Source organism: Psychroflexus aestuariivivens, from assembly GCF_004010055.1.
In the GTDB taxonomy this organism is placed as follows: domain Bacteria; phylum Bacteroidota; class Bacteroidia; order Flavobacteriales; family Flavobacteriaceae; genus Psychroflexus; species Psychroflexus aestuariivivens.
In genome coordinates, this window is the sequence record NZ_RQVT01000003.1 from 1 (window position 1) to 57671 (window position 57671).

At 36.4% G+C, this 57671-nt stretch carries 61 protein-coding genes and 1 pseudogene (1 of these 62 running past the window's edge); 31 read left to right on the forward strand and 31 right to left on the reverse strand.

The window, feature by feature from the left end; translation table 11 throughout:
- Positions 1 to 410: 410 nt before the first annotated feature.
- Positions 411 to 842, forward strand: a complete 432-nt coding sequence (locus tag EIG86_RS14240) for a P-loop NTPase family protein (RefSeq protein ID WP_240032145.1) — start codon at positions 411 to 413, stop codon at positions 840 to 842.
- Positions 843 to 1155: 313 nt separating this feature from the next.
- Complete coding sequence (tnpA, locus tag EIG86_RS00595) at positions 1156 to 1596, forward strand: IS200/IS605 family transposase (protein ID WP_127844220.1); 441 nt, start codon at positions 1156 to 1158, stop codon at positions 1594 to 1596.
- A gap of 28 nt (positions 1597 to 1624) precedes the next feature.
- Here tnpA and EIG86_RS00600 read toward each other — a convergent pair whose 3' ends face one another.
- Positions 1625 to 1807 (reverse strand): hypothetical protein, encoded by a 183-nt coding sequence (locus EIG86_RS00600; protein WP_127844221.1) that lies wholly within the window; start codon positions 1805 to 1807, stop codon positions 1625 to 1627.
- A gap of 418 nt (positions 1808 to 2225) precedes the next feature.
- Here EIG86_RS00600 and EIG86_RS00605 point away from each other — a divergent pair, with 418 nt between their 5' ends.
- The 4 genes from EIG86_RS00605 (at position 2226) to EIG86_RS00620 (ending at position 7360) form a co-directional block, all read left to right on the forward strand.
- The gene (locus EIG86_RS00605; RefSeq protein WP_127844222.1) at positions 2226 to 4067 is read left to right on the forward strand and encodes an ATP-dependent nuclease; all 1842 of its coding nucleotides are present in this window, start codon (positions 2226 to 2228) and stop codon (positions 4065 to 4067) included.
- Between the two features lie 298 nt (positions 4068 to 4365).
- Positions 4366 to 5580, forward strand: a complete 1215-nt coding sequence (locus EIG86_RS00610; protein ID WP_127844223.1) for a site-specific integrase — start codon at positions 4366 to 4368, stop codon at positions 5578 to 5580.
- 91 nt (positions 5581 to 5671) lie between these two features.
- The gene (locus EIG86_RS00615; RefSeq protein WP_240032146.1) at positions 5672 to 6577 is read left to right on the forward strand and encodes a hypothetical protein; all 906 of its coding nucleotides are present in this window, start codon (positions 5672 to 5674) and stop codon (positions 6575 to 6577) included.
- A gap of 3 nt (positions 6578 to 6580) precedes the next feature.
- Positions 6581 to 7360, forward strand: a complete 780-nt coding sequence (locus tag EIG86_RS00620) for a hypothetical protein (protein ID WP_013072778.1) — start codon at positions 6581 to 6583, stop codon at positions 7358 to 7360.
- A gap of 117 nt (positions 7361 to 7477) precedes the next feature.
- On the opposite strand, the gene EIG86_RS00625 is transcribed toward EIG86_RS00620, so the two are convergent.
- The 29 genes from EIG86_RS00625 to EIG86_RS00760 all read right to left on the reverse strand — a co-directional run bounded on the left by EIG86_RS00625 (position 7478) and on the right by EIG86_RS00760 (position 32005).
- Positions 7478 to 8251, reverse strand: a complete 774-nt coding sequence (locus EIG86_RS00625) for a M90 family metallopeptidase (RefSeq protein WP_127844224.1) — start codon at positions 8249 to 8251, stop codon at positions 7478 to 7480.
- Between the two features lie 14 nt (positions 8252 to 8265).
- Positions 8266 to 8478: a heavy-metal-associated domain-containing protein gene (locus EIG86_RS00630; RefSeq protein WP_127844225.1), complete on the reverse strand. Its 213-nt coding sequence runs from the start codon at positions 8476 to 8478 to the stop codon at positions 8266 to 8268.
- A 20-nt stretch (positions 8479 to 8498) separates the two neighbouring features.
- On the reverse strand, positions 8499 to 10757 hold the full coding sequence (locus EIG86_RS00635; RefSeq protein WP_127844226.1) for a heavy metal translocating P-type ATPase: 2259 nt from the start codon (positions 10755 to 10757) through the stop codon (positions 8499 to 8501).
- 165 nt (positions 10758 to 10922) lie between these two features.
- The gene (gene merTP / locus EIG86_RS00640) at positions 10923 to 11534 is read right to left on the reverse strand and encodes a mercuric transport protein MerTP (RefSeq protein WP_127844227.1); all 612 of its coding nucleotides are present in this window, start codon (positions 11532 to 11534) and stop codon (positions 10923 to 10925) included.
- A gap of 2 nt (positions 11535 to 11536) precedes the next feature.
- A complete protein-coding gene (locus tag EIG86_RS00645; RefSeq protein WP_127844228.1) occupies positions 11537 to 11806 on the reverse strand; it encodes a thioredoxin family protein in 270 nt (89 codons plus the stop codon).
- Between the two features lie 69 nt (positions 11807 to 11875).
- Positions 11876 to 12262, reverse strand: a complete 387-nt coding sequence (locus tag EIG86_RS00650; RefSeq protein WP_127844229.1) for a metal-sensing transcriptional repressor — start codon at positions 12260 to 12262, stop codon at positions 11876 to 11878.
- An 18-nt stretch (positions 12263 to 12280) separates the two neighbouring features.
- Positions 12281 to 12502, reverse strand: coding sequence for a GDCCVxC domain-containing (seleno)protein (locus EIG86_RS14245; protein ID WP_127844230.1), 222 nt, complete (start codon positions 12500 to 12502; stop codon positions 12281 to 12283).
- Positions 12499 to 13101 (reverse strand): mercuric transport protein MerTP, encoded by a 603-nt coding sequence (gene merTP / locus EIG86_RS00660; RefSeq protein WP_127844231.1) that lies wholly within the window; start codon positions 13099 to 13101, stop codon positions 12499 to 12501. Before merTP (EIG86_RS00660) ends, EIG86_RS14245 begins: the two co-directional genes overlap by 4 nt.
- Positions 13098 to 13472: an ArsR/SmtB family transcription factor gene (locus EIG86_RS00665; protein ID WP_127844232.1), complete on the reverse strand. Its 375-nt coding sequence runs from the start codon at positions 13470 to 13472 to the stop codon at positions 13098 to 13100. Before EIG86_RS00665 ends, merTP (EIG86_RS00660) begins: the two co-directional genes overlap by 4 nt.
- A gap of 138 nt (positions 13473 to 13610) precedes the next feature.
- Positions 13611 to 14258, reverse strand: coding sequence for a class I SAM-dependent methyltransferase (locus EIG86_RS00670; protein ID WP_127844233.1), 648 nt, complete (start codon positions 14256 to 14258; stop codon positions 13611 to 13613).
- Positions 14259 to 14342: 84 nt separating this feature from the next.
- Entirely contained in the window at positions 14343 to 14909 is a 567-nt protein-coding gene (locus EIG86_RS00675) for a helix-turn-helix domain-containing protein (protein ID WP_127844234.1), read from the reverse strand.
- A 263-nt stretch (positions 14910 to 15172) separates the two neighbouring features.
- Positions 15173 to 16975, reverse strand: a complete 1803-nt coding sequence (locus EIG86_RS00680; protein WP_008616461.1) for an efflux RND transporter periplasmic adaptor subunit — start codon at positions 16973 to 16975, stop codon at positions 15173 to 15175.
- 11 nt (positions 16976 to 16986) lie between these two features.
- Entirely contained in the window at positions 16987 to 17469 is a 483-nt protein-coding gene (locus EIG86_RS00685) for a DUF305 domain-containing protein (RefSeq protein ID WP_008992801.1), read from the reverse strand.
- Positions 17470 to 17491: 22 nt separating this feature from the next.
- Positions 17492 to 18202 (reverse strand): PepSY domain-containing protein, encoded by a 711-nt coding sequence (locus tag EIG86_RS00690; RefSeq protein WP_008616453.1) that lies wholly within the window; start codon positions 18200 to 18202, stop codon positions 17492 to 17494.
- A 12-nt stretch (positions 18203 to 18214) separates the two neighbouring features.
- Positions 18215 to 19441 (reverse strand): permease, encoded by a 1227-nt coding sequence (locus tag EIG86_RS00695; RefSeq protein WP_127844235.1) that lies wholly within the window; start codon positions 19439 to 19441, stop codon positions 18215 to 18217.
- 102 nt (positions 19442 to 19543) lie between these two features.
- Positions 19544 to 19858, reverse strand: a complete 315-nt coding sequence (locus EIG86_RS00700) for a hypothetical protein (RefSeq protein WP_236979840.1) — start codon at positions 19856 to 19858, stop codon at positions 19544 to 19546.
- 19 nt (positions 19859 to 19877) lie between these two features.
- Positions 19878 to 20426 (reverse strand): potassium channel family protein, encoded by a 549-nt coding sequence (locus EIG86_RS00705; RefSeq protein ID WP_236979838.1) that lies wholly within the window; start codon positions 20424 to 20426, stop codon positions 19878 to 19880.
- 24 nt (positions 20427 to 20450) lie between these two features.
- Positions 20451 to 20585 (reverse strand): hypothetical protein, encoded by a 135-nt coding sequence (locus EIG86_RS14300; RefSeq protein WP_262707792.1) that lies wholly within the window; start codon positions 20583 to 20585, stop codon positions 20451 to 20453.
- Between the two features lie 406 nt (positions 20586 to 20991).
- Positions 20992 to 21552, reverse strand: a complete 561-nt coding sequence (locus EIG86_RS00710; RefSeq protein WP_127844237.1) for a DUF3347 domain-containing protein — start codon at positions 21550 to 21552, stop codon at positions 20992 to 20994.
- A gap of 23 nt (positions 21553 to 21575) precedes the next feature.
- On the reverse strand, positions 21576 to 22028 hold the full coding sequence (locus EIG86_RS00715) for a heme-binding domain-containing protein (protein WP_026754886.1): 453 nt from the start codon (positions 22026 to 22028) through the stop codon (positions 21576 to 21578).
- Complete coding sequence (locus tag EIG86_RS00720; protein ID WP_127844238.1) at positions 22029 to 22631, reverse strand: DUF3347 domain-containing protein; 603 nt, start codon at positions 22629 to 22631, stop codon at positions 22029 to 22031.
- Positions 22632 to 22688: 57 nt separating this feature from the next.
- Positions 22689 to 23075, reverse strand: a complete 387-nt coding sequence (locus EIG86_RS00725) for a DUF302 domain-containing protein (RefSeq protein WP_127844239.1) — start codon at positions 23073 to 23075, stop codon at positions 22689 to 22691.
- Positions 23076 to 23081: 6 nt separating this feature from the next.
- Positions 23082 to 23270: an SHOCT domain-containing protein gene (locus tag EIG86_RS00730; protein ID WP_127844240.1), complete on the reverse strand. Its 189-nt coding sequence runs from the start codon at positions 23268 to 23270 to the stop codon at positions 23082 to 23084.
- Between the two features lie 35 nt (positions 23271 to 23305).
- Positions 23306 to 23881 carry a hypothetical protein gene (locus tag EIG86_RS00735; protein WP_240032147.1) on the reverse strand — a complete coding sequence of 192 codons (576 nt, stop codon included), beginning with the start codon at positions 23879 to 23881 and terminating at the stop codon, positions 23306 to 23308.
- 65 nt (positions 23882 to 23946) lie between these two features.
- Positions 23947 to 24039: an SHOCT domain-containing protein gene (locus EIG86_RS14250; protein WP_240032148.1), complete on the reverse strand. Its 93-nt coding sequence runs from the start codon at positions 24037 to 24039 to the stop codon at positions 23947 to 23949.
- Between the two features lie 125 nt (positions 24040 to 24164).
- Entirely contained in the window at positions 24165 to 26534 is a 2370-nt protein-coding gene (locus EIG86_RS00745; RefSeq protein ID WP_127844242.1) for a multicopper oxidase domain-containing protein, read from the reverse strand.
- Complete coding sequence (locus EIG86_RS00750; protein WP_127844243.1) at positions 26531 to 27748, reverse strand: TolC family protein; 1218 nt, start codon at positions 27746 to 27748, stop codon at positions 26531 to 26533. Before EIG86_RS00750 ends, EIG86_RS00745 begins: the two co-directional genes overlap by 4 nt.
- Positions 27745 to 31485 (reverse strand): efflux RND transporter permease subunit, encoded by a 3741-nt coding sequence (locus tag EIG86_RS00755; protein ID WP_127844244.1) that lies wholly within the window; start codon positions 31483 to 31485, stop codon positions 27745 to 27747. The genes EIG86_RS00750 and EIG86_RS00755 overlap by 4 nt, the downstream gene beginning before the upstream one ends.
- 103 nt (positions 31486 to 31588) lie before the next feature.
- A complete protein-coding gene (locus EIG86_RS00760) occupies positions 31589 to 32005 on the reverse strand; it encodes an HYC_CC_PP family protein (RefSeq protein WP_127844245.1) in 417 nt (138 codons plus the stop codon).
- Positions 32006 to 32233: 228 nt separating this feature from the next.
- On the opposite strand from EIG86_RS00760, the gene EIG86_RS00765 reads away from it, so the two are divergent.
- The 21 genes from EIG86_RS00765 to EIG86_RS00870 all read left to right on the forward strand — a co-directional run bounded on the left by EIG86_RS00765 (position 32234) and on the right by EIG86_RS00870 (position 51448).
- The gene (locus tag EIG86_RS00765; RefSeq protein WP_127844246.1) at positions 32234 to 34462 is read left to right on the forward strand and encodes a TonB-dependent receptor family protein; all 2229 of its coding nucleotides are present in this window, start codon (positions 32234 to 32236) and stop codon (positions 34460 to 34462) included.
- A gap of 174 nt (positions 34463 to 34636) precedes the next feature.
- A complete protein-coding gene (locus tag EIG86_RS00770) occupies positions 34637 to 35059 on the forward strand; it encodes an HYC_CC_PP family protein (protein ID WP_127844247.1) in 423 nt (140 codons plus the stop codon).
- Between the two features lie 257 nt (positions 35060 to 35316).
- The gene (locus tag EIG86_RS00775; RefSeq protein ID WP_127844248.1) at positions 35317 to 35898 is read left to right on the forward strand and encodes a helix-turn-helix domain-containing protein; all 582 of its coding nucleotides are present in this window, start codon (positions 35317 to 35319) and stop codon (positions 35896 to 35898) included.
- Between the two features lie 429 nt (positions 35899 to 36327).
- Positions 36328 to 36540: a heavy-metal-associated domain-containing protein gene (locus EIG86_RS00785; RefSeq protein WP_027884438.1), complete on the forward strand. Its 213-nt coding sequence runs from the start codon at positions 36328 to 36330 to the stop codon at positions 36538 to 36540.
- 22 nt (positions 36541 to 36562) lie between these two features.
- A complete protein-coding gene (locus EIG86_RS00790) occupies positions 36563 to 36781 on the forward strand; it encodes an SHOCT domain-containing protein (RefSeq protein WP_127844250.1) in 219 nt (72 codons plus the stop codon).
- A 17-nt stretch (positions 36782 to 36798) separates the two neighbouring features.
- The gene (locus EIG86_RS00795; RefSeq protein WP_041579015.1) at positions 36799 to 37077 is read left to right on the forward strand and encodes a DUF5676 family membrane protein; all 279 of its coding nucleotides are present in this window, start codon (positions 36799 to 36801) and stop codon (positions 37075 to 37077) included.
- A gap of 303 nt (positions 37078 to 37380) precedes the next feature.
- Positions 37381 to 37806: a lycopene cyclase domain-containing protein gene (locus EIG86_RS14255; protein WP_240032149.1), complete on the forward strand. Its 426-nt coding sequence runs from the start codon at positions 37381 to 37383 to the stop codon at positions 37804 to 37806.
- 12 nt (positions 37807 to 37818) lie between these two features.
- Entirely contained in the window at positions 37819 to 38280 is a 462-nt protein-coding gene (locus tag EIG86_RS00805; RefSeq protein ID WP_127844251.1) for a universal stress protein, read from the forward strand.
- Positions 38277 to 39632: an NAD(P)/FAD-dependent oxidoreductase gene (locus tag EIG86_RS00810; protein WP_127844252.1), complete on the forward strand. Its 1356-nt coding sequence runs from the start codon at positions 38277 to 38279 to the stop codon at positions 39630 to 39632. Before EIG86_RS00805 ends, EIG86_RS00810 begins: the two co-directional genes overlap by 4 nt.
- Before the next feature lie 7 nt (positions 39633 to 39639).
- Positions 39640 to 40995, forward strand: a complete 1356-nt coding sequence (locus EIG86_RS00815) for an APC family permease (protein ID WP_127844253.1) — start codon at positions 39640 to 39642, stop codon at positions 40993 to 40995.
- Between the two features lie 19 nt (positions 40996 to 41014).
- Entirely contained in the window at positions 41015 to 42028 is a 1014-nt protein-coding gene (locus EIG86_RS00820) for a type II glyceraldehyde-3-phosphate dehydrogenase (protein ID WP_127844254.1), read from the forward strand.
- 11 nt (positions 42029 to 42039) lie between these two features.
- Positions 42040 to 43101 (forward strand): class I fructose-bisphosphate aldolase, encoded by a 1062-nt coding sequence (locus EIG86_RS00825; protein ID WP_127844255.1) that lies wholly within the window; start codon positions 42040 to 42042, stop codon positions 43099 to 43101.
- A 32-nt stretch (positions 43102 to 43133) separates the two neighbouring features.
- A complete protein-coding gene (locus EIG86_RS00830) occupies positions 43134 to 43964 on the forward strand; it encodes a universal stress protein (protein WP_127844256.1) in 831 nt (276 codons plus the stop codon).
- Between the two features lie 2 nt (positions 43965 to 43966).
- On the forward strand, positions 43967 to 44812 hold the full coding sequence (locus tag EIG86_RS00835; protein ID WP_127844257.1) for an ATP cone domain-containing protein: 846 nt from the start codon (positions 43967 to 43969) through the stop codon (positions 44810 to 44812).
- Positions 44813 to 44851: 39 nt separating this feature from the next.
- Positions 44852 to 45106: a hypothetical protein gene (locus EIG86_RS00840; RefSeq protein ID WP_127844258.1), complete on the forward strand. Its 255-nt coding sequence runs from the start codon at positions 44852 to 44854 to the stop codon at positions 45104 to 45106.
- Positions 45107 to 45121: 15 nt separating this feature from the next.
- The gene (locus EIG86_RS00845) at positions 45122 to 46495 is read left to right on the forward strand and encodes an MBL fold metallo-hydrolase RNA specificity domain-containing protein (RefSeq protein WP_127844259.1); all 1374 of its coding nucleotides are present in this window, start codon (positions 45122 to 45124) and stop codon (positions 46493 to 46495) included.
- An 18-nt stretch (positions 46496 to 46513) separates the two neighbouring features.
- Complete coding sequence (locus EIG86_RS00850; protein WP_127844260.1) at positions 46514 to 47056, forward strand: AAA family ATPase; 543 nt, start codon at positions 46514 to 46516, stop codon at positions 47054 to 47056.
- Between the two features lie 153 nt (positions 47057 to 47209).
- Positions 47210 to 47788, forward strand: a complete 579-nt coding sequence (locus tag EIG86_RS00855) for a hypothetical protein (protein WP_192901693.1) — start codon at positions 47210 to 47212, stop codon at positions 47786 to 47788.
- Positions 47789 to 47794: 6 nt separating this feature from the next.
- The gene (locus tag EIG86_RS00860; RefSeq protein WP_127844261.1) at positions 47795 to 48088 is read left to right on the forward strand and encodes a phosphoribosylpyrophosphate synthetase; all 294 of its coding nucleotides are present in this window, start codon (positions 47795 to 47797) and stop codon (positions 48086 to 48088) included.
- A gap of 18 nt (positions 48089 to 48106) precedes the next feature.
- The gene (locus tag EIG86_RS00865; protein ID WP_127844262.1) at positions 48107 to 50209 is read left to right on the forward strand and encodes a copper-translocating P-type ATPase; all 2103 of its coding nucleotides are present in this window, start codon (positions 48107 to 48109) and stop codon (positions 50207 to 50209) included.
- Complete coding sequence (locus EIG86_RS00870; RefSeq protein ID WP_127844263.1) at positions 50210 to 51448, forward strand: MFS transporter; 1239 nt, start codon at positions 50210 to 50212, stop codon at positions 51446 to 51448.
- A gap of 108 nt (positions 51449 to 51556) precedes the next feature.
- Here EIG86_RS00870 and EIG86_RS00875 read toward each other — a convergent pair.
- Positions 51557 to 51937: pseudogene (locus EIG86_RS00875) on the reverse strand (IS110 family transposase); the annotation flags it as partial.
- A 255-nt stretch (positions 51938 to 52192) separates the two neighbouring features.
- Here EIG86_RS00875 and EIG86_RS00880 point away from each other — a divergent pair.
- The 4 genes from EIG86_RS00880 to EIG86_RS00895 all read left to right on the forward strand — a co-directional run.
- Complete coding sequence (locus tag EIG86_RS00880; protein WP_127844264.1) at positions 52193 to 52537, forward strand: argonaute/piwi family protein; 345 nt, start codon at positions 52193 to 52195, stop codon at positions 52535 to 52537.
- A 58-nt stretch (positions 52538 to 52595) separates the two neighbouring features.
- Positions 52596 to 52907 (forward strand): DUF6660 family protein, encoded by a 312-nt coding sequence (locus EIG86_RS00885; RefSeq protein WP_127844265.1) that lies wholly within the window; start codon positions 52596 to 52598, stop codon positions 52905 to 52907.
- Between the two features lie 96 nt (positions 52908 to 53003).
- On the forward strand, positions 53004 to 57437 hold the full coding sequence (locus EIG86_RS00890; RefSeq protein ID WP_127844266.1) for a CusA/CzcA family heavy metal efflux RND transporter: 4434 nt from the start codon (positions 53004 to 53006) through the stop codon (positions 57435 to 57437).
- 20 nt (positions 57438 to 57457) lie between these two features.
- Positions 57458 to 57671, forward strand: partial view of an efflux RND transporter periplasmic adaptor subunit gene (locus EIG86_RS00895; protein ID WP_192901692.1) — the 5' end (the start) only. It continues 1010 nt past the right edge of the window; 214 of the gene's 1224 nt are visible here — the first part of the coding sequence; it begins with the start codon at positions 57458 to 57460; its stop codon lies off the right edge, out of view.

The window sequence follows — 57671 nt, forward strand, 5'->3', positions numbered from 1 at the left end:
AAAACTCGACTGGCACATTGGCGACCAACAGCCGATCACCAATTGGCAACCACTGGCCAAAAAATGGATCGATGCCGCTCACAGTTTCAAAACAAGAGCCAAACAAAATGACCTAAGTATTCATAACCTCAATGAAAACAAAACCTATGACGAGCCACTCTAAACTCAAAAAGCCCTACACCAAAACCGTCGATGGCATGGTATACCCCATAGCAGAATACCACAACGACCGCCTAAGATATAATTTCAAGCAAATCCTAGTCTTCCTGGAAGCCTATGGCAAACATCAATTTGGTGAGAAGTTCAAAATTTATGCAGTGGATAAGGATCTGATCTATAAACTCTGCATTTTTATGATTCGCGACAAAGTCCAATGCCAAAAGCATAACCTTGACATCAACAAAGGCATTTTGCTCACCGGTCCGGTTGGTGTTGGCAAAACCTCACTCATGCAAATTATACCAGAGATCTGCTTCAATTTACCCCATTATACACTGGTACCAACCCGAGACATCGCCTTTGAATACAACACTCATGGCAGTAAGACCATCACAAAATATGGCAATCAAAGCACTTTTTGCTTTGATGATTTAGGCATCGAACCCATTGGCAGACACTACGGCAAAGATGCCAATACCATGACAGAAATTATCCTGAGCAGACACAAGCTCTTTGTAGATAATTGGCACTTACCACAGTATTTTTATTGGTATATGAGCCATTTCACAACCAATCTCAACGCCACAGAAATCGAACAACGCTATGGCAAAAGAACCCGATCCAAACTTCGCGAGATGGTCAACCTTATCGCATTTCATCCCAACTCCAAAGACAAAAGATAAATCAACAACAATCACTAAAACCTAATAAAAAGAGACTCATATCAATCAAAACAGAATTAAAAAAACAAGTCATTTATAACAACCCACAACACTTTTGGAGTTGGTTCAAGCAGAATGTCTATATGGTTCAAAACTATCCATCACGAGAAGCAATCGAAGAATTTATGAAAAGCTTTGAAATACATCTTGACTATTATTGCAAGGGCCTGTCATATACAGCCAGTTTTATGAGTGATATGATTTTAATTTACCTTAGAAATCCACCTGTTTTACAGGTGGTGATGTTCTGAAGGCTGTGCCTTATATTTGCAATATGGGCAAATACAAGAAACTTAGTCATGTTATATACAAATGCGAGTATCACATTGTTTGGGTTCCTAAATATCGACTTCGTATTTTGAAAGGAGCAATAAGAGATTTGGTTGAAGCAGATATAAAAATGCTTTGTGAATGGAAATCCTGTGAAGTTCAGGAACTGAATGTTCAAGAAGACCACATCCACTTACTTGTTTCGGTTCCACCAAAAGTTTCCATTTCAAAATTGATGGGAACATTGAAAGGGAAGATTGCGATAAAATTATTCAAGAGCTATCCTAAGTTGAAAAAGAAACCTTATTGGGGCAACCACTTTTGGGCAAGAGGGTATTTTGTAAGTACAGTAGGTTTAGACGAGGATATGATAAAGAAGTATGTCAAGTACCAAGAGAAGGAGGAGAGGAGAGTTGAAGATCAGCAACAAAGCTTCGATTTTTAGCTATGTCATTTAATGCTCCCTATGGGGGCTAGCCAAAGCCACCTTCTAAGAAGGTGTGATTTTTACTAAACTTCACTGCAAGAGGAAACCCAATATTTGTAGAGGCCATTGTCGCTTTAGTTTTTAATGCACCAGAATTAGATAAAATTGAGATTACAAGTTTTGAAGAAGCAGACATCACAGCAGAAGAGATTAAAGAAGGCTCTATCATTATCAAAACAGATAATTTAAGAATCCAATTCAATGAGCTGACTTACTATATCTATGAAATTTGTGAAGAATCAAGGCGTTTTGGGGTTTCGATATTTTGTCCAGAACTTGTTTTTATCAAAGACAAAGCAAAGCTTGTCAATGAAATCTATATGCATTTAGTTCGCTATTTAGGCGAGCAGTTCATCTATCAAAAAATACTAGACTTTAGTTTTTTAACAACACCAATCTCAGCGCAAGGAGAACCAATAGCATATTTCAAAGAAGACCTTGAAGATGATACTCACTTCTTATATTAAAACACTAAATTCTCATTATTGTTAGTAAAATAAATAGAAATCAATAAAATATATAGAAAAAGTTATATATTTTTGAGGTTATATACTAGTTGTGGCTCATTAAAAATGACAATCGAATAAATGATAGAAATCCAATTACCAATCCCTTGGGATAATAAAAAGATAGAATTTGAAAAAATTCCTAATCTTATGTATTTAGTCGGACCAAATGGCTCAGGAAAAACAAGGTTTGCAGAAAAATTAAGCCGACACCTTCCAAATTGTAGAACTTTAAGTGCGGATAGATTATCAGGAATGTCAGCAAACCATAAAGGCTATGATGCCATTTTTGGTTCTGATACATTTGAAAAAGGTTTTAATAAAGAGCAATTTGGGCAATATATTACAAGTAGTACAAAACTTGGGTACGGAATTGATGCTTTTGTTTTACTCGAAGAAAAATATGATTTAAGAATACAAATAGAAGCAACTCTTTCACAGCTTTTAAACCGAGAGATTCGAATGGAATGGGATAGTGGAAGATTACAACCTATAGCCTATAACAGAGATACAGAAAAATCATATAAACTACACAAAGAAGAATGTCACGGAATTAAAGAATTACTGATTTTACTAACTCATTTGTATGATGACCAGTACGAATCTTTAATTATTGATGAGCCTGAATTGAACTTACATCCGCAGTTTCAATCATATCTTATTCAGGAAATTAGACGAGTAGTTAAAAATGAAAAATATCGAAAGAAAAATATTGTTTTAATTACGCATTCCCCTTTTATTCTTGATATAAAAAATTTAGAAGATTTAAAATCAATTATTTCCTTTAATACTAAATTTGATGTACCAGCACATTTAATGAATCTTGGGGACGAAAAATTGGCTCAATTTGAAAATTTAATTTCTCAACTAAACGTACATCACAAACAATTATTCTTTGCAGATAGTCCGATTTTTGTTGAAGGTATTTTTGACTCTATATTTTTTCACTCAATTCAAAACAAAAGGGGTGTCTCTTTTGAAGGTGCGGGAAGCTGTATTATTGATGTTGGTGGCAACAATCAGATAGTGAATTACTTTTATTTATCTCAGTATTTAGGAAAACATTCATATTATGTATTCGATTTAGACAGCTTATTTACTTATAAACTTAGGAAAGGTGCTGACACTTCTGATTTGATAAAAGATTATTTAAGTTCTATTGGAGCAGGTGAGAATTTCCAAAGTGCTGTTACTGACCTTGAACGAAATTTAAAACAACATATTGAAAAAATCAGAGATAATGAAGTACCTGAAAGCTTATCTGATTTAAAAGAATTCATTGTTAAATCTTTAGCTGAAAATAATCCTGATTCTTGGAAAAAAGCTAGAACGGCTTTTTTAATTCAATTGAACACTAATAAAGATTCATTTCAAGATTTTATAGAAAACAGGTCACTCATCTTCATAAAATCAAAGATAGATAGTGTAATTAATTCATTGAAAAAGAATCAAGTATATCTATTATCAAATGGAGCACTTGAAAACTATTTCCCTTCTTATCAAGGGAATAAATATAAAATTCAAGAAGACTTAAAAAGGAAAGCTCTAGGGGATGAACTTCAAATAATTAATCAGTTAAATGATTCCGAATTAAAATCTAGATACAATGGATTATATGAGATATTGCTTGACTTGCCTTCATCAAGTAAAATTGATTATAAAGTGCAAATAAAAAACTTATTATCTGACCTAATTTTTAATATTCAAAAGGGAGCTAACAATAAATCTTTTAATTCTAAAGAATCTATAGTTAACTATCTAGGTAATGAATGGAAAGCAATTTCTAGAGTCTTGGAAATTAAAAGTTTTGAAATAAAAGAGGTTGGTTATTCTTGTAAACTACAAATATTTGATAATTGGGAATTGGGTGAGATAATATACGAATTTAATGAAGATACTAATCCATCTAAAATTGAGATATAATAACGAGCCACAACAATGTATAAAAATAATAGCGGTTTAGTTACTAAAGCCAAAGTCTAGCGTATATTGCACCAAATTGAAACAAAGTCATTCATTTTCAATTGATTATACGATTCTACATTTTCTTTAATATCATCTAATATCAATTGATTTCAACATTTGTTGTACCTATGTTGTACCTGAAAAGAACAATAATTTCGTATCTTTATGGTGTACTTAGGTAAAGGAATACATTCAAAATGGAATGTTGTACCTATGTTGTACCTGATTTGACTTTCGTACTCAAAACAGGTCAATTATGTCATCAAACGCAAAGATAGTTCTACGTAAAAAACCAAACAGTAAAGGGCTTTACCCATTAGCTGTTCGAATTACAAAAAATCGTCGTTCAACATATCAATATATAGGTCATTATATTGACATAGAGGATTGGGACGAAAAAAATATTCGAGTAAGAAAGTCTAATTCAAATGCTGATAGTTTAAACAAGTTGCTATCACAGGAACTCTCGAACGCCAATAAAGCACTTATTGACTTACAATCCGAGCATAAAGATGCATCTGCCAACCAAATCAAAAAAGAGATATATGCCTCGGGAAACTCTGCTACCTTTTTTGAACTAGCACAAGAGCATCTGGACGAATTGGAAATCGCCGAAAAATTAAACCGCTTATCTACGGATAGTGCTTTGGTTAGCTATGTCATAAAGTTTAATAAATCAAAACAGTTGGCTTTTCAGGAAATTAACGAACGCTTCCTAAAAAAGCTGATGATATATTTGAAAGCCAAACACGAACTTTCAGAAACATCAGTAATGAACATCTTAGTCCTCATTAGGTTGTTGTTCAACAGAGCTATTAAGCTCAAAATAGTTAGTAGGGAATTATATCCTTTTGGTGGTGACAAGATTAAAATTAAGTTTCCAGAAACAAGCAAAGTCGGGTTGAATATTATTGAAGTAAGAGCCATAGAAGCTCTTGAGAATTTAACTTTGAGTGAAATACACACTCGAAATGTCTGGCTCTTTAGTTTTAATTTTGCCGGAATGCGAGTTACCGATGTATTGTGGACAAAGTGGTCTGACATATACGACAAAAGGTTGCATTATAGAATGAACAAAAACTCAAAATTACTATCATTAAAAATTCCAGATAAGGTTTTCAAAATTTTAGATTATTACAAAGAAGACAAAAGATATGCAACCGATTTTGTTTTTCCCGAATTGAAAAAAGCGAATCTCGATGATGCAAAAGATGTCTATAACAAGAGAAAGACAGCTACCAAGAAATTTAATGACAACTTAAAATCTATAGCTAAAAAGGCAAAAATTGATAAGAAAATTACAATGCATATTGCGAGGCATACCTTTGGCAATATTGCTGGTGATACCATCCATCCCTTTATGCTGCAAAAATTGTATCGTCATAGCGATTTAAAAACCACATTGAACTATCAAGCTAATTTTATTCACAAAGAAGCAGATGATGCTTTGGATAGTGTGGTAAATTTTTGAACTATTATCAGCCATCTGCAAATATTTTAAAGTCATATTTCAACATATTCAATTGCCATTCCCTTACCTTTACCAACATAATTTTATGTTTATGGTGTTAAAGGTTAAATGGACTGAATTTAAAAGTAGTCTTGAAAATTTTCAGTCCGAAGGAAATGCGCTTATTAAAAAATATAAAGCAGCAAGAACTGAGGATTTATTAAATGAATTGAAAGAGGAAAAACAATCGTGGGAAAGCGATGTAATCAGTTATGTAAAGGCTTCTTTTGACCCTGAACACACCAATTTTGCATACGAGTTTAAGGCTCAACAAGGATATAATTTCGGAATGAAATTAGGTATCGACCAAAGAGTCAAAAACACTATTCAAACCATTAAAGATGAAATTAATGGGCTTGATTACTATTTAAAAATATTATTCATTTCAGATGCTATTGTGCGAGCTGATGACATTGATTTAGAAGAGCGTAAAAACCTTGATACCGAAGGCATTCTTGACCTTATACTTTCTAAACTATATGAACTGTATAATGATGGGAGATATCATTCTATTAAATGGATTCTTGAAGGTAACGGCGTAAAGTTAAATGGTCGTAGCGAGGATTGGGACTATAGTAGAATGCTTGAAGAACGAGGCATCATTGAGACTATGAATGGTCGCGAGGTAAATGCCAAACTAAAACTTGAGGGAAAGTATGCCATTGAACAAGCCAGAAAAGCCCAAGTACCTGACTACTCAAAAATCAGCGATTCTGATGAAGAATTAAAAGAACTTTTGAAAGAGATATTATCCGAGATTAAAAAATCAGGATATGGTCAACAAATCATCTTCGATGAGTTTGATGAGCTGCGCAAAGACATTCCGCATCTTAGCAAAAAATCGTTTGGTCAGTTATTAAAATCAAAACTTGGCGATTTGGTCGCAGCCAAAGCCTTTGACAAAGCTATCGCCAGCGACATATTCAAACAATTTACTAACCAAATATTTCCATTTTAACGTATGAGAATATGGGCAGGTATTAAAAATAGAATAGTTCAATTCTTCCGAAAAGAACCACCACCAGAATATGAGGTGACAGAATATGTGTTTTCGGATAGACAACCTCTTGATGGTTCTTCGACCATTTCATTTTTCGTAAACAATCCCAAGCCAGATGTAAGTGTTACCAGAACTTTTGATAGCGAAGACCAAGCCGTTAATTGGCTTATGGAAAATCGAGATTTCAAAAAGATGTTATTTAGTAATGTATTTCCATCCGCAAATTCGGTGAAATACCAATGTGGCGTTAAAGAACCTATCACAATCCCAAACAAAATGCCAGGGGATATTGACATTCTTCTGTATGAACAAGGAAAGGAACAAAATGCGGTTGGAATAGAATGTAAAATAGTAAAAACCGAATCGCTTGAAAATCAACCACCAAAAATAAACAAGATTACAAGCGTTCAAAAAAAGGGAACTATTCAGGCAAATGGATATACCGAAATTGGATTCAACAGGGTTTATCTGCTAATCATACTATTGGATGATGGCCGGCATTACAAAAACCCCAATGTTATGTTCAGAACTACACCTTTTAAATGGTTGAAAGAATTGTATGGTTTTGACTGGCAAACCCGAATGAGTGATGATATTGGAATTATTTACGTTCACATAAATCAATTTACTACTAACCATATAAATCAGACCAAAGGATTGGGATTGCGTGTAGAACGTGAAGCAATACCAATTTTACAACCTGAAGAACTAACTGATAAAATCAAAAAACTGGATTCATAGGATAATTTGAAACGTAAAGGAACTTGCAGGATATGCGGAAATCATAGTAAACTAACGTTTGAGCACGTTACACGAGAGTGTAAACTGAACTCTCTATAGTTTGCCTGATTCATTTTCTCAAGTGCTCGGTTCTTGCCTAAAACATTCCACCAACATCCCATAAAGTTCTGGATGTTTTCTTTTTAGTAAATCCGCTCGTTCAAAAAAATACTCTGAAGCAACCGCAAAGAATTCAGCTTGATTTGTTCCACCATATTTACGAATATCTGAATGGTTATCGTTAATCGCTTCCATTTCTTTATGGATTAAGTTTAACCAAGGTATGGCATATTGATGTTCCATTAGCCGCTCTGGCACACCGTCTGTTCTATCGTCCAACTTATCTATAAGGTGCACAAATTCGTGTATGCCAGTATTGCTTTTATCGGTTGTATTTTTAAAGCCGTGGTACAATGCTTTTTTAGATAAAATCATTTGCTTCTCAAAACGTCCATTCCCAACTATTCCACCAATATTTCTTGAGTTATCCTTACTACTAAATTGCATATCCTCATTAAAATAATCTGGATATAAAAGGATACCGCTTAAGTTGGTGTAATGCCATTCTTTAAAACCAAAAACAGGGATTACTGCGCTTGCCGCAATTAAAATCTTATCCAATTCTTCCAATTCAAACTGCACAGCATCGATATAGACCTCTCTTAAAAATTGCATCATTTTTTGCTGAAAAATAAGCTGCCTATCTTTTGAAAGGTTTCTATAAAACAGCACATTATCCATCAGTAATTTGTGCCAATCCTCTGGAAATGGCTTTACACTATGGCGTTTCGCTTTTCTATAAAAATGAACAGCAAAGAGAACAATCACAACTGAAATTAAAATGTAAGCCATATTAAAAAAACGTATTAATCTACAGGTTCGGCCTTAAATCCTACTTTTTGCAAAGTTGATTTTACGTCTTCTTCGGTTGCACCATCGCTTTCAATGGTTAGGATTTTATCAGGATTAGAGGTATCTACTTCCCAACTTTCTACACCTTCTTGTTTGTTAAAAAAAGGGGTTACTTTCGATATACACCCACCACAATTGATATTTGTTTTAAATTTTAAAGTTTTCATAGTATTGAATTTATTTATTATTAAAGTTTTACTCGTTTAAGTCTTAAGCTATTTGCAACAACGGATACACTACTGAATGCCATTGCTGCACCTGCAATCATCGGGTCTAATAAAAATCCATTTACGGGATAAAGAACCCCTGCTGCGATTGGAATACCAATGATGTTGTAAATGAATGCCCAAAATAAGTTCTGACGTATGCCCAAAACAGTTCTTTTTGATAATTCCAATGCTTTTGGGATGGATTGTAAATCCGATGTTATCAAGGTCATTTTCGCTACATCCATTGCTATATCCGAACCTTTACCCATTGCAATACTCACATTGGCTTGCGCCAAAGCGTGCGAATCGTTGATACCATCGCCTACCATTGCGACTATCTTTCCATCTGCCTGTAATTTTTCAACAAAAGCGGCTTTGTCCGAAGGCATTACTTCGCCCTGGTAATTTGAAATCCCCACCTGATTTGCCACGGCGGAAGCCGTTTTATTGTTATCTCCCGTGAGCATATAGACCTCGATGCCCCTTTCTTGAAGCGTAGTGATGGCTTTTTTTGAAGTTTCTTTAATCCTGTCCGCAATTGCCAGTATCGCAAGCACTTGATTTTCGTTACCCAAGAATATGACTGTTTTTGCCTTCTCTTCCAGACTTTCTGCTGTTTGTATCAAAGAAGCGTCGATTTGAATATTCTTTTCGACCATAAGTTTATGGTTGCCTACATAATATTTTGAACCATTCTCTGATTGCGCCTTTACACCTTTCCCTGTAATGCTTTCGAAGGAAGTAATTTCTGCTTGTTCAATATTTTCCTCTTTTAAATAGGTAATGACCGCTTCTGCCAAAGGATGCTCTGATTGTGCTTCGATAGCCAAAAGAATTTCCTTGTATTCATTTTTATTTTCAAGCATATCGTTCCAGAGTATATCGGTTACCAATGGTTTGCCTTCTGTAATCGTACCCGTTTTATCAAGGATTACTGCATTCACTTTATGGCCGAGTTCTAAACTTTCGGCATCCTTTATCAAAATATTGTTTTCAGCTCCCTTGCCGATACCCACCATTATGGCGGTAGGTGTTGCCAAGCCCAAGGCACAGGGGCAAGCGATAACCAACACGGCTACAGAGGTCAATAGGGCTTGTGAAAAGGCATTGTCGCCTCCTACTGACATCCAGACGATGAAGGTGACAATGGAAATACCCAATACCACCGGAACAAAAATACCTGCAATCTTATCGACCAGTTTTTGAACGGGTGCCTTACTCCCTTGCGCTTGCTGAACCATTTTAATGATTTGGGAAAGCAGGGTTTCCCCGCCTACTTTTTCAGCGGTAAACTGAAAGCTTCCTTTTTGATTAACGGTACCAGCGAATACCTTTTCCCCTTGGGATTTCTGAACTGGAACGGGTTCTCCCGTAATCATACTTTCATCTACGTACGAGCTTCCCTTGGAAACTTCGCCATCCACAGGAATCTTTTCTCCGGGACGTACCAAAATGGTCTGACCCACCTGTACGGATGAAATAGGGATTTCCCTCACTTCCCCGTTCTCAATAATTTTAAGGGTTTTAGGCTGAAGACCCATCAGCTTTTTAATGGCCGAAGACGTATTTGATTTTGCCTTTTCTTCCAATAGTTTCCCCAAGGAAATAAAGGTGATAATCACGGTAGCCGCTTCGTAATATACGTGAGGCTCGATGCCACGGCTTAACCAAAATTCAGGGAAAAAGGTATTGTACACACTAAAGAGGAAGGCGATTCCGGTACTCAACGCCACCAAGGTATCCATATTTGCTTTACCGTGTTTGGCCTGCTTTAATGCATTGATGAAAAAGCTACGCCCGAACCAAAAAAGAATTGGAAAGGCCAATACCAAAGAAATCCATTTGCCTGGTTCCCATTGCATATAAAACATTCCCAACACAAAAATGGGCAGCGTAAGTATCGCCGACCAGATGGTACGGTTTTTTATGTCCTGATAATACTTTTGCTGAAGTTCTTGCTGTACTTCCGAAGGGTCTTCGGCATTTATTATAATATCATAACCGACCTGTCTTAAAGCGTTTTGCAATTGTTTTTCGGTAGTGGCTTCGTCGTAATCCACCAATACCGAACTGCTGGCAAAGTTAACCTGTGCGTCGTTCACACCTTCTGTGTGTTTTAATACAGATTCAACACTTGCTGCACAAGAAGCGCAGGTCATTCCCGTAACAGGAAATGATTTCTTTGCTCCTTTTTTAGTATTCTTTTCTTTGGTTTTAAATATGTTGATTGTCTCCATAAACCCATTCTTATTTGTATGTTACAAATTTCAGGATTAAAAGACTTTAATGTGTTACGTAATATGCTGAATGATTTGTAGAATTTTCTCTTTACAAATTGTTACTAACCTATTGGATAAGTCGTTTTCAATTTATCTTTTATCACCGCAATGGATACGTGTCTATCAATCTCTACTATTTGTAATCAAATACCCTTTTGATTGAATGACCTTTTTTATCTCATCGACATTCGTTTTAGTGGTATCAAATTCTATAATTGAAGTCCCTCTTTCGAAAGACGTAGTTACATTTGTAACCCCGTCAATTTTATTTACAGAATGATTGATATTTTCTTCACAACCAGAGCATACCATTCCTTCAATATTCAACTTTACAGTTTGAATATGTGTATTGTTTGTTGCAACAATTCCTTTTGTGGCCATTGGGTGAAATATTTGTGGATAATAAGAAACCAATGTCATCACAACAACAAACACAGTAACTAACCACAAATAGAATTTCGACTTAAAAAATGATGGTTTATCAGTTTCACAGTTGTCACAATCGTCCACCTTCTTTTTTTTATAAACCTGATAAAAAGCCAATCCCAATGACAAAAATGCTATGGCCAATAGATAAGGTTTCAATGCAATAAGCCAAGAAAAATAGACAGAACTCCCACTAATACCAACTACACTTGTAAGTAGCAAAGGGCCCCAGCAGCATAGTTTGAGGGAAACTGCTGAAAATACAGCAGTCCCCATAGATGCTTTTTTGTTTAATTTAGTAATTGCCATACCTAACAGCTTCCTATGCCTGCATTTACCAAATCATCTCTTGTGATTTTGATGTTGGTGCAGCAATTCAATAGTTTTCCGTTAACAGCAATGGCAGGAACTCTTGTAACCCCATATTCCTTCATTTTTGAAACACAGATTTTACTTTCGCATTGCTCAGACAGATTATGAAGTGTGATTTCGCAGTCCTTTCCTGCTGTTTCTTTTACTAATCGCACCACAGGCTCGCATACTGGGCAACCTGCTGTAAAAATCTCAATTTGTCGTTTCATCTTATGTTATGTTTAAATTAATAATGAAACAAAGATGAGAACGTGAGGTAGGGGGTCACCAAACTTTTTTTAGTCTTTTTTTTCGTTGTAGTTTTTTAATCTGGTTTCAATGGTTTGGATTTCTTTTAAGTGATTGGTCAAATCGGATAATTCCAAGTTAGGGAATTCACTTTTTAAATATTCAATTTTATCTTCGTTGCCACAATTTCCTGGGCAAGAGTCCACGGCCTTTACTATTCCAATAGCAAGTGCTTTTCTGTAAACCTCATCCAACAGTAAGTAATGTGCTTTTTGAATGCCTTTATCAATAGATTTGAACTGTATGTTTATTTGTTCGGGGTCTTTTCCCTCATCAAGCATTTTAACAATGCCGTTTAATTGACCGCTCAAAGTTTTTAATCTGGATTTAATATCCAAGATTAAATCAGTAGGTAATTTGTGTTGTTCCGTTTTCATAATTTGAATATTATATTTTTAACAACAACTTGCATCATTACAACTTTTATTTTCTTGAATTGGCGGGCAGGCCACAGTACCGTAAGAACAGAATACGCAACAATCTCCCTCGTTTGGTCTTAATACTTCTTTACAATTCTCGCACTCGTAAAAGAATTGACAAGCGTTCGTCGGCATTTCTTCTTCTTTTTTGTGTCCGCAGTTTGGACAGGTAATTTCTGATTTTAATATAGTTTTCATTCTATTTCTTTTTTGCCAGTCACTTTATAACCTGTAGAATTAATTGCCTTTTCAATAGCTACTTTAGAGGTTTTAGACTTATCAAACTCTACGACGGTACTTCCCTTTTCATACGAAGGGGTTACATTTATAATACCGTCCAATTCATTTACAGCGTGTTTTATGCTTTCTTCACAGCCAGAACAAGTCATTCCTTGAACATTAAAGTTTGCGATTTGAATATCTGATTGGTTTACAATGACCACTTCTTTTTTATTATCCGGATAAAAAATGGATGAATAATATGGAAATGCCAGCATTATAATTGCAAATGCTGTTACTATTCCCAAAAAGGTTTTTGACTGTATAAATTTTGGTTTCTCGTCCGTATCGCATTCACAATCGATTTCCTTTTGAGGTTTTAGTTTTTGATACCAAGCAAAGCCGAGCACTAAAATTGTCAACCCGATTAGATAAGGTCTAAAAGGTTCAATCCAAGAAAATGTTGAGGCAATTCCACTTGTTCCGGCGATTAAAGCCAAAACAGTTGTAATACAACATAATGAAGCCGTAATAGCAGAAAGTAAACCTGCACCAATTAATTTGTTCTCACGTTTCATATCGTTTCTAAAACTTTGTTTTTATCAAGTATTTCAAAAAACGGATTTAACAATGTTGAATATTCAGGGGTTAGTGAGTAAAAAATCGTTTGGGCATCTCTTTCGGTTTGCAATAAATTTCTGTCTTTCATTTTTCTCAAATGTTGAGAGATGGCAGAAATGTTCATTCCGAGAATGTCGCTTAAATCACAAACGCAGAGCTTTTTTTCCTCAAAAAGTAAATAGAGAATTTTCAGTCTCACGTTATTTCCAACCAATGAAAGTCCATTTGCTAAGTAATCAAATGTTTCGTTTAATTCTGAAACTGCCTCTTTACAACGGTTTATCTGATCAATATCCGCCTGTTGTCTTATACAAGAATTATTTTCCATAAGCAAATATACAATTATTTCTTATTTAAGCAAATACTTAAATACAAAAATGAAATGATATATAAATTTTGGTCATTAGGTCCCTTTTGATTTGTGTTTTTGTAAAAACTTAAACTGCCAAAATGTACATCTGTTCTTTTAGCTTGCAGGAGAAGATAATACAGGCTTTTCAGTTAATTGTCTTTTAAAACTACAAAACAGAAAATTCTGTATGGTGTTGAATGGTGTTGTGTGGTCCTCTGTTACACATTGAATTTTGTCAAATCCTTTTTGTAATTCCGATGTTAATTCCTCTTCATTGTATTGTTTTATTTCAAGTCCGCTACATTTTTTTGGTCCGTTTTGTGAAAAGGTTCCTATTATTAAATAACCACTTACAAATTTTGTCGCTATTTTAATATATTTTTTAATCTGTTCCTCCATTGTAAGAAAATGAAAAGTTGCTCTGTCGTGCCAAACATCGAAAGATGTATCAGGTTCAAATTCGATAATGTCGCTTACAATCCAATTTACTTTGCCCGCCTTTTCTCCCAGTCTTTTTTTAGCTTTTGCAATTGCTTTTTCTGAAATATCAAGTACGGTAATATTCTTATAACCTTCTTTAAGTAAATAGTCGACCAGTTTACTGTCGCCTCCACCAATGTCTATAATTCTTGCATCTTTATTTAGTTTGAACGAACGTATAAACTCCAGTGAAGTTTTTGGTATTTCTTGCGTCCAACTTACCTGGTCTGGATTTTTAGTTTCGTAAACTGTTTCCCAATGTTTCTTTCTGTCTATTTTCATTTTTTGATATCTCAATTCAGTTTATTGGTAACTCGTTATATTATCCATAGATTTAAAATATCCCACTTATAATGGTAAAAACCCTTAAATCTCATCCAAAGGTTTACGGTTCTTATTAGTGCTTTTTTTAAATTCCGAAGGTGTCATTCCTGTTAGCTTTTTAAACTGATTGCTTAAATAAGCAACACTACTGTAATTCATTTTAAAGGCTATTTCACTCAAGGTTAATTCATCATAAACAATAAGTTCTTTTACTCGTTCAATTTTTTGGTTGATAATGTATTGCTCAAAGGTGATACTTTCTACTGACGAGAAGAGTGCGCTTAAATATTTATAATCAAGATATATGTTGTCGCTTACATAATCTGCCCATTTAATATCCAAACCTTCTGAAGAATGATGAATTTTATCTACAACCAATGTTTTCATCTGTTCGATAAGTTGACTTTTACGGTCGTCAATCAAACTGAAACCTGAATTTTGAAGGGCTTCGGAAAGCTCTTTTTTGGTGTTTGCATTTAATGTTGACACTAATTTAACTTCTCCCAATTTAATAGAAGCATAGGATATTTCAAGTTGTTTTAAAATATTGGATACTGCCGAGATACATCTTGGGCAGACCATATTTTTAATATAGATAATCTCTCTCATATAATACTTGTCTTTATAACAAGGTTAACCCAGATTTGTGTAGAGAATAGTAAACAGCAGCTATCGCAGCAATTACAAAAATCAATACTATCACAACCACAGCAATGATTTTGTCTTTTTTTGATATATCACTTTTAGGTTGATGCTTCTTCCTTTCATTTTTTCGTCTATTTCTTCTGCTTTCACTCATTATCGTTCGCCATTATAAAACCAAGATTATTTTTTGGCCTTATGTAGATTACTTGATTAATCCGTAATTCGTTTTATTTTAAAGTTGCTTTTACCTCTCCACAGGTTAACATAGCCTCTCCATAATATGGATTTCGCACTTCTTCTTCCAAACTTATCCAATAGGCACCTTTATTGTTATTGGCCATTGGGCAAAACTGGATATATACATTTTGGTTGACCCCAAAAAGCTGTACACCACTTATCATATGTGCCGAAAGATGCTTGAAATGCCCTCTTTGTGCTGCTATGTCTGAACTGTTCTCAATAGCATTTGCAGATGATTTTAGTTCCTTTTGAATGGTCATCCAATGGTTATGCGCCTTTTTATCAGATAATAACTTCATATCCACTTTTTTCAAGGACTGGTTGATTTGTTCTCCTGCTTGTTGAGCACCCTTGGTATCATCGTTTACCAATGCATCCTTTAAAAGAATATAATCATCAAAAACCTGTTCTAACTGATTCTGAAATTTGTTTGAAACCCTAATTCTTTCCTTCATTTGAGAATGATTGGTTACATCCATATTTTCTCCAGAACCATCTTCTTGCATTCCCAAATGTCCTTCGTGTCCTGTCATAGTTTTACCTCCTTCTTGATTCATCATTGATTTTTTACCCTGAAGCTGTGCCGCGGCATCTACTGTAAACGTGCCGTTAGTTACCACTTCATCTCCATTTTTTAAACCTTCAAGAACGGTATAACTATCGCCAGTGGCATTGCCCAATAAAACTTCTTTCATCTCAAAAACAGCTTTATTAGGGTCTGTTTTGACATAGACCACAGAACGTTCGCCCGTCCACATAACAGCCGTTGACGGTACAGAAACGGTGTTCTCTGTGCTCGTTCGAGCACCCTCGATTTTTCCTTCCACAAACATTCCCGGCTTAAAGAGGTCTTTTTTATTTTGTAAAACAGCTCTCACAACCACCGTTCTTGTAGCAGAGTTTAATAAGGGGGCAATAAACGAGACCTTGGCGTCAAACACTTCATTTCTATAGGCATTGGTGGTTACTTTAATGGTTTGTCCTTCTTTTAAGGACGCAATTTGGTTTTCGTAAGCATCAAATTCTGCCCATACTGTATTGAGATTGGCAATTTTGTATAAGGGTTGTCCTTGTTTTACATAGTCACCTTCTTCTACCATTTTCTGTGTTACCGTTCCTGATACGGTTGCGTACACAGGAAAGTTTTCTTGTACTTTCCCAGAGTTTTCTATGGCGTTGATTTGCTTTTCTGAAAGTTTCCAAAGTTTGAGCTTGTTTCTAACAGCTTTATATAATTCTGGTTGCGATTCTTTCAATGATGAAGCGGTAAGCAGTTCTTGTTGTGCCGCAACTAATTCTGGCGAATAAATAGTTGCCAAGCGTTGTCCTGCGCCAACACGTTCTCCTGTTGAATTAACGTATAGTTTTTCAATTCTTCCTCCAAAATATGTGACCTGTACGGCATTTGACTCTTCATTTGCTTTTATCTTTCCAGATAATTTTAGGGAATTATTTCCTATTTGTCCTTGTCCCACAAGTGACGTTTGAATATTGGCTAGAGCCATTGCGTTATCGGTCATTTTGATTTCATTGGCATTGAGGCCATCGGCACCCGATTCAGCTGGAATTAAATCCATTCCACATATTGGGCAGTCGCCAGGTTCTGGTTGCATAATCTGTGGGTGCATAGAACAGGTCCACATTTGATTAGTAGCAATTTCTTCTGAATGTTCGTGATTGTCTTTAGCACTATTTGTTGCCTTATCAGTAGAATCTCCACCGAACAGTAGAAAGCCACCTAGAAGGCCAACAATCAAGGCAATACCTATATAAATGATGTTTTTTTTCATTGTCTTTGTTTTTATTTGTTATTTTCTAATCGTTTAATCATTGCTTTCATTTCTGCAATTTCCTTTTCTTGTGCTTTAATTATATCATCTGCTAATTTCTTCACTTCCGGGTCTTGTATATCCGCTCGCTTACTGGTTAAAATGGCGATAGAGTGATGCGGAATCATAGCTTTCATATAGAGCACATCGCCAATAATTGGGGCCTGTGCCCTCACAAGGCCTAACGCGCCACCAAATAGAACAATACTTCCAAGAACAATTGCTATATTTTTCTTTTTGTTTTGGTACATATTACGCATTGTTACAAACATAATAATGGCCATAGCGGCAATACCCAAACAGCTCATATAAAATCGGGTAAGACTAAAATAGACGTGGTCAATTTCATAAGAGTTTAAGTACATTGTAACGTACATTGCTATGAAGGATGCCACGAGCATACCTACAAATTTTGTGTAGTTGTTTTTCTTTGAATTTTGATTTGAATTTTCCATTTTATGTTGGTTTTAGTGTTACTTATTTTCGTTTCTTTTTAACCAATTTTCTAATTGTGGGCGACGATATGTACCAAAGTAAGAACCCACTTAATACTGTAATTAACCCTAACAATGAAAACGCCCGCAGGATTATGGTATTAAAGTTGTCCCTGCCTTGATAGTCCATAGTGTGGTTCATCCACAAAAAATCGAACCAGCGCCAGTTTCTATGACGAACGGTCTGAAATGCACCATTTTCTATGGCGACATAAGCCTTCAAGTTTTGTGGGGTTTTATATGAAATCTCATAGGCTGGTAATGGACGACCACGGTATTCGTGATGTGCATCTACTTTCTCAATTCGTTTTATACCCCTTATTTCCAAATCGGGCAGCATATATCTATTGGCTACCTGTTTTGCTTCAGCTTTAGTAATACCATTTTTTTCATTTCCCGTTTTAGCACTAAATAAATTAGCTTCGTTAATCCAATAGTACGGCTCATTGGCTATTTCCAATAATTTTAGTGTTTGGATTGGTTCTTCACTCGCTAATTGCTCAGTCCCCAATAGGTTGGAAAAAGCAGTTTGCCGTGGCTTTTCTTTTTTGAACTGGTCGCCGTGTATTTCATCAATGTCCGTCCAGCTAAAATACATTCCGCTGATAGTCCACATCAAGAACTGAATGCCGAGGAATATACCCAAGTATCGGTGCGCTTTTCGAATCCATTTTGCTGTCTTTCTGTTGACCATACTTTCTATAATTTAATTCACAAAATATTTGACAATTATTCCACCTACCAACCAGACGTAACAGATATAGGCAACATACTTTAAAATCTTTTCAAGCAATGGGCTTTTAGGTGCCATTTCGCTCATTGAGTGCTCTACATCCTTTCTCTTGAAAAACCCTAAGTATATGAGATATCCTGAAATTGCGAGAAAAGCCATATTCAAATAGAAGGTATAGTCAATTTTGAAATGCTCTTTGTCCTGTATTTTAACTTGTGATGTGTCAGGCAACATACCCAACAAATCGAAAGAGTAATGCAGAGCCAAAGCTGTTCCTATTAATGCCGTAAACAGTAAGAATAAAATGAACAGCGACATTTTCCACCCATAATACTTGGCGTTAATACGAAGTACAGGAAAGACTACCAAATCACTAAAAATAAAAGCCATAACCCCTGCAAAACTCACGCCCTTTCCAAAAAGCAATGCCGCCAACGGAATATTACCCATTGAGCCAATAAAAGTCAAAAATGCGGCAATAGGTCCTACAACGATATGTTCCAATATTTCAAGAAAGGTAAAATCTGTATTGCCCTGACCACTATTGATAAATAGTGTCTGGAAGAAAGAATCGGGAACGAAGGCTGCGACGATACCTGCAATGGTAAAGCCAACGGTAACGTCCTTCCATACCATCTGCCATTCCATCTTATATTTTTTGGCAACCCTTGCCCAACTATCTTCTTTCTTGATTTGTTTTTTCCAATCTTTGGAATCATCCATTGAATCGTCATCTTCGTTCTCTAAATTCTTGCGCGCTTTTTCTATGAGCTTTTTAGGATTGATTATTCGTATCAAAATCCACGAAATAAGAATTAAAAGGATTCCACCTACATATTCGCCGACTACAAACTGCCACCCCAAAAATATGGAAATGATGATTCCAAGCTCAATGACTAGATTGGTCGATGCAAGAAGAAAGGCAATGGAAGACACAAAGCTTGCACCTTTTTTAAAGATAGATTTTGTGCCCGCTAAAGCCGAAAAACTACACGAGCTGCTTATAAAGCCGAAAAACGTGCCTAAGAGTACACTTTTACCTTCACTCTCGTTCATTGTTTTTTGCATCCTTTTTTCAGTCACAAAAATCTGTATCATACTACTGATGATATAGCCCAAAATGAAAGCCCAAAGTGCCATCCAGAAAAATCCAGTGGTCGTATAGGCTGCTTCGCCCCATTGTTTTAAGAATTCGCTCACAGTTTAAATTTTATTTTACATTTCTTGACGAAGAATGTGTTTTAATCATCTTCCATTTACCATCCATCTTTTTTAAGATTGACGTCGCTACTCCTTTTTTCTTTATCGTTCTACTTCCGCATCAATTTCATAATCTGAAAATTCAAATTTTTTGAAATGCCCCAACTCAGGCCCCAAATGGTGTTCTATATAGTGCGCATACGAGCCTTCTACACCACCAGATTCAAATACTTTTGAATCTTCTGTAAATAGTTCAAATGTCCCCTCGGTCGTTAAATTTTGTAATGCATCCTTATATAACTTCATTACAGAGATTACGCCTTCTTTATCCGTAGAATCTTTATCATTCTGTGCATTGGTAATGCTGACTGTTGCAATAAGAACAGTTACGAGTGTAATAATTTTAAGTACTTTCATAATTATAGTTTTAAATGGGTTATTTGTTAACGTGAATTCTATTAATGTTTGCAATACCAAATACCAATACCAAAAAGCTCAAGAAAACTTCCATCATTACCAATAGTTTACCTGAAATAGATAAGGGGACAATATCTCCAAAGCCAACTGATGAAAAAGTGATTAAGCTGAAATATAAAAATTCAAAAAACTGTAATGAGAATGAATCATTGAGCGCTGTACTCGAATTAAAATTTTCAGGGTTCAAAGTATATAAAGCGTGATAATCTGCTGAAAACGAAAGGACAATCAAAATAATCAATACCCCAAATAAAGTAAGAACGTGGGTTAGCTGATGACTTTCGCCTATTATTTTACTTAACTGTATAAAAGTGAGCCTTACGATAAAAATGGTTTTGACCAAAGCCAAACCAACAATTATAAAGGGTAAAAATTGGCTGGCGGAATCTACACCTACCCATAGTATATAACTTAACGATAGAGCAATCACTATACTTGCAGTAAGCAATACCTTTTTAAACAGTTGCTTGTAAAAGCCAATTCTTTCAGATTTTTCTATTGTGTTCACTTTAGTCATTTTCAATTTATTTCCTTAACTAAATAATTGAAGCGCCAAAGCACCACCAACTATTAAGATTAGTATGGTATATATTATGTAATTGAACCATTTTCTAATTACAGACTTTTCAGTTGTATTTTGACACCCGTCTTTGCAACACTCTTTCATTGTTATATCATCCTTTTTTATATGCAAAATCCTTTAAATAATACTTGAAAATGAGAGGCAACCTTTATTAACCAATAAACCAACCAAAATGTTTACCCCTCACAATCAAGTACTCTTCACTAAACTTCTCTTCATCATAAATTTTTAATTGCCTGACATAGGAAGAGAGATGTTATTATTTTAAGGGTTTAATCCCTCTCCCTTGTGCAGGCTGCTATTAACCAAATCAACTTTTCTTTTTCAAAATTCGTTGTGCCTGACTAGGGAAGGAACTAACACTAACCATCAACATTGTTTTCCTTCCCAGGACAGGACTTAAAAACTATTCAGATATCTTTATCATTTTACAACCTTCTGTTAACTAATAAACCAGAACATTGAAAATATTTTTTAAACAAAGGATTATCTATTGAATAGTCTTTTGAACTTTTCCGCATTTAAGCATTCTACTGCCGTAATATGGATTTTTCACTTCTTTACTTGTACTCAACCACGCACTACCCTTATCATACATTGGGCAAAATTGCTCGTATAACGTGCTTTTTGTACCCGTAATAGCTACCATATCAGTAATATCCTTACTTAACGTTTTAAAGTGCTCGCGTTGGTGGTCTATGGCACTTTCAGAAATATGCTCGGCGTGCTCTACGGCATCTTCTATAATATCTTCTAATTCTTCTTGATTTTCTTTTGAATAACTGTCCGTATCAAAAGCTTTAAGAGAAACTACCAATTTAGACCCAGCTTGGGCTGCTTTTTTGGTGTCATCTGCAACCAAAGCATTTTTTAAATTAAAGTAATCACTTAAAATTGTTTCTGTTTTTGCATCACTTTTCATAGTTGTCATTTTACTATGATCCATTTTCATATCTTCGTGATCGTGGTTCATTTTTTTCTTTTCCTGTGCGTTGGTAAAAGAAACTGCTAACAATAGCACTGCTGCTATACTCATTTTTAAATTTTTCATTTTTATTACTTTTAAATTATTGTTTATAAACTATCTTTTAATTGTGTGATAAAATTGATTAACTCTTCTGCTTCAGCTTCTGTAAATGTTGCCTCACTATGTATCAAAGTGTAAGAATCCAAAGGCATTTCGCCATTTTCAATCTGCTTGATAATAGACCTTAACTTACTTGCTTTTCTTCGGCTGGATAATGAATCCCATTCGTTGAAATTAAGTTCAGCTTTTCCTTCTTTAATATGGTCTTCCAAAAACCAAGCAACAGGTTGAATCTTATTATACCAAGGGTATTGAGTATTATTGCTGTGGCAATCATAGCAGGATACCTGTAACTTTTTTTGAATAGTTTCTGGTACATTATTGACCAGCATAAAATCAGTTGACGGTACAGTATCACTTTGATTGCGTGTAGTCGGAATAAATTGAATTCCCACGAACGCTACCAGTAGTACTATTGCTATAATCTTTACAATTTTCATTTAGTTAATTTCACGTTGTACTTTGCCGCATTTTAACATTTGACTACCATAGTATGGATTGCGCACTTCCTCTTTAGTACTTAGCCAAGCTGTACCGCCATCATACATAGGGCAAAACTGCTCGTAAAGCTTTATCTCTGCTCCTGTTATAGCAACCATATCTATAACATCTTTACTTAAAACTTTAAAATGTTCGCGCTGGTGTGCTATATCACTTTCTGAAATGTGTTCTGCGTGTTCAACTGCATCCTCTACAATATCCTTTAATTCCGATTGCTGGGTATCGTTATATTGTGAGACGTCAAAATTTCCTAAGGATGTTGCTAGGGTTGCCCCAAGTTCTTTGGCTTTGCCATTATCATCTCCCACCAAGGCATTCTTTAAGTTGAAATAGTCATTTAATACCGCTTGTGTATTACTATCTCCACCCATTGCCATTTCCCTCTTTTCGCCGTCGTGATGACCATCACTGTTATCGTGGTTCATTTCTGAATGGTCTCCATCCGTGCTATTTTGTTCTTTGCTGTTGTCTTTACAAGACATTACTGTTAAGGTTATGAATGCTATCGCAACTATACCTAATGTTGATTTTAATTTGCTCATTTTGTTTTAATTTAAGTTTGTGTTTATTAATTATTATTACTGCCTTTTTATAGTGTCTTATAATTTTTCAATGACGTTTTCCAACATTGCAGTTATTTCGCTGGCTACCTCATTCAATTTTTCATTTTTTACAGCTTGCATTGAAGCCATTGGGTTTACGGCCGCAACTTCAATGATACCTGCTTCGATTTCCTGTACTATGACATTGCAGGGCAACATCGTTCCAATTTTATCTTCTGCTTGCAAAGCTTTATGTGCATAGGGCGGATTACAAGCTCCGAGTATCCTATACTTTTTAAAGTCTATATCCAGTTTTTTCTTTAGTGTTTCTGTTACATCAATTTCTGTAAGGATTCCAAAACCTTCGTCTTTCAATCCTTGGGTAACTTTATCAATAACATCTTCAAAAGTTCCATTGATCGTTTTATTAAAATAGTATTTCATTAGCTTTTATTTTTTGTTCAACATTCGTTTTTGTTCTTCGTATTCTTCTTTGGATATTTCGCCTTTGGCGAATCGGCTGTTCAGAATATCCAGAGGATTTTCTTTCTTTACAGTATATTGTCTGTTTTTTCCATTGTATAGAAATATGCCCAATACCAGTACAATCGGTATCAATATCCACCACCACATCATCATAATTGAAAATTTTTATTGTTCATATCCAGTTCTTTTTAGTGCTTATGGCTTTGTGCGTTCTTCTTCTTGCCCTTCATTTTTTGCATCTTTCCCTTCATCTTTGGATCGTTCATCATTTTTTGCATCATTTCCTTCATCATTTCAGGGTTTTCGTCCATCATTTTCTTCATCCGTTCTTTCATTGCCTTTTTCATTTCTTCATTGTTGTGTATTTTTTTCATCAGCATTTTACGGCCTTTCTCACTACCCATCATTTTGTCTAGCATTTTGGATTGCATCTTTTGCATCATTTCCGGATTTTTCTCCATCATCATTTGCATATGTGATTGCATTTTTTGTTTCATTTCAGGATTCTTCTCCATCATCATTTTCGTATTTCCAGAATCCATCTGCTCCATATGGGTTTTCATCATTATTTTTTTTGCATCCTTATTTTTTTGTGCCTCCTTGATAAAATCGGCAAACTGAATAGGATTTGAAATGATTTCTTGATAAATGGCATTTCTATTTTCTTCAACCTGTAATGTTTCGCTGGCATTGAAGGCTGATTTGCAACTGACCAATGTGCCAATTGTTACGATAATCAATACTGTTTTTACAATTGTTTTCATACTTGATATTTTTTATTGTTAATATTTCAGTTATTTATTCTCTAATCGTGATCAATTATTGTTAATCATTCGATTTTTGAGTTGATTTTTTGTTTTATTTCTTCATATTCTTCCTTCGATATTTCCCCTTTTGCGTATCTCTCATTCAATATGTCCATAGCCTTTGAACTTTTAGAGCGCTTTATTTTTTTTCCTCCTGCATAGATGAGAATGCCTAGAAATATTACTCAGAAAACAATTATAAAATCCCATTTATAGTCCATAGTTTTGTATTTTTAAATTGTTAAAATCTTGCCAATAATCCACCGCCCCAACCATATCGGTTATTATAATTTCCTTGTATTGAAAAATTTCTTGAAAGGATATATGAAGCTCCTACCAACCATTGTGTTTCGCTTTCAAATGATTTATTATTCTCTAAATCATTGACCCATCCAAAATCTGCTCTGTATTCGTATTCGCCTTCCAAAAAAATTCTTGGAAAAATCAATAATTCTCTGTCCAAACGTATTCTTGGGCGTAGCTGATGGTCCATACTCACATCTACATTAAATCTATAAGGCGTAAAATACTTTACACCAACCAATCCTACGGTATTAAATGTATCGTAAGAATCTGGTGTTGACGTTTCGGTATTTACTCCTGCATAAACACGTACCCAATCGTTCAGATACCTATTATAACTTATTTCGGCTTCAAGATTTTGGTCGTAATCGAACTCTGTTCTCAAACCAAATTCATTTCGGATATTGCTCGACGTTAAAAAGAGTTCATTAAAATTTGAACCTGCACGAGCCAATCCCCACGAATAATAATGGTCTGTCTCATCAATTAGTTTCTGAACTGGATAATCTGCCATTCTATCATCCCTTGGGGTATCGTAACTAAACACTCTTGCCATACCACCCATCATATGGTACAATACGTGACAATGAAAGAACCAATCGCCATACTCTTCGTTATAAAATTCAATAATAACTTTCTGCATTGGTGGTACGTTCACGGTATGCTTTAATGGGGAACGTTCTCCTTTTTCATTAATGACCCTGAAGTAATGACCGTGCAAGTGCATTGGATGGTGCATCATAGTCAGGTTATTTAATGTAATTCTGGTTACCTCGCCTCCTTTTATATTTATCTTATCGGTTTCTGATAATGGAACCCCATTCATACTCCATACATAGCGATTCATATTACCTGTTAGGTTAAGCAACACTTCATTTACTGGTAAATCTGCCTTAAATTCAGTTTTTTCTTTTGCCTCTAAAAAATCATAGTTGAAGTATGTCTTTCGCTCCTCATAATCAAAAGAAGTAGAATCCTTCTGCATCATTGGCATATTGTGCATATGACCTTCCATTTTATTTGATGCTCCATTATGGCTCATTGACATCGAGTCTTTTTTCATTCCCATTGTATCATCCATCTTCATATCCATTTGGTCATTCATTTTGCCATCTTTCATCGACATCTTATCGTTCCCCATTTTCATCTCGCCGTCCTTCATATTCATCTTCATTCCGTACTTCTGCATTAAAACTTCGGGTGTATTCTTCTTCTTGTTTCCAACCATTGCAGGTGCTCCCATTTTCATATCCATTTTAGCCATTTGCTTCATCATCGCTACCTTATCAGGTCTATCAATTCTTTTGGCTGGGTAAAGAGTGCCATTACCTAACTGTATAGAGGTATGACCTGAACCATCTTGAGCGGTTGCGGTAATTTCAATAGTTCCTTCTGGAATAGTTACAATTACATCATACGTTTCGGCTATGCCAAAGAGAAATCTGCTTTTGGAAACGGGTTGCACGTCAACACCATCACTGGAAACCAACATTGGGTTACCTCCGCCAAAGTCCATCCAATAATAGGTAGAAGCCGATGCGTTAATGAAGCGAAGCCTTACTTTTTCGCCAGCCGTAAATTCTGGATACTCTGCCAGTTTTTTACCGTTGGACAAAAATGCGGGATAATAAATGTCTGCAATATCAGCCCCTTCCATACGGTCTCTCCAAAATTTAAGTTGAGCACCAAAGGCAACTTCTGAAATGACCCTACTTAATGGCACTGCTGTGCCTTTTTTAACTTGATACCACTCGTTACCTCTTTTAAGGTTTCGTAATACATTCATTGGTTTTTCATTGGTCCAATCTGATAATACCACGACTAAATCTTTATCATATTCCAAGGTTTTCTCTTTTGGATGAATGATAATAGACCCATAAACACCTTTTTGTTCTTGTAGCATTGTGTGGGAATGGTACCAATAGGTTCCAGACTGATTGATTGGAATCCTGTATTGGAAGGTTGTTCCTGGCTCAATCGGTGGGGTAGTTAAATATGGAACCCCGTCGTAAAAATTGGGAAGTATCAATCCGTGCCAATGCACTGAAGTTTCTTCATCCATTTTATTGGTTACGTTGATTATAGCAAGGTCTCCTTCATTAAATTCCAAAACGGGTCCTGGAATATCACCATTGATAGTCATTGCATTAGCAGTAACACCACCAAGCGTCATTTCGTTTTCCTCAATGGTAAGGTTATACTCCTTAACAGGTCGCCCATCTTCCTTTCTATCATTTCCGTTTGTGCCTACTTGGGCAAAAATTGAAGTTGTGAAAAGTAATAGCGTAATAATTTTTATTGTTTTCATTTTGTTAAATAATTTATTAAAGCATATTCTGTAAAATACTCTTTAATGGAATCGATTAAATTGATTTGAAACTTTAACTGCAATTCCTGTACATCTAACACATCATTAAAATCTATAGTTCCAGTTTCGTAGTTTTTCATAAGAATTTCCTCGGCATCAATGGCCTGTTTCAAATTATCGGTTTGTACATTAAACTTAATTCTCATTGTATTTCTATTATAAATAGCTTGTGCAAGACGTGTTTCAAGGTTATTGAGCCTCTCTTCTTTCTGTGATTTTATTTCCAATTGTTTCAATTCATTTTGCTTTGTCACTGACTTATATTTATTATTGAAAATGGGAATTGAAATAGAAACCATAGGCATCACAATGTCTTTACCATTATCGGAAAAATTCATATCGGGACGCTCTGAAACCGGAACATAATCCAATCCAAAACCAATGTTTGGTGCACTCTCCTTTTGGTTTAATAATTCGGCTTCTTCGATAGATTCATATAATTTATCGTATTTGATAAGTTCTGGATTGAGTTTGAGGTTCTCATTAGAGACCAATGGTTCTTCATCAGGAATAGTCAACTCTTGTGGCACTTGGACTTCCAGTGTTTCGTCGCGATTCAATAAATTATTAAATACCGTTTGTTCTGCTAAGTAATCTTGTTCCAAGACTTCCTTTTGCTGCACCAGTTCGTTTTGCCGAATCTGTAACCGCAGCACATCAACAGCCGAGACATTTCCAACTTCTACAGAGGTCAATGCCAAACGCTCATAGGTTTCCAACAACTGAATGTTTTCATCCAAAATAAGTTGTTTTGCCTTGATTGAATATAGTTTGTAATAGGATTGCGATACTGATAGTGCTAACCTTCGTTTCGCAATGACAATATCCACATATTGAGCATCGGCCATTGATGAAGCATAGTTTTCCCTTGCTGATATGGTTCCAAACCAAGGCAACATTTGCTTTACTGAAAAACGTGCACGTTGCGCCCCTGTTCGGGTTTCTGGTTCGCTCACAAAGTAGCCTACGCCAATCTCTGTATTTGGTAACCAATCTGCTTCATTTACCTTTTCTTCCGCTATGTTGTAGCGCAATTCAAAAGCTTGAATTTCTGGATTATTCTTTTCAGCTTCCTGAATATAGGATGCCAGTTGTTGTGCATCAGCTTTCGCGAAAGCAATAAAAACAAGTGCTATTACAATTATATATCTCATCTAATAGTTCTTTTCAATTGAAATTCTTTTGTCCAGCTAAACAAAACCGGTACTACAAATAAGGTCACAAGTGCTATGAGCATCCCTCCAAAGGATGGAATTGCCATTGGAATCATAATATCACTACCTCGACCTGTTGATGTTAATACTGGCAATAAGGCGAGTATTGTTGTAGCCGTTGTCATTAAACAAGGTCGAATACGTTTTTCTCCTGCCTCAACTACGGATGCCCTAATGCTTTTTCTATCTTTAGGTTTGTTTTTGTCAAATGTTTGAGTGAGATAAGTTGCCATTACCACACCATCATCTGTTGCAATACCAAACAGGGCAATAAAGCCCACCCACACAGCTACACTTAAATTAATGGTGTGCATTTGAAAGAGGTCTCGTAAATTTTCTCCGAAAAAGCTGAAGTTTAAGAACCAATCTTGGCCGTAGAACCATATCATTAAAAAACCTCCCGCAAAGGCGACAGCAATTCCAGTAAAGACCATTAATGACGTTCCAACAGAACGGAACTGGAAATATAGGATTAGAAAAATAATAGCCAAAGCCAGAGGTACTACCACGCTCAATGTTTTTTCTGCTCGTAACTGATTTTCATACGTTCCCGTAAATTGATAATTGATACCCTTTGGAACGGTCAATTCGCCATTGTCAATTTTTTCTTGAATAAGGGCTTGGGCATTTTCCACCACATCTACTTCGGCGAAACCATCTAATTTATCAAAAAGGACATAGCCTACTAAAAAAGTGTCTTCACTCTTTATAACCTGTGGCCCTTTCTCATATCTAATAGTGACCAACTCACTTAACGGAACCGGACTCCCTTTTTCTACTGGAACATAAATGTCTTTTAAGTCATTTGGATTTGCACGTAATTCTCTGGGATAGCGCACACGAATGCCGTAGCGTTCTCTTCCTTCTACCGTTTGCGAGAGCACCATACCACCTACAGAGACCTGGATAACTTGCTGTACCTGTTCTATGGTTATGCCATAGCGCGCAAGTCGTTCTCTGTCAATATCAATAAGTAGGTAGGGTTTCCCCACAATACGGTCGGCAAAGACCGCTTCTTCTTTTACGCCTTCGGCCTGTTTTAAGATATCTTCCAATTGTACCCCAAACGCCTCAATTTCTTTTAAATCCTGTCCTTTCACCTTAATTCCCATAGGTGCTCGCATACCAGTCTGTAGCATCACCAAGCGTGTTTCTATGGGTTGTAGCTTGGGTGCTGAAGTAATACCTGGAAGCTTTGTAACCCTTACGATTTCTTTCCAAATATCGTCTGGCGATTCAATTTCAGGTCGCCAATTTCTAAAGTACTCTCCATCGTCATCTGGAATGAGCTGTGAACTTGTCACAGAGAATGGGTCTGTAATTTTTGAGGCTTTATAGTCATCATCTTCTACTTCAATTTCGCTATTAGGGTTGGTTACTAAACTGCCATCTTTTAAAACAAATAAGCCGTCTTCGTTTACCTTAAAGCGTTGTCTTTTGCGATTTTCATTTAAAATATATTCAGATTTATATTGAATAACATTCTCATACATCGATAACGGTGCAGGGTCTAATGCTGATTCTGTACGCCCAGATTTACCTACTACGGTTTCAATTTCTGGGATACTGGCTACTGCCATATCCAATTGTTGTAATACGCGTTTGTTTTCTTCAACGCCGGCGTGTGGCATTGATGTGGGCATTAACAAAAAAGAACCTTCATTAAGTGACGGCATAAATTCCTTACCTGTATTATTCATAATCATAACTCCAAAAATTACGATGGTTGTAGGTACAGAAAGGAACAACAGCTTGTTGCGTAATGCCCAATTTAAAATCCGAACATAATAATTTCTAAAAAGTGTAAATACACCCAAAAGACCAAAACAGATAAGACCAACGAAGATTAAGTTTATAAGGATACTTCTATCTACTCCCAGTGGTCTCCAATATTCCGCCAATAGGAATATGATAGCAAAAGCCGAAACAAATATATTGATGATGTTGGCGCGTTTTGACGTAATCTTTTCCTTTAGTGAAAGGAAGCCAACAACGCCAAATGCAACTAATATTAATCCAAGCGGATAGCCTAAAATTAAAGATAAAACGCCAAAAACAATCAATGCTCCATTTAGCATATAACTAAAAGAAGTTTTTAAATTTCTCTTTTTAAATAAATAGGCCGCAAATGGTGGAAGTAAAAATAGGGCAACAATAAGAGCTGCGGTGAGTGCTGCCGTTTTTGTAAATGCCAATGGCCTAAACAATTTCCCTTCTGCACCAATCATAGTAAATACAGGAATGAAACTAATAATAGTGGTCATTACTGCCGTTAAGATGGCACCAGAAACTTCGGCAGTCGCATTATAAACTACCGTATTCATAGGTAGCTTTTCTTCATTTTCATCAATATGCCGCAAAACATTTTCCGAAAGGATAACGCCCACATCGACCATAGTTCCAATAGCAATTGCAATACCAGATAAGGCGACAATATTTGCATCTACATTGAACAGTTTCATAGAAATAAAGACCATCAAAACCGCAACAGGCAATAATCCGGAAATCAATACGGAAGCCCTTAAATTGAAGACCATTATGATAATCACAAAAATGGTTATCAATATCTCTAAAGTTAGCGCTTCATCAAGTGTGCCCAAGGTTTCTTGGATTAGTTCTGTTCTGTCATAAAAGGGTACGATGGTTAATTGCGAAGTCCTCCCATCGCTTAATGTTTTTGATGGAAGCCCAGAACTTAACTCGTTTATTTTTTCTTTAACATTGTTGATGACTTCCATAGGATTGGCCCCATAACGAGCCACTACAACACCACCAACAACCTCGGCTCCTTCCTTGTCCAATAAGCCTCTTCTTGTAGCAGGACCGTGTGTTACTTTCGCAATATCCTTTATACGGATGGATGTAAAATCTTTTGAAGTAACTACCGCGTTTTCTAAATCAGATAGTTTCTTAATATAACCCAATCCTCTTATAAGGTATTCAGCTTGGTTGATTTCAAGCGTTTGTGCACCAACATCTTTGTTGCTTTGTTTTACTGCTTTTACAACCTCACTCAAGCCTATGTTGTATTGCCGCATTAATTCGGGATTAACATCCACTTGATATTCCAAAACATATCCGCCGATGGAAGCCACTTCTGAAACGCCACTCGCAGATGACAACGCATATTTCACGTAGAAGTCTTGAATGCTTCTTAATTCTTGTAAATCCCATCCACCTGTAACATTACCATCTTTATCACGTCCCTCAAGGGTGTACCAATATATTTGCCCTAATCCTGTGGCATCGGGACCTAGAGCTGGATTAACGCCTTCTGGTAGAAGTCCGGCTGGTAATGAGTTTAATTTTTCAAGTATTCGGCTTCTGCTCCAATAAAATTCAATATCTTCTTCGAAAATGATATAAATGCTCGAAAACCCGAACATAGATGAACTACGTATTGTTTTAACCCCTGGAATACCAAGAAGCGATGTGGTTAGAGGATAAGTAATTTGATCCTCAATATCTTGAGGGGAACGACCATCCCATTTAGTAAATACAATTTGTTGGTTTTCGCCAATATCTGGTATGGCATCTACGGCAACAGGGTCTCGAGGAAGTGAGCCTGTATTCCATTCAAACGGGGCGTTTACGACTCCCCAAGCAATAAAAAGTGCAAGTAGTAGAACGGCTACTAGCTTGTTCTCGATTAAAAATTTGATGCTTTTATTTAGCATAAAAATGAGTTTTAAGTAATAATAATACTTGTTGAAAAAACAAGGTACAAGCAGTTTAGTCCAAACAAGTTAATGTTGGACTTAAGAGTTAATTACTTAAAAATCAAATGAGGAAGGTCTGGTCCAAAATCTGGACATCCCTTATGAGAGGTGGAGGAGAATAGTCCTTAAAAGCGGTGTCTTTACTTTCTGAGGAAGTAAATAAATTTATATAGGAATAAATAAAAGATGCAACAAAAATCTGTTGTTCTTTTTCCAATTTATCAAAGGTAATCTTTAAAGTGTCCTGACCTTCAACAAGTATTTGCTCATCGCTACAACAATTTTTCTTAGTAATGTCACAGTCAGATGAAGGGGAAGTTTTTTGTACTTCCATACCACAGGTTTCGGCTGCGCCAAACACAGAAGAATCAACTAAAATATCTCCACAATAATGACTCTCAACAGTAAAAGACAAAGTTGAGAACAACACTAAAAGTGCCATACTAAAAGATGATATTTTGTAGAAAATCTTTTTCATTAATTCTACAAAGCTATAAAATTTTTTATTAGAGTAAACTTATTTAACAAATAATTTAGAATACACTTTTAGCATTTTACTTCGCCCAATTCTGTTTAGATTATAAACTGTTGAGTATAAAAAGCTTCGATATTATTATTAAGAATTATTCTAAATAATGTTGGATTTTCAAAAACAGCATACTACATTTGCCTTCTATTTAAAATCATTCTAAATAATTTATAGCAAATGAGAACTCTATTTTTCTTACTATTTATCTTACAACTTACAGTCCTATGTGCACAAACCAATCCTCAGAAAGAGGATTCTCTCCAACAAAAAACGGAACGCTTAAAAGAGGTCATTATTTCTGCCAACACCATACTGGGAAGTAAATTTGAGATTAAAAACAAAACGGGTTCTGCGAACTATATTTCCGAAGAGGATTTAAAAAAATTTTCATATACAAATATCAATAGGGTATTACAAACGGTTCCAGGAATTAATATTTCCGAAGAGGATGGTTTTGGACTACGTCCAAATATAAGTTTGCGAGGTACATCGCCTGAGCGTAGTGCAAAAATTAATTTGATGGAAGATGGTGTTCTCATTGCCCCTGCACCCTACAGCGCACCTGCCGCCTATTATTTTCCTACCATTGGGCGAATGCAGGCCATCGAAGTCTTAAAAGGAAGCAGTCAAATTCAATATGGACCAAATACCACTGGCGGTGCCATTAATATGATATCGTCCCGAATTCCGGACAAATTTTCTGGACGAGCTTCCATTGCCGCAGGGAATTATGATTCCAGAAACACTCAATTAGTCATTGGTGATAGCTATAAAAATTTTGGGTTTGTAACAGATTATTTTAATTATAATTCTGATGGTTTTAAAAATCTTGATGGCGGTGGCAATACAGGATTTGATAAATCTGATTATTTGGCGAAGTTTAGGGTCAACTCAAATTTAGATGCAAAAATGTATCAGTCACTAACATTTAAAATCCAGTATTCTGAAGAAGAAGCGAACGAAACTTACTTGGGATTGACCGATGAAGATTTTGTAGAAAACCCTTATAGAAGATACAGGGCATCATCCGAGGATGTTATGAATGCCGAACATCAACAATACCAACTTACCCATTTTATACAAGTCTCCCCTTCGTTAAATATAAGTACTACCGGCTACCTCAATAAATTCAAGCGTAATTGGTACAAATTGGACGATGTAAATTTAGGCGAAAGGGTGAGTATTAGTAATATCCTGTCCGCACCACAGGATTACCCCTTAGAATACCAAACCATTTTAGGAAATGAAAACACCCAAGACGATGTTATGGGAATAAAGGCAAATAATAGAGTATATACTTCAAATGGTGTTCAGTCCATTGCCAAATTACGATGGGGTTCGGATTGGTTACAAACCCTGGAAGTGGGAATACGTTACCACGAAGATGACGAGGACAGATTTCAGTGGGTGGACAGGTACGCATTTCAAAACCAAGAATTAATACGAACCACGGTGGCCGAAAAAGGTACTGACGCTAATCGTATAAGCAGTGCAAAAGCATTGGCGGCGCACCTCTTGTACACCCTTAAAATTGAGAACCTCACCTTAACACCTGGCTTGCGCTATGAAAATATTACATTAACACGAATGGATTATGGTACTGACGACCCAAACAGAACTGGTCAGGATTTAGCTATTCGCGAGAACAATGTAAATGTGTGGATTCCAGGCATAGGTGCGAATTACAGATTCAATAACTATATATCGGTCTTCGGTGGGGTACATAAAGGGTTTTCGCCACCAAGTAATACACCGGAACAAAATGCCGAAAAAAGCATTAATTATGAGTTGGGTTCTCGATTTGGCTTTAAAGGTTTTTCAGGGGAACTTGTCGGGTTCTACAATGATTATCAAAATCTGTTGGGAAGTGATTTGGCTGCAACAGGTGGCACAGGAAGCCTCGACCAGTTTAATGCAGGTGAAGTTCGTGTAAGTGGCCTTGAGCTTTTGCTAAATTACAATTTGCTATACAATACATCAGAGAAATTTAAACTTCCTCTATCGATTTCCTATACGCTTACCGATACCGAATTCCTGACCAGTTTTGACAGTAACGAAGATATCTATGGGGTGGTTACCAAAGGGGATGAAATACCATACATTGCAAAAAACCAATTAAATGCAACATTAGGGCTACAGCATAAGAAATTTGAAGTAAACCTAAATTCACGCTATAAAGGTGCATTTAGAACCAAGGCTGGTTCTGGGCCTATTCCAGAAAATTTCAAAGTAGATTCTAACTTTATCGTTGACTTATCTGCACATTATTTCCTTAATGAAAATTTTACATTATCAACTAACGTGATAAACCTATTTGATACAGAATATGCGGTATCTCGTGTACCAGCAGGATTACGACCTGGTCATCCTTTTGGGTTTAATTTTGCCGTCGGATATGAATTTTGAGAAAAATTTAATTGGATGACAAAAGTCATATTTTTGTTCAACGTTTAAAATTACTTTTGTAAAGTGCCTTTTATGTTTTTTAATAGCTAAATACTTAGCATAAAAAGCTTTAGGAATACTTTCTTTAATTGAACAAATTTTTGATTGTTAAACAAAATTTATTAACTTTACAATGTGAAAACATTTTTTACTAAAATATTGTCTTTCTTTTTAGCAGTTTTAATACTGTTTTCTACCTCTTCTTTTACGGTAGATATGCATTTTTGTTGTAATCAATTGGTAGATATAGCTGTTTGGAACAAAGCAAAAACCTGCACAGAAAAGGTTCAAAAGAAAGATTCACCGTTAAAGCAGTGCACTACGTTACAAGAAAAAGACTGTTGTAGTAATGAATCTTTTGTAAAAACTGGAAATGACACCATTAAAAAGGCTAATACAAAACTTGAGGCCGAAACTGTAATTTTCCTTAATACTTTTTTCTACGCTTACGTAAATTTATTTGAAGGGCTTGAAGAAAATATAGTTCCTTTTAAACAATATAGGCCGCCCTTGATATCCAAGGACATACAAACTCTTTACGAGACTTACTTAATTTGATTTTCTTCCTTGCAGATTGAACATATCGATCTGTATCCTCTATCATAGCCAAAGAACATCTTCTGGCTAAATTTTGCTGTGCCCAATTCTCAACAACACTATTAACCTTGTACTATTAAGAAAATTCAAATTATTTGCTAAAAATGTGGATGTTACGCAGCTCTATTTGATTTTAATGCAAGATGATAAATATCATATTTTGGTTCAACGTTTAAAATTACTTTTTTTAAGTGCCTAACAGCAATACATCAATTATTATGAAAGGACCCAAAGAATTTTGGATTAAGAATATGGTCTGTAGCCGCTGCTTAAAAGTTATTAAGCAAGAACTACAAGAATTGGGAGTAACTGTGCTTTCATTAGAATTAGGAAGGTTATTGGTAGAAGCACCAAAAAAAACCAGCAATGAAATTGTCGAAGCTGTTACAACTGTGCTTCACGCCAATGATTTTGAAATTGTACAAAAAGAAGAAGAAATGCTCGTAGAAAGAATGAAAGTCATTCTAATAGAACAATTGCAAGAGTTACCATTACATATTAAGGTAAAAACATCTGAACTATTAGCATCAAGACTTCATAAGGATTACAAGACATTGAGCAAATTGTTTTCAGCCAACGAACAGACCACTCTGGAAAAGTACTTTATCAAATTGAAGATAGAGAAGGTTAAAGAACTTATCCAACTTAAACAACATTCCTTTTCAGATATAGGATATTTATTGGACTACAGTAGTGTCAACCACCTGTCTAGACAGTTTAAGGAAGTGGTGGGAATGAGTATGACCGATTACAAAAACACAGGAAATTGGAAACGGAATTTCTATGATGAAATTATATAGATATCAACGAAAGTTATGCAGATGAAGTAGCATAAAAACAGATAGCTTTCGTGTTAATTATAATATTAAAAACCCTAAAGCCTGAACTCCCTAAGGCTTGTGTTGATAATCCCCCAATTACAACATAAGCCAGTTCAGGTCTTAAAAAGGCGAGGAATAAACATTAATTAAAACAAAAAACAATGAAAAATCACTGGTTATGGATGGTCCTCGGTTGCGGGCTTCCCTTGTTATTCATTTTTTTAGCACCATCCATTGGAATTGGAGGCGGGACCTGGCTTTTTACATTTATCATAATAATGTTCGCCATACACTTACTGATGCCAATGCAACACGGGAGCCATACGCACGGATTATCTGATGAGAACTTAAATAAGAAGAACAAAAAAGAGGATGAAAAAAGAGATCATCATCACTAAAGTTTAAGATATGAAACGAAAATTTCAAATTAATGGTATTAGTTGCGGCGGCTGCATTAGCAGGGTCAAAAAGACATTGGAAGAACATCCAAAGATTGAAAAGGCAGAAATTTTTCTGGCACCAAAAGGAGCTACAATCATCACTATGAAGGAAACGCTTTCAGTAGATGAATTACAAAAACAACTCAGCAACCTTGAGGGTTACACAATTGAAAAACTATAAAAGTAACTTAAAATCAAAAATTATGTTTTTTCACGACGGAAGTTTCGGAGGTATGCACCTGATATGGTGGATTATTTGGATGGCGTTTATCATTTGGATTTTCTTTATCCCAGCAGATATCCCTTATCAAAAAACAAAGAAGGACAGCCCACTGGATATTCTTAAAAACCGCTTTGCAAAAGGCGAAATATCCAAGGAAGAATTTGAGGAATCAAAAAAGATATTAAAATCAGACAACTAACTCAAAACTTTAAAATTATGTATCGATTAAACGTAAAAAAACTCGGATTTGCTTTCGGTCTTACGGCGGCACTAATTTACTTAGGCTGTATGATAGTTATGTCAACAGCAGGTCGAGAAGCCACTATCGATTTTTTCAACAGCCTATTGCACGGTTTAGATACCACAAGCATTATCAGGATGGATGTGCCACTATGGGAAGCTGGTTTGGGAATAGTACAGATATTCATTTTAGGATGGCTAATAGGTGCCTGTATTGCGGCTTTTTATAATGCGCAAATAAAAGTCAAAAAATAAGAGAGTAAAATAAAATTTATGCAATATGTCTGGTTCATATGGTCTCTTATAATTCTTGCTCTTTGGGCAATAATCTATTTGTCAAAAAAGGGGTATAGAAAAGAAATGCTCAAAATGAGCCTTATTACGATGCCCTTTGGTTTAACAGAACCATTATTTGTACCAGAATATTGGATGCCGCCTTCCTTATTCCATTTAGCGGAAAGAACAGGTTTTGATATTGAGAGCCTTATCTTCTCTTTTGCCATTGGCGGAATAGGGACGGTATTGTATAATCTGATATTCAAAAAAGGCTATATAGATATGCCTCATACCGAACGGAGCCACCAAAGACATAAGCTACATATTTATATACTTTTTGTTCCAGCCATTGTATTCGTCATATTTAGTCTTTTCACCACGCTTAACCACATCTATTGTGGCATCATTGCAATGTTTTTTGGTGGTTTGGCAACATTGTACTGTCGCCCAGATTTAAAAGGAAAGATATGGGTTGGAGGAATCTTGTTTACCATACTGTACTTCATTTATTTCGGAAGCATCCTTCCGTTTTATCCGCAATATGTGGAGCTGTACTGGAATCTAGACAACCTGACCCATATTCTTGTTTTGGGAATCCCAATTGAAGAGTTACTGTTCGCTTTCACCTTTGGTATGTATTGGTCTGGATTATATGAACACTTGTATTGGAGAAAACTTATAAAATCGAAAGAAATGTCAACCAACTAAAACATTCAAATTATGAAAATATTATTGGCCATAGATGGTTCAGATTTCAGTAAAGTAGCCATTCACGAACTTATAAAAATGACCCTATCCTCAAATAGTGAAATTCATATTATAAATGTTTATGAACTTCCTAAAACAACCGGTCTGGGATTGCATACTATGGGCGGCAAGATAGGAAATTACATAGAAGAAATTAGAAGTAACGCTCAAAAATTGGGAAACAAAATCGTTTCAGAAGCTTTCGATAAAATCAAGGCCGAAAACAAGGCACTTACCATAACCACAAGTGTTGTTAGCGGACTGCCCAAAAGTACTATTAATGAAAAAGCAGAAAATTGGGGTGCAGATTTAATTGTAGTAGGCTCTCAGGGTCACGGTGCTTTTTCTCGCTTAGTATTGGGCTCAGTATCACAATATTTAACCACAAATGCCAAATGTTCAGTACTGATTGCAAGAGATAGAAATAAAAAATGAAAGAAAAGCAAACACATAGCATTACGTTGGAATCCACCTGTAAGATAACAGATGAGATATGTCTTCCCGATACTAAATTACCTCGTGTGGTTATCGTTGGTGGAGGATTTGCAGGTTTGGCATTGGTTGAGAAACTGAAACACAAAGAAGTTCAAGTGGTTTTACTCGATAAAAATAACTTCCATCAGTTTCAGCCTTTATTATATCAAGTGGCAACGAGTGCCCTGGAGCCTGACAGTATTGTATTTCCATTCAGAAAACAAATCAATGGCTATAAAAATGTTTTCTTTCGTTTGGCTGAAGTTGAGGAAATTCAACCTGATTCAAATACTATATTGACCAATAAGGGAAGTGTTTCTTATGACTATTTAGTGTTGGCTACTGGCACGACCACCAATTTCTTCGGGATGGATTCTGTGGCCGAAAATAGTTTGGGGATGAAGGATATTCGCGATTCCCTCAACATCCGTCATATGATGTTGCAAAATTTGGAACAGGCAGCTATTACTTGTGATGATAAAGAACGCGACACGCTGACAAATTTTGTAATAGTAGGTGGTGGTCCAGCAGGCGTAGAAATGGCAGGAGCTTTGGCAGAGTTTTGCAAATACATCCTTCCCAAAGATTACCCAGAGTACCCTTCTTCCATTATGAATATTTATCTAATAGAAGCCATTGATGAGTTGTTAGGCACAATGTCAGACAAGGCATCATCGAAAACCCTCAAATATTTAGAGGATTTGAATGTAAAGGTATTATTAAATGAAGCTGTAAGCAATTATGACGGCAACGAAGTCACTACCAAAAGTGGTAAGACCATTTTGGCTAAAAATCTTATCTGGACGGCTGGCGTAAAAGGACAATTCCCAAATGGTATTGATGGAAAACATGTAGTCAGAGGCAACCGTATTAAAACCAATGCCAATTTAAAAGTAGAAGGCTACGAAAATATTTTTGCCATAGGTGATATCGCAGCACTCATTTCCAAAGAAACCCCAAAAGGACATCCACAAGTAGCACAGACCGCTATTCAACAAGGTAAATACCTGGGCGATTCGATATTAAATATCATAAATAACAAATCCATAAAACCTTTCAAATATAAAGATAAAGGTTCCTTAGCAACCGTAGGTAAACGCAAGGCAGTTGCCGATTTGGGCAAATTTAAATTTGCAGGCTATTTCGCCTGGTTGCTGTGGTCCGTTGTTCACTTGATGTCCATAAGTGGATTTAGAAATAGATTGATGGTTGGTTTTAATTGGGCGGTAAGTTATTTCACTTATGAAAAGAGCAACCGCCTGATTATTAGAAACTTTAAACCGAAATCTTCGGTTAAAAACAGAACAAAATAATTTTGAAATGAAAAACACCACAGATAAAAATAATAAGCTTTCCCTAATAGGTTCCATATCTCTTGGTACAGGCGTAATGATTGGTGCTGGCATATTTGTCCTTATGGGGCAAATAGCAGAGTTGGTGGGTGATCTATTTCCCATTGCATTTATTGCAGGTGCTGTTGTGGTGGGTTTTAGCTCATATTCCTATGTCAAGTTTTCAAATGCTTTTCCATCGTCTGGAGGTGTGGTTAAATTCCTTAACAAATCCTATGGACCTGGAACAACAACAGGGTTTTATTCTTTGCTGATGTACGTATCAATGGTAGTTTCCGAAAGTCTGGTGGCGGGCACTTTTGGAGCATATACGTTGAGACTATTTCCCGAGTCCTATGCAGGTTATGCCTCTACCCTGGGTGTTGGGCTAATTGTTGTTGCTTATATAGTGAACATCCTGGGCAATAAGGTTATTGGTGCCACCGCGACATTTACCGCTATTATAAAGGTAGTGGGAATAGCAATTTTAGCTACTGCCGGCCTTGCAATTTCAGGTTTTGCCGATATTACGGGAAACTATATTCCCAAAAATACTGAGACATTACCACAAGGCTTCGGATTTGTGGCCGCTTTGGCGTTATCTATCCTTGCTTATAAAGGCTTTACCACTATCACGAACCAAGGGGGCGATATTAAAAACCCGCATAAAAATCTTGGTAGGTCTATCGTGTTTTCCATACTTATCTGCACACTGATATATGTAGCCCTGGCATTAGCTGTTGCGGGAGGTTTAAGCATTCCTGAAATAATCGAAGCTAAAGATTATGCCCTTGCAGCCGCCGCAAAACCTGTTTTTGGGGAATGGGGTTCCTGGATTACCATTGGCATTGCCATTATTGCCACGGTTTCTGGGGTCATTGCCAGTATCTTTTCCTCTTCACGCTTGTTGGCAATGCTCAGCAATATGAAACAGGTGCCTTCTTTAACCAAACTTGGTAGCTTAAAAAATCCAGCACTAGTATTCACGTCTTCCCTCGCCATTTTACTGACCGTGCTTTTCGATTTGACAAGGATAGCATCCATTGGGGCTATTTTTTACCTTATTATGGATATCGCTATCCATTGGGGGCTGTTCCGCAATCTTAGAAAAGAAGTGGATTTTAAACCAATTATCCCCGTGATTGCCATTATACTGGATGTTGCAGTACTCTCGGCCTTTATTTATATAAAATATCTGAACGATCCTTTGGTTCTTATTGTCGCGGTAATTGGGATTGTTCTAATACTTGTGGCGGAACGCCTTTTTATGATTTCACATACAGACGATGAAGGTAATATGCCGATGGGAATGAAGAATACAAGTGACAAAAACAAAAAAACATAATTAATTAAAAACAATTTATATGAAAAATGTAGCAGTTATAGGATACGGAGTCATTGGAAAAAGGGTGGCAGATGCCATCAACTTACAAAACGATATGAAGCTTTCGGGAGTTTGCGATATCATTAGCGACTGGCGCATTCAAAATGCCGTAAGAAAGGAGTATGATATTTATGCAGCAACTAAAGATGCTGCTGATAAAATGAAATCTGAAGGGATTTCGGTAAAAGGCGATATGCAGGAACTTTTAAAGAAATCAGACCTTGTAGTGGACTGTACACCCAAAAAAATTGCCGCTCAGAATGTCGTTATCTACAAGGAGCAAAACATCAAATTTATTCTACACGGTGGCGAAAAACACGAAACCACAGGGCATTCCTTTAGTGCAGAAAATAATTACAAATCCGCTCTAAACTTGAATGCGACAAGAGTAGTTTCTTGTAATACTACGTCTATTTTAAGAACCTTGACCGCTTTAAAAAGAGCCGATTTATTGGATTATGCCAGAGGTACACTTTTAAGAAGAGCTACAGACCCTTGGGAAAGTCATTTAGGTGGTATTATGAATACGATGGTTCCCGAAAAAGATATCCCAAGCCATCAAGGTCCAGATGCTAAAAGTGTTGACCCAGAACTGGATGTCATCACCGCAGCGGTAAAAGTACCCGAAACATTGAGCCATATGCACTACTGGAATGTGAAATTGAAAAAGCAGGCGACAAAGGAAGAAGTGCTAAATGCTTTCAAAACTTCAAGTCGTATTAAACTAATTCGATATGACCAAGGCTTGGTTTCTAACAACACCATTAAAGAAATGTTTCTGGATATGGGAAGACCTTGGGGCGATATGTATGAAGTTGCGCTGTGGGAAGATATGCTCAAAGTACAGGGAGATGAACTTTTTTATGCCTATGTAGTCGATAACCAAGCTATTGTAATCCCGGAAACAATTGATGCTATTAGGGCATTAACTGGAATTGAAACAGATGGTACAAAATCCATAGCCAAAACAAATGAAAGTTTAGGAATCCATTAAATACTATCAAGATGAAAACAGACAAGAATATAGTAGAACTTTTAGGAGAAAAAGCAGACTTCTATTTAGAACACGTTTGTGAAAAAATAACAAAAGATGAGTTACAAACACCAAGCACAAATAGTATAGACAAGGTGTTTGGCAATAGCAACAGAAATTCACAGGTACTTCGTAGCCTTTCCCAATTATACAATCACGGAAATCTGGCAGGAACTGGTTATTTAAGTATCCTTCCTGTTGACCAAGGTATTGAGCATAGCGCGGCCTTTTCATTCTATAAAAACCCAGATTATTTTGACCCAGAGAACATCATAAAACTTGCTATGGAAGCTGGTTGCAATGGTGTGGCTTCCACCTTTGGGGTTTTAGGATTAAACGCCCGAAAATATGCCCATAAAATCCCTTTTATCGTCAAGATTAACCATAACGAGCTACTTACCTATCCAAATAAATATGACCAAACATTATTTGGTAAGGTAAAAAATGCCTGGGATATGGGAGCAATTGCCGTAGGAGCTACGATTTATTTTGGTTCAGCAGAAAGCAACAGACAGCTAAAAGAAATAGCTGAAGCTTTTGAAGAAGCACACAATCTGGGAATGGCCACCATCTTATGGTGCTATACACGGAACGAGGCATTTAAAACCAACAAGGAAGATTATCACGCAGCTGCCGATGTAACTGGGCAGGCAAACCATTTGGGTGTTACTATTCAAGCAGACATCATCAAACAAAAATTACCTACCAATAATTTTGGTTTCAAAGAGATAGGATTTGGAAAATATGATGATGAAATGTATAAAACCCTTACCACAGAACATCCCATTGACCTTTGTCGATTACAAGTCGCCAATTGCTATATGGGCAAAATAGGATTGATCAATTCCGGCGGTGGCTCTAAAGGTGAATCAGATTTGACCGAAGCGGTAACAACAGCATTAATCAATAAAAGAGCTGGCGGCTCTGGATTGATTATGGGTCGAAAAGCATTTCAAAAGCCTTTTATTAGAGGGATTGAGTTACTGCACTCCGTCCAACAGGTATATCTGGAAGATAGTATAACCATAGCTTAATTATAACGAAAACAATTTAAAAACAATAAATCATGAAAAACATACTCGTACCAACAGACTTTTCAAAAAATTGCAATAAAGCAGAAGAACTCGGAATTGAAATGGCAAAGCTTTACAATTCCGAAATCCATTTTTTCCATTTGATGAAAACCCCCGTAAACTGGGTTGAGCTAGATAAGGAAAAAGAAAAAAGATATCCAGAAATAGTAAAGCAAATAGGCATCGCAAAAGCCTCCTTGAGAGAACTGGAGAAAAAAGCAGAACGACAAGGCCTTGAGTGCAGGACGTTCCTTGAGTTTGATGGCGGACAGGCAAATATACTTAAACACTCCGGTCATTTTCACCACGACTTTATTGTTACAGGAAGCAGCGGCACCCGAGGTGGAGTGCGCGAATTACTGGGAAGCAATGTAGAGAAAATTGTAAGAAAAGCCGATGTCCCTGTAATTGTGGTTAAGGATGAAAAAGTAACTTTTCCTTTTAATAATATTGTTTTTGTTTCAGATTTTCTTCAAGATGTAAGCGATGCATTTAAGCAGGTTATTTCGATTGCTGAAAAATGCGGTGCACATCTTCATTTATTGAGGGTTAATACTCAGACCGATTTTAACAGTATAGAACAAGGGTTGGATCCCATCAAGGAGTTCCTGAAAAAATTCCCCGATTTGGATAACTTCTCAATGAATGTATATAACGAACAAGACGTAGAAACAGGGATAAACAATTTTTTACGATATAAAAATGCCGATTTAATCGCAATGTGTACTCACGGACGTACAGGCTTTTTAACTTTATTCTCTAAAAGCATCGCAGAGGGTGTAACCAATCACTCCGAATTACCAGTAATGACTATTAAAATGTAACAATGAATAAATCAGTCTTAATAAAAAAATACTCTGGTGAGTACGAAGCCTTTGATGTAAACAAACTCATCAACTCCCTGCGGCGTTCACGGGCAGATGAGGATATTATTCAGGATATAGCCCGGAAAGTACAAGAGCAGATTGAAGAAGGAATGACAACCAAAAAAATCTATCAGTTGGCTTTCAAGATGCTAAAACGAAAATCTAGGGTAAGTGCCTCAAAGTACAAGCTCAAAAAAGCTTTAATGGAACTAGGTCCAACCGGTTTTCCATTTGAAAAGTTAGTAGGCAAACTATTGGCACACGAAGGATTTTCAACACAGGTTGGTGTCATAGTTCAAGGCAATTGCGTTCAGCACGAAGTGGATGTGATAGCGCAAAAAGGAAATAAACATTATATGATTGAATGTAAATACCATAGTGACCAAGGCAGGTTTTGCAATGTAAAAATCCCATTATATATCCATTCACGGTTTTTGGACGTGGAAAAGCAATGGAAACACCAAAAAGGTCACGAGGCTAAAATTCATAAAGGCGGGGTTTACACCAATACGCGTTTCACAACCGATGCCATTCAGTACGGGAAATGTGTTGGAATGCTTATGACCAGTTGGGATTATCCAAGAGGAAATGGTCTCAAGGACAGAATAGATAAATCGGGGCTACATCCCTTAACCGCTTTAACAACACTTACCAAAGCTGAAAAAACAAAATTATTGGATCAAGGCATCATACTCTGCAAGGAGCTACACGAAAGCCCGAAGCTCTTGGAAAAAATAGGAATTGATAATAAAAGACACAAAAAGATTTTAGAAGATTCAGAAAAATTATGTTCAGTACATCAATAAAAACAATGCAACAATCAATAATTCTAAATAAAAAATCAAATGAAAAAAGAAGATTCACAACAACAGAATCAATTAGATTTTGAGCCGTTTTACGAAGCTCTCGAAGAGGACCCGAAATTGCTTGACGAGGCCATAGAAATTCTATTGGATATGGTTGAGTTAGAAACTAACTCTATTAAGAAGGTAGCACTTTATATTAAAGAGGATTCACGAAATCTATATAATGAGATAACAAAATTATATAAATCGAGCCAAAACCAAAGCAATACACCGTCCTGCTGTGGAGGACACTAAATAAATGCTATAAAGATGGATAACAATAAAATAAATATTCACTTTTTAGGTGCAGCAGGTACGGTAACCGGCTCAAAATATTTAGTGGACACAGGAGATAGAAAGATACTCATAGACTGCGGTCTTTTTCAAGGGCTAAAGGAATTACGCCTTAAAAACTGGGAGTATCCACCCGTTAATGTTGCTGATATTGACGCTGTTTTGCTTACCCACGGCCATATGGACCATACAGGATATTTGCCGAGATTGGTAAAGCAAGGTTTCAAAGGGCCCATTTACGGCACCAATCCCACCTTGGACATCGCAAAAATCATATTGAATGATAGTGCCAAAATACAAGAACAGGAAGCCGAACGTGCCAATAAAGAGGGCTATTCCAAACATAATCCTGCTGAACCACTTTACGATTTAAATGATGTAGAAAAAACAATCCCTTACTTCAAAGGAGTACCACCCTCGCAATGGTTACCCATTCTCAAAGATGTGAAAGCGAGGTTTCAATACAACGGACACATCCTTGGTGCCACATACATTGAGTTAGATTTACGCGGAAAACGTTTTGTGTTTTCTGGCGATATAGGCAGAACAAACGATTTATTACTGTTTCCACCCTTAAAGCCAAAAAAGGCAGATGTATTATTTATTGAATCCACCTACGGAGGAAGATTTCATCCTGATGAAGTAGAAGTACTTCCACAAATTGAAAAATTGGTCAATGAAACCATTAATAGAGGTGGCAGCTTATTTGTCCCAAGTTTTTCGGTAGAACGCGCCCAATTGATGATGCTGATTTTTTGGAGGTTACTCAAGGAGAACAAAATCCCCAAAGTACAAATGATTATGGATAGTCCAATGGGGGCCAACGTATTGGAACTGTTTCATAGAACTCGGGACTGGCACAGACTAGATGAGAATGAATGTGATGAAATGTGTTCACATTTTACGGTCGTAAGCAGTTATCGGGAAACTATGGAATTACGAACCGATAACAAACCAAAAATCGTGATTGCAGGAAGCGGAATGCTCACAGGCGGAAGAATGCTAAACTACCTTGAAACCCAAGCACAAAATTCAAACAACACTTTGCTCTTTGTGGGTTATCAAGCTGAAGGTACGCGAGGCAGAAAATTATTGGAAGGCGATAAGGAATTGAAAGTGTATGGAAAATGGGTGCCCTTTGATATGGAAGTTGCAGAAATTGAAGGGCTTTCGGCACACGCAGACCACGCAGAACTTATGGACTGGATGGATAAGATAAAAAACAAACCCGAACGCATTTTCATAGTACACGGTGAAAAAGAAAGTGCGGAAGCATTGCAGAAAGGAATTAAAGAAACTTATCAATGGGATTCGGAAATCCCACAGCTATATAGTATAGAAAATGTATAATTTGTTAATCATATAAAAATGCAAACCAAAAAAGCAAGCACGAACTGGCAAGTGATTACCGGCGGACCTAGTACTGGAAAAACCACTGTAATTAATATGCTGGCTGAGAGAGGTTATAAAACAACCATTGAGCATGCAAGGCACTATATAGACACCATGCGTACTGAAGGTCAAACGGTTGAAGAATTAAGAAGTAATCGTAAGAAATTTCAAATAGGGGTCTTGGATATGCAAATAGAACAAGAAGCTTCCATATTGCCCCAAGACTTGGTTTTCTTAGATAGGGCCATTCCAGATGCTATGGCATACTATCAATTTTTAAAGCTTGATTATGATGAGAAGCTGCTCACCGCAGTTAAAAACACTTCCTATAAAAAAATATTCATTTTAGACCGATTACCATTCACCAAAGATTATGCCCGTACTGAGGATGAAGAGGCTCAAAAGAAAATACACCAATTAATAATAGATGTTTACACTTCCTTGGGATTTCCAATTGTTTCTGTTCCAGTTTTGCCACCAACTGAACGGGTAGAATTTATTTTAAAAAACATAGAATAGCATACACGATCAAGTATCTAAATGTAATTTATAAAGAAAATGTTTAGAAAATTCAATAGAAAATATCCTACAACATATAGCACAGCTATGATGTTCACGGCAGCATTGTTCTATTTTATTTTGGGCTGTACAGGTATAAATGCTCAAAACGAAATGCTCATTGGGCAGATTTCAGGCAGAGTTGTTATTCGGGAAAACTTTGATAAAGAAGGTGTTTTTCTCAATAAACAAACTTTTGAAGCTGGAGAAACAATAAAGGAAAATGGATATTATGAAATAAAGGTAGTTACAGAATTGTTTGACAAAAACAAACAATCAACCGATAAATACACTACTACCTACCGTTGTGAGCCAGATGACGCCAATGTAATGATAATGGCTTTTCCGTTTTCCAAGCCAAAATCAAAAGAAACCGAAATTAATACCATTTCTGAAAATTTTAAAAAGCTCTACGATTTACAAAACTTGAAAGATATTAAATTGGAAATGAGTTTTGACTCGGGCTTGTTAAACTTTTTTGGTTCCAAAAGCATCATAAAAATTTATGACCGAAAATTAGAGGATGGGAAAAACACTATAAAATCAAAAATTAATATTAAAGCCTATGCCTGGGGAATTCGCATTAAGCAACTCAATTATACCGTTATCGAAAAATTAAATGAAAAAGGTTTATTGACTTTTCAGAAATTTTCAGAAGCAGATAACAGCTATTTTACAATAAACTATAAATAAAGACAGATGAAAAATTACGATACACTTTCTGAAGCCATAAACGATTTAAAGGGAAATGGCTATACATATGATTTTAACCTAAAACCAGAATGTTTGGAGTGTGCCTCACTAAAAATTGAAATACACCCAGAAGATTTTAATGTTGACGAGATGCATCGTTTTGAGGGTATGAGCAGTACCGACGATAATAGTGTGCTTTATGCTATTTCATCAAAAAATGGGATTAAAGGACTTTTGGTAGATGCCTATGGCGTCTATGCCGAAAACATTTCGGAAGCTATGAGAAAAAAATTACGATAACACTTAAACAAGACAATAATGGAAAATCACGAACACCACAATCACGATGAAATGGACCATTCTAAAATGGACCATTCGAAGATGAAACACAAAAAAGAAGACCATTCTAAAATGAACCACAAAGGTGGAGACCATTCTGGCCACAATCCAGGGCACGGAGAACACGGGCACGACCATCATAAAATGATGATTGCCGATTTTAGAAAACGGTTTTGGGTAACCCTTGTACTTACTATTCCCATACTGTTCTTCTCGCCGATGATTCAGGACTTTTTTGGATATGAGTTTTTGCTTCCCGGAAATCCATATATCCTTTTTGCACTTTCCACAATCGTATATTTCTATGGTGGTTGGCCATTTTTAAAAGGATTCTGGTCCGAAGTTAAAAAAGGTGCACCAGGGATGATGACCCTTATTTCTATGGCCATTACCGTGGCTTACGTTTATAGTTCGGCAACGGTGTTCGGCTTAGAAGGAGTTGATTTTTTCTGGGAATTGGCAACTCTTATTGCTATTATGTTGGTAGGCCATTGGATAGAGATGAAAAGCGTCCTGGGAGCCTCAAAGGCCTTACAGCTTTTGGTAAGTATGATGCCCGCAGAAGCCCATAAGGTAAAGGGTGATACCATAGAAGATATTCCGTTGGAAGATTTACTAAAAGATGATGTGATTTTGGTAAAACCAGGTGAAAAAGTTCCCGCTGATGGGATTATAGTAGACGGTTCAAGTTACCTAAATGAATCTATGCTTACAGGCGAATCCAAACCTGTAAAAAAAGATGAAAACGATAAGGTTATTGGTGGTTCGGTAAACGGTAATGGCAGCATAAAGGTAAAGGTAGAGCATACAGGAAAGGACAGTTATCTCAACAAGGTAATCACAATGGTCGAAGAAGCGCAAAAAACCAAATCAAAAATGCAAAACCTCTCGGATAGAGCTGCAAAATGGCTTACCTATATCGCATTAGGTATTGGTTTTGGAACATTAGCGGTATGGCTGATTTTAGGCTTTCCATTTGTCTATGCTTTAGAAAGAATGGTTACCGTTATGGTCATTGCTTGTCCACACGCATTAGGTCTTGCCATACCACTTGTGGTTGCTATTTCTACTGCTGTTTCAGCTCAAAACGGGTTATTAATTCGAAATAGGACAGCTTTTGAAGAATCCCGAAAAATATCAGCTTTATTGTTTGATAAAACGGGAACATTGACCAAAGGCGATTTTGGCGTTACTCGAATTGAGTCTGTTAGCGAAACTTATTCATCTGAAGAAATTTTAAGGCTTTCGAGTGCATTGGAACAAAGTTCGGAACATCCTATCGCCGTAGGTATTATTAAAAAAGTCAAAGAAGATAATATGACCATCCCAAAGCCTGAAAACTTTAATGCAATTACAGGTAAAGGCGTTGAGGCCAATGTAGAAGGTAAGCAAGTAAAAGTGGTTAGTCCTGGTTTTTTAAGGGATGAAAAAATCACTATTCCCGAAGACGCATACAGTGATGCCGCTGAAACAGTTGTTTTTGTCTTGATTGATGGAAAACTGGCAGGATACATAGCATTGGCGGACGAAATTAGACCGGAATCTGCCGAGGCTATAAAAGTCTTTAAAAAGAATAATATAAAAGTTTTAATGGCTACCGGTGATAATGAAAGAACTGCCAAAGCTGTTAGCGATAAACTCGGCTTGGATGGATACTACGCCGAAGTTTTGCCACATCAAAAAGTGGAAATAGTAAAAGAATTGGAAAGTAAGGGAGAGTTTGTGGCAATGACAGGAGACGGCGTGAACGATGCGCCTGCACTTGCAAAAGCTGATGTTGGTATTGCCGTTGGTTCAGGTACTGACGTTGCCGCCGAAACAGCAGATATCATTCTGGTCAACAGTAACCCACAGGATATTGCCAACTTAATTCTCTTTGGAAAAGCCACCTACAATAAAATGATTCAGAATTTGATTTGGGCTACAGGATATAATGTAGTGGCTATTCCTTTAGCAGCCGGTGTATTATATTCTTCAGGCTTTGTTTTAGGACCTGCCGTTGGAGCTGTATTTATGAGTTTGAGCACCATTATAGTGGCCATTAATGCACAATTGTTAAAAAGAAAAATCGGTAAAAAATAAATGGAAAGAAAAGAAAAACTCAACAGGATATTTTTAATCCTGTTGAGTTTATTTGTAGTGATGTTAGGCTATGGTATTTTATTGCCAACCCTTCCTTACTATACCGAAAGGCTTGCTTTAGGAGCTAACCTCGATACTGATTCGATCAATTTTCATATTGGACTGCTTACAAGCATTTATCCATTATTTCAATTAATTTTTGTTGTGGTATGGGGAAAGCTTTCAGATAGATATGGACGTAAACCAATTATATTAATCGGTCTAATTGGGTTTGTTATAATGCAATTGCTTACTGGTCTAGCAACATCTTTGACAATGCTATATATTGCTCGAATATTTGGAGGTATTTTTACGTCTTCAGTTATTCCTGTTAGCAACGCATATTTAAGCGACATTACTTCAGAAAAACGGAGAACCAAAATAATGGCCTGGTCTGGTGTTGCTATTAGCTCTGGTGTTATTTTTGGCCCTGTTTTAGGCAGTTTTCTATCCCAAACTAACCTACACTTTAAATATTCGTTTTGGATATTACATCTGGACCGGTTCTCAGTTCCTTTTATTTTGGTTGCACTTTTAGGTTTTACTGTATTGGTTATTTTGATTAAATCGTTTAGGAATACAAAACCGGTTAGCAGGTTTGTTTCAGGAAAACAAAAATTAAATTTTAGTTTTAGTAGGTTCTTTATTGTCCTATTACTGCTCTCTTTTGTTATGCAGTTTGTAGTGACCCTCTTTGAAACGGTTTTTTCAATTTATGGAAAAAATCAGTTGCTATTTTCAAGTAATCAGATAGGAATTGGTTTTATGGTCTGTGGGATAGTAATGGCTGTATTACAGCCAGTATTTGCAACCTATGGAGAGAAAATATTGACAGCAAAACAACAAATTGGAGCCGGATTGTTGATTTCAGGCATTTCACTAATCGCATTTCCTTTTTTCGGCAATGAAATTTATGTCTATGTACTGATTGTAACATTCGCCACTGGTGGAGCAATTGTAACCCCTAACCTACTTTCAGCCGTTTCCTTACTTTCAAAAGAAAAGGCGGGCAGTAATATTTCTGTACAGACCTCGGCAAACAGTGTCGGACAGATTTTAGGCCCGATCATCGGAACCTGGCTCATTGCCGGTGGGTTTTATTATCCCTTCATTATAGCCGGCATCATTATAATTACCTTTATTGGATTACTTTATTTTTATAAATCTTCCAATGACAAATACTCAAAAATCACTTATTGATAATTAAGAGAATTCCAAGAACTTATACAGCCCACTAAATTTATTAAATTATGATACATATTATTACAACAGGAGGAACCATTGAAGGCTTTGATTATTCGGAAAAAGAAAATGCTGAAGACATTCTGCCTGTACATCATTAAGTGCATTATAAAGCGCCACTTCAGTAGATAACCCATAATCACAAATAGCCTTGGCATCGCTCTTATCGGTCTTTATTTTTGATAATTTCATCTGAATAAAACGCTTGACTGACAAAGGATTTACTACCGATACCGGTATACCGTTTTTGTAAAGAAACTGTGCAAGTCGATAATGGTAATACCCGGTGGCTTCCATCACTACCAAAGTGTCTACTGCTAATGTGCTGACAAATAATTTAAATCCTGAAGAATCATTCTTAAATTGAGAATGACCTCCTTCACTGCTATAAACATCAAAAACATCTTTACTGATATCAACTCCAAAAGTTTCTTTATATTTATCCATAAGAACTGGTTTTATGAAAGAGCATACTACCGTGATCACAACAACTTGAAAACGAGGTCTAAAGCCTCACAGTCCCGATAGCTATCGGGATGTACGAAATCTGTGTAGAAAAGAGAGGGGATTATCAATGTTGTCGAAGTCTAAAGCTTCACCGTATATCATAACCTTAATCCTCTTTTTGTTCTTAATATCAATAAAACAAAATCTCAAGATATAATTGCTTTCGACCAAAATTGGAATGGTGAGCTAATACCTATGAGTGGTACTTTTATAAATATAGGCAGGAAAGATGAACACAAATATCTTTTATTTAATAATTTAAGGTATAAGACAACAGTTCAATACCCAAGTCATTCAAGTTATTCATTTCCTATTAAACTTAAAATATCAAGTCCAACACCAGAAGCTTTAAATGATAGTAAAATGATTAAAAAGCTAATTGAACAAGTATATCAATTTAGTAGACTGTATTGGAAATCATTAAGACAACAAAATGTACCTATAACCATAAAATACCCTGAAATGGTAGCAGAAATAGCACCTCGTTTTGAAAGCAAGGAAATACCACCTTTTGGTCAAGAAACCTTATGGTTTTTATAATCCGAAGCCTTTTTTCTTTGCACAACCATTGCATTAAAAAATTCTTATATTTGCCTTAATGAAATTTTTTGCATTCATATTGTCAATCTATATCTTCACACTAAATTTAGTGCCTTGTGAAGATACAGGTACTTTTGACAATGAAGTTAAAACAGAAATTTCTCAAGATTTAGGTGATAACCACCAACATCAAGATGCAGATATGTGTTCACCATTTTGTCAATGTCATTGTTGCCATATACACGCAACCCATTTTGAAATTATAGATTTTACAATAGCTAACACAGAAATTTCTACAGAAATATTTCATTACCCAGATAGTTTAGTAAAAAACTTCAATCCTAACATTCTACAACCGCCACAAGTATAATGAATACCTACTTACGCAGGTATCTTATAAATTCAAGTAACCAATAATAACAATTGGTCACAATTCTTTATTTATAAATTCATTATAACTATTTCTATGATTAATAAAATCATTGATTTTTCAATCAATAACAAATTTATTATTGGTTTGCTTACGCTTACCATAATTGGAGCAGGTATTTGGTCCATGATGACCGTCAACCTGGGATCGGTGCCAGATATTACTAACAATCAGGTTCAGGTGATCACCCAGTCGCCAAATCTTGCCACAGAAGATATTGAACAATTTGTAACCTATCCCGTAGAACTTTCGATGGGTAATTTACCTGGAGTTACAGAGATTCGCTCTATTTCACGGTTTGGACTTTCGGTAGTTACTATTGTTTTCAAAGATGATATGGGAACCTATCTTCCTCGTCAACTTGTACAGGAGAAACTTAATGAATTAGGGGAGACCATACCCGATAAATTTGGAAGTCCTTCAATGGGGCCTATTTCAACCGGATTAGGTCAAATTTATGAGTATACCATAAAGCCAAAGGAGGGATACGAAACTGAATATTCTCCCATGGAACTACGAACTATTCAGGACTGGATAATCAAGCGACAACTTACCTTGCTGGAAGGTGTGGTGGAAGTAAATTCTTTTGGAGGCTCCATAAAACAATATGAGGTAGCAATCAATCCTGAGAAATTAAACAGTATGGGTATAAGTATCTCTGAGGTTTATGAGGCGCTGGCCCGAAACAATGTGAATACCGGTGGAGCTTATATTGAGAAAAATAAAATGTCAAATTTTATTAGAGGTGAAGGTTTAATCCGTTCACTGGAGGATATAAGGAAAATTGCTATTACTACCGAAAATTCTATTCCGATAACTATTGGAGATGTTGCGGAAGATGTTCAGTTTGGAAATCAGGTACGCTATGGGGCTTTCACCCAGGATGGAGAAGAAGCCGTAGGCGGGATAATAATGATGTTAAAAGGCGCCAATCCCAATGCCGTAATTCAGGATGTTAAAGATAGGATGGCAGAAGTTGAAAAGTCACTTCCTGAAGGTCTGACCATAGAGCCAATTATTGATCGGAGTGAATTAATAGCACGAACAACCGATACTGTTAAAACAAATTTACTGGAAGGTGCATTGATAGTGATTTTTGCCCTGGTATTGTTATTAGGTAGTCTAAGAGGTGGACTTATTACTGCTACCACTATTCCCTTATCACTGCTTTTTGCTTTTATTTTAATGAAACAATTCAATGTCTGGGCCAATCTAATGAGTTTGGGCGCTATTGACTTTGGAATCATTATAGACGGTGCAGTGATTATCATCGAAGGAACCGTGTATGAAATACAAAAACGGATTAGATCAGGCAAACTGAAATTTACTCAGGCTAAAATGGATAAAGTAGCCTATGATGCGGGAAGTACGATGATGAGTTCCGCGTTTTTTGGACAGATTATAATTCTTATTGTATTCACTCCTATACTTTTTCTTACGGGGGTAGAAGGAAAGATGTTTAAGCCTATGGCTTATACCTTCGGTTTTGCGATGATTGGAGCTATTTTCTTATGTCTTACCTATGTCCCTATGATGTCTGCCCTATTTATGAAACCCATTCAGAATAAAAAGAACTGGTTTGGAAGGTTTGAACGCTGGTTGGAAAGGTTAAGTGATAAGATAATTGGTGGAATCCAAAAAGTGTATATGCCTTTACTGAAAGGGGCATTAAAACTGAAGCTCATTGTTGTTGGGGCCGCCGCCATTCTACTTGTGATAGCCGGTTTTATCTTTTCCAGAATGGGAGGAGAATTTGTGCCTCAACTTGATGAAGGAGATATTGCCATGCAGGCTTTGATCAGACCAGGGAGTTCATTAACAGAATCTATTGAAGTTTCCAAAAAAATAGAAAACATACTCCTAGAAAATTTCCCTGAAATTAAAACGGTAACCGCAAGGATTGGAGTAGCCGACATTCCTACAGATCCAATGCCAATGGATATCGCAGATATGTATCTGATCCTTGAAAAGGATAAGGATAAATGGACAACTGCTGAAACTAAAGAAGAACTTATAGCACAGATCAAGGAAAAACTGAATAAAGAACTTACAGGGGTAAATCTGGTGTTTACGCAACCTGTAGAATTAAGGTTCAACGAATTATTAGAAGGAGTAAGAGAAGATATTGCGGTTAAACTATATGGGGAGGACCTGGATGTGTTGTCGGAAAAGGTACAGGAAATGGCTAATATTATCCAGACCGTACCTGGAGCAGGAGATGTTAACCCTGAACGAACATCTGGGCTGCCACAAATGACCGTGAAATTAAACCGTGATAAAATTGCTCAATATGGCCTGGATATCCAAAAAGCAAGTGATTATATAAGTACTGCTTTTGCGGGAGGAACCGCAGGAGTCATTTTTGAAGGAGAAAAGCGATTCGATCTGGTAGTAAGATTTGATGAAGAACATAGAAAGAATATTGATGACTTGCGTGGAATGTATATCGATCTTCCCGACGGAACTCAGGTACCGATAAAAGAAATAGCAGATATCGAATATGTTCCGGGCCCTATGCAAATTTCGAGAGATGATACCTACAGAAGAACCTATGTGGGTGTAAATGCCCGGGGAAGGGATGTAGAGTCAGTCGTTAATGATATTCAGCAAAGATTAGATGAAGAATTAGAATTACCTCCCGGGTATTATATAACTTATGGTGGGGAATTCGAAAACCTTCAGAGTGCCAAAGATCGATTAGTGATTGTGGTACCGATAGCATTATTCCTGATTTTCGTGCTTCTATATTTTGCCTTAAAATCTTTTTCCCAATCTATCATGATCTATATGGCGATACCACTGGCGGCTATTGGAGGAATATTTGCTCTTTGGTTAAGAGATATGCCGTTTAGTATTTCCGCAGGTGTAGGCTTCATTGTTCTGTTTGGTGTTGCAGTTTTAAACGGACTGGTACTAATAAATAGATTCAATTCTTTAAAAGAAGAAGGAGTAACCAGTATAAGAGATAGAATTTTTACAGGAACCAAAGAACGAATACGACCTATTATGTTAACAGCAACAACAGATATTTTCGGTTTTTTACCAATGGCATTTTCCACATCTGCCGGTGCAGAAGTTCAACAACCACTTGCTACAGTTGTTATAGGTGGTATGCTTACGGCTACCTTGCTTACGCTGGTGGTTCTTCCTGTCCTTTATACATTTGTAGAGAAGAGACGGGAGAAAAAGGAACAGAACAAGCTTGGTTCTTCCAATTCACGATCTTTAGCTACGATTTTGATAATTGGCTTTGTTTTAGGCGGAACCTTTTCTGTAAATGCACAATCTGATGCAATGTCATCTGAATATTCACAACAGGATTCTTTACAAACTATTAGTTTGCAAGAGGCTAAAGAAATGGCAATCCAAAACTTTCCGCAATTAAAAGCTGCTCAACTTGAAATTGAAAGTGAGGAAGTATTGCGTAAAACCGCCTATGATTTTGGAAATACCCAAATCTTTACAGGAAAAGAAGAAGTAGGAAATGGCTCTGATGGGGTCTATACTCAAATTGGCGTCCAACAGCAAGGCATTGATATTTTTGGAATTGCCCCCCGGTTAAAATTGCAGAAAGAAAGGGTTGCCCTTGCTGAAAGTGCCTTAGAGTTATCTACTATGGAAATTGAACGTGAAGTAAGCAGGGCCTGGGCCTCGGTTTATACAACTAAAAGGACATTCCAGGTTTATAGAAAAATGGATTCAATTTTTGAAGATATTGAAAGGGCTGCAAGAATCAGGTATGAAACAGAGGCCACCTCCAAATTGGAATATCTTGCTACCTCCAACCAGGCGAACGAGGTTAAAATACAGCTGGAACAATCGTACCGAGATTACCTGAAATCAATACAGCGTTTAAACCTATGGTTCGTTAGTGACACAATCTATGATGTACCAGATTTGCCTGTTGAAACTTTAGACGAACCTTTAAACTTTCTGGTAGAGTCGCTTGAAAATCATCCGTTGCTACAGGTTTCGGAACAAAGGATAGATGTTGCCAAAGCGGTTACCAGAGAACGAAAATCTGAATTTTTGCCCAAATTTCAGGGTCAGTACGGTAGGCAGGAAATAGCCGGGCAATCGGGTTTCTTCCAATATCAAATAGGAATTCAAATTCCGCTGTTTTTTGGGCCGGAATTAGGCCGTACACAGGAAGCACAAGTAAATAGACAGATTGCAGAGCAAAACTTTTATCAGGATAAAATCGAACTGGAAACCGCCTATAAAAATATGCGTGAAGACTATATCAAATGGAGAAACTCATGGAATTATTATAGGGATGAAGCACTTCCTTTAGCACAGGAACAACAGGAAGGGTCAGTATTAGCATTTAAAGAGGGAGCTATAGATTATATAACTTTCCTTCAAAATATAAGGGATGCCATTAGAATTGAGGTAAATGCCTGGAGTGCTTTTAATGATTATCTCGACAGCCGTTACCAACTGGAATATTACCTTAAGAATTCAAATTAAAAACTAAGAAAGAAAACGATATGAACATAAGATCAATAAATATTTTAATGCTTGCCTTATCACTTACATTGTTTTTGGGGTGTGAAGAAAATTCTAATTCGGAAAAAGATACTCAGGAGACTAAAGCATCGGATTCTAAAGAAACAAAAGGTCACAATGAAGAAGAAGGCGGGATGCGCTCGGTACATCTTTCAGAGATGAAATTTAATAGTTTGGGAATCAAAGTAGATACCT

Excerpts from the sequence above, each read along its gene's own strand:
- EIG86_RS00890 (WP_127844266.1), top strand. The coding sequence starts at position 53,004 with ATGATTAATAAAATCATTGATTTTTCAATCAATAACAAATTTATTATT.
- EIG86_RS00885 (WP_127844265.1), top strand. The coding sequence starts at position 52,596 with ATGAAATTTTTTGCATTCATATTGTCAATCTATATCTTCACACTAAAT.
- EIG86_RS00610 (WP_127844223.1), top strand. The coding sequence starts at position 4,366 with ATGTCATCAAACGCAAAGATAGTTCTACGTAAAAAACCAAACAGTAAA.
- EIG86_RS14245 (WP_127844230.1), bottom strand. The coding sequence starts at position 12,502 with ATGAAAACTATATTAAAATCAGAAATTACCTGTCCAAACTGCGGACAC.
- EIG86_RS00710 (WP_127844237.1), bottom strand. The coding sequence starts at position 21,552 with ATGAAAAATTTAAAAATGAGTATAGCAGCAGTGCTATTGTTAGCAGTT.
- EIG86_RS00645 (WP_127844228.1), bottom strand. The coding sequence starts at position 11,806 with ATGAAACGACAAATTGAGATTTTTACAGCAGGTTGCCCAGTATGCGAG.
- EIG86_RS00810 (WP_127844252.1), top strand. The coding sequence starts at position 38,277 with ATGAAAGAAAAGCAAACACATAGCATTACGTTGGAATCCACCTGTAAG.
- EIG86_RS00775 (WP_127844248.1), top strand. The coding sequence starts at position 35,317 with ATGAAAGGACCCAAAGAATTTTGGATTAAGAATATGGTCTGTAGCCGC.
- EIG86_RS00620 (WP_013072778.1), top strand. The coding sequence starts at position 6,581 with ATGAGAATATGGGCAGGTATTAAAAATAGAATAGTTCAATTCTTCCGA.
- merTP (WP_127844231.1), bottom strand. The coding sequence starts at position 13,101 with ATGAAACGTGAGAACAAATTAATTGGTGCAGGTTTACTTTCTGCTATT.
- EIG86_RS00765 (WP_127844246.1), top strand. The coding sequence starts at position 32,234 with ATGAGAACTCTATTTTTCTTACTATTTATCTTACAACTTACAGTCCTA.
- EIG86_RS00870 (WP_127844263.1), top strand. The coding sequence starts at position 50,210 with ATGGAAAGAAAAGAAAAACTCAACAGGATATTTTTAATCCTGTTGAGT.
- EIG86_RS00795 (WP_041579015.1), top strand. The coding sequence starts at position 36,799 with ATGTATCGATTAAACGTAAAAAAACTCGGATTTGCTTTCGGTCTTACG.
- EIG86_RS00675 (WP_127844234.1), bottom strand. The coding sequence starts at position 14,909 with ATGAGAGAGATTATCTATATTAAAAATATGGTCTGCCCAAGATGTATC.
- EIG86_RS00700 (WP_236979840.1), bottom strand. The coding sequence starts at position 19,858 with ATGAAAGTACTTAAAATTATTACACTCGTAACTGTTCTTATTGCAACA.
- EIG86_RS00600 (WP_127844221.1), bottom strand. The coding sequence starts at position 1,807 with ATGATAGAGCCTTCTTTAATCTCTTCTGCTGTGATGTCTGCTTCTTCA.
- EIG86_RS00615 (WP_240032146.1), top strand. The coding sequence starts at position 5,672 with ATGGTGTTAAAGGTTAAATGGACTGAATTTAAAAGTAGTCTTGAAAAT.
- EIG86_RS00730 (WP_127844240.1), bottom strand. The coding sequence starts at position 23,270 with ATGATGATGTGGTGGTGGATATTGATACCGATTGTACTGGTATTGGGC.
- EIG86_RS00760 (WP_127844245.1), bottom strand. The coding sequence starts at position 32,005 with ATGAAAAAGATTTTCTACAAAATATCATCTTTTAGTATGGCACTTTTA.
- EIG86_RS00745 (WP_127844242.1), bottom strand. The coding sequence starts at position 26,534 with ATGAAAACAATAAAAATTATTACGCTATTACTTTTCACAACTTCAATT.
- EIG86_RS00750 (WP_127844243.1), bottom strand. The coding sequence starts at position 27,748 with ATGAGATATATAATTGTAATAGCACTTGTTTTTATTGCTTTCGCGAAA.
- EIG86_RS14250 (WP_240032148.1), bottom strand. The coding sequence starts at position 24,039 with ATGGACATATTGAATGAGAGATACGCAAAAGGGGAAATATCGAAGGAA.
- EIG86_RS00820 (WP_127844254.1), top strand. The coding sequence starts at position 41,015 with ATGAAAAATGTAGCAGTTATAGGATACGGAGTCATTGGAAAAAGGGTG.
- EIG86_RS00755 (WP_127844244.1), bottom strand. The coding sequence starts at position 31,485 with ATGCTAAATAAAAGCATCAAATTTTTAATCGAGAACAAGCTAGTAGCC.
- EIG86_RS00690 (WP_008616453.1), bottom strand. The coding sequence starts at position 18,202 with ATGGTCAACAGAAAGACAGCAAAATGGATTCGAAAAGCGCACCGATAC.
- EIG86_RS00850 (WP_127844260.1), top strand. The coding sequence starts at position 46,514 with ATGCAAACCAAAAAAGCAAGCACGAACTGGCAAGTGATTACCGGCGGA.
- EIG86_RS00865 (WP_127844262.1), top strand. The coding sequence starts at position 48,107 with ATGGAAAATCACGAACACCACAATCACGATGAAATGGACCATTCTAAA.
- EIG86_RS00715 (WP_026754886.1), bottom strand. The coding sequence starts at position 22,028 with ATGAAAATTGTAAAGATTATAGCAATAGTACTACTGGTAGCGTTCGTG.
- EIG86_RS00625 (WP_127844224.1), bottom strand. The coding sequence starts at position 8,251 with ATGGCTTACATTTTAATTTCAGTTGTGATTGTTCTCTTTGCTGTTCAT.
- EIG86_RS00825 (WP_127844255.1), top strand. The coding sequence starts at position 42,040 with ATGAAAACAGACAAGAATATAGTAGAACTTTTAGGAGAAAAAGCAGAC.
- EIG86_RS00630 (WP_127844225.1), bottom strand. The coding sequence starts at position 8,478 with ATGAAAACTTTAAAATTTAAAACAAATATCAATTGTGGTGGGTGTATA.
- EIG86_RS00805 (WP_127844251.1), top strand. The coding sequence starts at position 37,819 with ATGAAAATATTATTGGCCATAGATGGTTCAGATTTCAGTAAAGTAGCC.
- EIG86_RS00790 (WP_127844250.1), top strand. The coding sequence starts at position 36,563 with ATGTTTTTTCACGACGGAAGTTTCGGAGGTATGCACCTGATATGGTGG.
- tnpA (WP_127844220.1), top strand. The coding sequence starts at position 1,156 with ATGGGCAAATACAAGAAACTTAGTCATGTTATATACAAATGCGAGTAT.
- merTP (WP_127844227.1), bottom strand. The coding sequence starts at position 11,534 with ATGGCAATTACTAAATTAAACAAAAAAGCATCTATGGGGACTGCTGTA.
- EIG86_RS00835 (WP_127844257.1), top strand. The coding sequence starts at position 43,967 with ATGAATAAATCAGTCTTAATAAAAAAATACTCTGGTGAGTACGAAGCC.
- EIG86_RS14255 (WP_240032149.1), top strand. The coding sequence starts at position 37,381 with ATGCCTCATACCGAACGGAGCCACCAAAGACATAAGCTACATATTTAT.
- EIG86_RS00815 (WP_127844253.1), top strand. The coding sequence starts at position 39,640 with ATGAAAAACACCACAGATAAAAATAATAAGCTTTCCCTAATAGGTTCC.
- EIG86_RS00720 (WP_127844238.1), bottom strand. The coding sequence starts at position 22,631 with ATGAGCAAATTAAAATCAACATTAGGTATAGTTGCGATAGCATTCATA.
- EIG86_RS00785 (WP_027884438.1), top strand. The coding sequence starts at position 36,328 with ATGAAACGAAAATTTCAAATTAATGGTATTAGTTGCGGCGGCTGCATT.
- EIG86_RS00830 (WP_127844256.1), top strand. The coding sequence starts at position 43,134 with ATGAAAAACATACTCGTACCAACAGACTTTTCAAAAAATTGCAATAAA.
- EIG86_RS00855 (WP_192901693.1), top strand. The coding sequence starts at position 47,210 with ATGCTCATTGGGCAGATTTCAGGCAGAGTTGTTATTCGGGAAAACTTT.
- EIG86_RS00635 (WP_127844226.1), bottom strand. The coding sequence starts at position 10,757 with ATGGAGACAATCAACATATTTAAAACCAAAGAAAAGAATACTAAAAAA.
- EIG86_RS00880 (WP_127844264.1), top strand. The coding sequence starts at position 52,193 with ATGAGTGGTACTTTTATAAATATAGGCAGGAAAGATGAACACAAATAT.
- EIG86_RS00860 (WP_127844261.1), top strand. The coding sequence starts at position 47,795 with ATGAAAAATTACGATACACTTTCTGAAGCCATAAACGATTTAAAGGGA.
- EIG86_RS00665 (WP_127844232.1), bottom strand. The coding sequence starts at position 13,472 with ATGGAAAATAATTCTTGTATAAGACAACAGGCGGATATTGATCAGATA.
- EIG86_RS00840 (WP_127844258.1), top strand. The coding sequence starts at position 44,852 with ATGAAAAAAGAAGATTCACAACAACAGAATCAATTAGATTTTGAGCCG.
- EIG86_RS00685 (WP_008992801.1), bottom strand. The coding sequence starts at position 17,469 with ATGGAAAATTCAAATCAAAATTCAAAGAAAAACAACTACACAAAATTT.
- EIG86_RS00845 (WP_127844259.1), top strand. The coding sequence starts at position 45,122 with ATGGATAACAATAAAATAAATATTCACTTTTTAGGTGCAGCAGGTACG.
- EIG86_RS00680 (WP_008616461.1), bottom strand. The coding sequence starts at position 16,975 with ATGAAAAAAAACATCATTTATATAGGTATTGCCTTGATTGTTGGCCTT.
- EIG86_RS00605 (WP_127844222.1), top strand. The coding sequence starts at position 2,226 with ATGATAGAAATCCAATTACCAATCCCTTGGGATAATAAAAAGATAGAA.
- EIG86_RS00650 (WP_127844229.1), bottom strand. The coding sequence starts at position 12,262 with ATGAAAACGGAACAACACAAATTACCTACTGATTTAATCTTGGATATT.
- EIG86_RS00670 (WP_127844233.1), bottom strand. The coding sequence starts at position 14,258 with ATGAAAATAGACAGAAAGAAACATTGGGAAACAGTTTACGAAACTAAA.
- EIG86_RS00725 (WP_127844239.1), bottom strand. The coding sequence starts at position 23,075 with ATGAAATACTATTTTAATAAAACGATCAATGGAACTTTTGAAGATGTT.
- EIG86_RS00735 (WP_240032147.1), bottom strand. The coding sequence starts at position 23,881 with ATGAAAACAATTGTAAAAACAGTATTGATTATCGTAACAATTGGCACA.
- EIG86_RS14300 (WP_262707792.1), bottom strand. The coding sequence starts at position 20,585 with ATGAAAGAGTGTTGCAAAGACGGGTGTCAAAATACAACTGAAAAGTCT.